The following is a 56048-nucleotide window of genomic DNA, read 5'->3' as shown; positions in this document are numbered from 1 at the left end:
CGCCCGTCCGGCACCCGCTCCGTCGTCCTCGCGCACGCCTTCGTCGTCGGGGGCGCACCGAGCGACAGCGAGCGGGACATCACCGTCGGCGGGGTGGCCGCCGTGCCCGCCGGCGTCTTCGACGGTGTCGACTATGTCGCGCTCGGGCATCTGCACGGTTCCCAGACCCTCACCGAGCGTGTCCGTTACGCGGGTTCGCCCCTCGCCTACTCCTTCTCCGAGGCCACGCACCGCAAGACGATGTGGCTGGTCGACCTCGGACCCGAGGGCGGGATCGAGGCGCGGCGGATCGACTGCCCGGTGCCCCGCGCACTCGCCCGGATCCGCGGGACGCTCGACGCACTGCTCGACGATCCCGCCCTCGACCGGCACGAGGAGTCCTGGGTGGAGGCGACCCTCACCGACCCCGTGCGCCCGGCCGAGCCCATGGCGCGGCTCGCCGAGCGTTTCCCGTACACGCTCAGCCTTGTCTTCGACCCCGAGCGGCCGGAGGGCGATCCGCTCGCCTCCTACGGCCGTCGCCTCGCGGGCCGTACCGACCAGCAGATCGCGGAGGACTTCGTGGCGCACGTACGCGGCGGGTCGGGGCCCGACGGTCCGGAACGCACCGTGCTGCGCGGCGCGTTCGACGACGTACGGGTCGACGCGACGGTGCGCGAGGTGGCCCCGTGAGACTGCACCGGCTGACGATCACCGCCTTCGGCCCCTTCGCCACCACCCAGGAGGTCGACTTCGACGCGCTCTCCGGCGCCGGGCTCTTCCTGCTCCACGGCCCGACCGGCGCCGGAAAGACATCCGTGCTGGACGCGGTCTGCTACGCGCTGTACGGGGCCGTGCCGGGCGCCCGGCAGAGCCCCGGCACCACCCTGCGCAGCGACCACGCGCCCACCGGGACGGTCACCGAGGTCGTTCTCGAACTGACCGTCGGCGGGCGGCGGTTGGAGATCACCCGGCGACCGGCCCAGCTCCGTCCCAAGAAGCGTGTCAAGGGGTTCACCACCGAGAAGGCGCAGAGCTGGCTGCGGGAGTACGTCCCTGACGACACCCCCGGCGGTGGCCCCGACGCCAACCCCGGTACCGACGACGGAGGATGGCGGGCGCTGAGCCGCTCCCACCAGGAGATCGGGGAGGAGGTCGGCCAGCTCCTCGGTATGAGCCGCGAACAGTTCTGCCAGGTCGTGCTCCTGCCCCAGGGTGACTTCGCCCGCTTCCTGCGCGCCGACGCCGAGGCGCGCGGCAGACTCCTCGGCACGCTCTTCGACACCCGCAGGTTCGCCGCGGTCGAGGAACGTCTGGCCGAGCTGCGCCGTGCCGCGGAACACCGGGTGCGCGCCGGGGACGACCGGCTCCTCGGTATCGCGCAGCGCATCGCCCAGGCGGCGGAGGGGGGTTCGGCCGCGACAGGGCGTACGGAGGCGCCACACCCCCCCGACCGGCAGCCCGGCGACGTGGAGCCGGCCCCGGCCGTGCTCGCCTGGGCGGCGCTCGTACGCTGCGACGCCCACGAGCGGGCCGACATCGCCGCGTCGGCCCTCGCCGAGGCGGAGGACCGGTTGGCGACGGCCCGGAGCGTACGGGACTCCGCGCGTGAACTCGCCGGACTCCAGGAGCGGTTCGCGGACGCCCAGCGGCGCCGCACCGCCCTCGAAGCCCGCCGCCCCGGGTACGAGCAGACCCGTACGCTGCTGGAGCGCGACCGCGAGGCGGAGCTGGTCGCCCCGGCGCTCGCCCTGCGTGACGAGGCGGAAGAGGCCCACCGTGCCGCGTCCGCCGAGCACGACCGCACCCGGAAGTCGCTGCCCCCCGAACTCGCGGACGCCGGAGCCGAACAACTCGCCGCCCTGGCAGGCTCCGTACGCCAGGAACTCGGCGCCCTCGACGCGGCCCGCCGCGCGGAGAGCCGCAGCGCCGAGATCACCGCCGAACGCGCCGCACTGGACCGGCAGGCGCGCGCCGACGACGACATCCTCCAGGAGACGGCCGGCTGGCTGGCGGGCTGGGAGCCCGAACGCCGCGCGCTGCTCGGCCGCGTGGAAGAGGCCCTGGAGGCGGCCACCCGCGCCGAGCAGCGTGCCGGACAGCTCGAACCGGCCGTGCGGCGGCTGGCCGCGGCCAAGCGGCGCGACACGCTCGAAGGGAGGGTACGGGAGGCCGAGCGGCGACTCCTGGCCGCGGGCGCGCGGGCCAACTCCGCCCACGGTGACTGGCTCGACCTGCGGGAGCGGCGGCTGAAGGGCATCGCCGCCGAACTCGCCGCCCGGCTCGCCGAGGGCGCCCCCTGCGAGGTCTGCGGCTCCGCCGAGCACCCCGCCCCCGCGCGTCCCACGGACGACCAGGTCGATCCGGCGGCGGAGGACGCCGCGCTGGCGGAGTACCAGCGGTGCGACGAGGTCCAGATGGAGGCCGAGCGCGCGCACACGACCCTCCTGGAGCAGTACGCGACGGCCCGCACCCAGGCGGCCGAGCCGTCCCAGGACAGCGACAGTGACGGCGGCCCCGGCATCGCCGAAGCCATCGCCGGGAACCCCACCGCCACGGACCTCACCACCACCGACGCCACAGCCAAGGACCCCACTGCCAAGGACCCCACCGTCGCCGAACTCGCCGCGTTCACCGAACGGTTGGACCGCGAACACACTGCGGCGCGCCGGATCGCCGCCGGGGCACACGCGGCGCGTGAGGCCCTGGCCCGGGCCGAGCGCGAGTACGAGGGCCGGGTCGCCGCGCAGCGGCAGGCCGAACAACGTGCCGCCGCCCGGACCTCGCAGCGCGAGACGCTGGAGCGCGAACAGGGCAAGCTGCGAGCGGAGTTGAGCCGCGCCAGAGGAGAGGCCGCGAGCGTCGCCGACCGCGTGGCCGAGCTGGCGAGCCGTGCCAGGTCGCTCGCCGGGGCGGCCGAGACCGCACGCGTCGCGGACGCCACCGCACTGCGTCTCAAGGAAGCCGACGGGCGCCTCGCGGGGGCCGCCTTCCGGGCCGGCTTCGACACCCCGGGAGCCGCCGCCGAGGCCCTGCTCGGCGCTGCCGACCGGAGCGCGTTCCAGCACCGTATCGACGAGTGGCAGGCCGAGGCCGCCGCGGTCGCCGACCGGCTCGCGGAACCCGGGACCAGGGACGCCGCCGCCCGCCCGCCCGCCGACCACGGCGCCGCGCAGTCCGCCCACGACACCGCGGAACACGCCCTGCGCGCCGCCTCGGCCCGGCACGCCGCCGCCCGGGAGAGCCGGGACCAGCTCGCCAGGCTCTCGCGGCGGGCCGAGGCCGAGGTGCGCGAACTCGGCCCCGTACGCGAGGAGTACGACCGGGTGGCCCGTCTCGCGGGGCTCACCGCGGGAACCTCCGCCGACAACGAACGCCGGATGCGCCTGGAGTCGTACGTCCTGGCGGCCCGCCTCGAACAGGTCGCGGCAGCCGCCACCGTACGTCTCCAGCGCATGTCCTCCGGCCGTTACACGCTGTCCCACACCGACGCCCGCGTGGGCGGACAACGCCGGTCCGGGCTCGGGCTCCAGGTCGTCGACGCCTGGACCGGCAGCGCCCGCGACACCGCGACGCTCTCCGGCGGCGAGACGTTCTTCGCCTCCCTCGCGCTCGCGCTCGGTCTCGCGGACGTCGTCACGGACGAGGCCGGCGGCGTCCGGCTGGACACCCTCTTCATCGACGAGGGCTTCGGCAGTCTCGACGACCAGACCCTGGACGAGGTCCTCGACGTACTGGACTCCCTGCGGGAACGGGACCGCAGCGTCGGCATCGTCAGCCATGTCGCGGACCTGCGCCGCCGCATCCCGACCCAACTGGAGATCGTCAAGGAACGGCACGGGTCCGCCGTGCGGCAGCGCCTCGCGGGGAAGTGAGCCGACCGGGGCGGTCTCACGGGGCCGGGGTCCCCGGGCGGGGCGCCGTCGCCGGCCGTGGTGTGTCACCGCCGGCCGCCGGTTCTCGTCGCAGGCCCGGCGCCAGGGTCAGTGTGACGGTGACGGAGAGCGCCGCCATGACGGCCGTCGCCGCCGGTACGGAGGTGAGTTGGGCGACGCCGCCCGCCAGCGCCGCGCCCACCCCCTGCATCGTGAGCATCCCCGAGGTGTGCAACCCGAGGGCGTGGCCGTTCAGTTCACCCGGGGTCAGGGACATCAGCCGCTCCTGGAGGACCAGGCTCGCGGCGAACCCCACCGAGGCCACCGCCACGGCCGCCGCCACCAGCGGCAGCGCCGGACGCAGGGCGAGCAGCGGATACGGCAGGGCCAGCAGCAGGAGCAGCGGAACCCCGAGCCGCCCCCGCCACCGCGCCGGCACGAGCCGGCCCACAGTGACATCCCCGGCGAGCATGCCGCAGGCGGCGCAGGCGAAGAGGAGCCCCGCGTACCGGGGCGCGTAGGCGACGAACAGCGACTCGCACCCCACGATCAGCCCGTTGGGGATCCAGAGCGCGAGATAGACGGCCCGGCGCGCACGTGAGGACAGCAGCAGGGCGTTGGTCCGCCAGGTCGCGGCGGCCGAGGGGCGCCCGGTGGCCCGCGGCGGTCGGCCGCCGAGACCGAGGCGGGCGACGACCGCCGTGGCGAGATGGAGGGCGGCGCCCGCGAGCAGGGTGCCGCGCGGCGACAGAGTGGTCACCAGCACACCGCCGAGAGCGTATCCGCCGATCTGCGCCGTGCCCGCGCACATGTTGAGCACGGAACGCCCGAGCAGATAGCCGTCCCGCTCAAGGATCTCGTTGAGCAGCCCGTACCGTACGCCGCCGACCGGCGAGGCGACCGTACCGAGAAGGAACAGCACCGCGAACGAGGCCCACACCGGCGGCCCGGGCACGGCGAGCGCGGCGGTGCCCAGGCCGAACAGCAGCGACGTCCCGGCCAGCGTGGCGCGCGGCGGCAGCCGGTCCGCCGCCGAGAGCAGGGTGGTGGCGCCGAGCACCTGGGCGAGGGAGGGCCCGAACATGGCGAGCGCGGAGAGCAGCGGCGAACCGGTCGCCGAGTAGATCAGGGTGCCCAGCGCCAGACCGCTCACGGTCTGGGCACCCACGTGCCCGGCGGACAGGAGGAAGAGCGGGGTGAACTCCTGGGTGCGGAACAGCTCGCGGTAGGTACGCATGAACGGGAGTGTCGAGGCGTCCGCGGCCGGGCCGTTACTCTTTCGCGGGGAGGCGAAACATGGGCTGGTGGCAGATCAGCGCGGACACCCTCGCGGACAGCCGCTTCGTCGTCTCCGCCCTCGCCGAGACGATCGCGAGCCTGAAGACCCTGGAACGGGGCACGGCCGCACACCCGGGCGAGCGCGCCTGGCTCGACCTCCACCTGTTCGCCTACCGCACGCGTCAGGCCGACGACCCGGTCACCGCGCTGCTCGTCCGGGCCGCGCTGGGGCGTCACTGGAACGCGGACTACCTCACGCCCACCCCCAGCGGCGACGGCGACCAGCCGTTCGAGGACGAGCTGGCGCGCGTGCGCGAGACGCCCGCCGCGACCGTACACGCCGATCTGACCGTCTCCCTGAACGGCCCGCTCCCCGCCCTTCTGCACCGCTCCGACCTGCCGGAACGCACCGCCGACGCGCTGACCTGGGTATGGACGCGGACGGTGCTGCCCACCTGGCCGAGGCGCCGCCGGATCATCGAGGCGGATGTCGTCGCACGGACCGCCCGGCTCGGCCGGGGCGGCTGGACCGCGGCGCTGGAAGGCATGCGCCCGGAGCTGCGCTGGCTCGGGGAGAGCCGCCTCCAGCTCAACACGAGGGACTACCCGCCGAGGGAACTCACGGGGGCGCGCCTGATGTTCGTCCCCGTGACGCCGGTCAACGGCTGGGTCTCCTGGGACGCGCCGCACCGCTACGCCGTGGTCTACCCCTGCTCCGGCGCACTGGCCGACGCGGACCGCACCCCCGTCCCCGAGACCCTCGGCGCACTGCTCGGACCCGCGCGGGCGACCGTCCTCGTCCTGCTCGACACCCCGAAGAGCACCACGCACCTGGTGGCGCTGACCGGCCAGGGCCTCGGCTCGGTGGGCCGCCATCTCAAGGTCCTGCACGACGCGGGGCTGGTACGACGCCGCCGCGCCGGGCGGTCCGTCCTCTACTTCAGGACCGACGCGGGCGAGGTCCTGGTCAACGCCGGCCGGGAGGGCTGAGGCAGCGGGGAGGCTGAGGCGACAGGGAGGGCCGAGGCGACAGAGAGGCTGAGGCGACAGGGAGGGCCGGGGCAGCGGGGGAGCGGTCCGGCAGTCGCCCGGCGTGCCGAAAACCGGATGACAGCCGCCCCCGGCCCGGCCACCATGGGCGCCCATGCCCGCACTTGAACCGCCTGCCCCGGAGACCCTCCGCCGTGATCCGCTGCCGCTGCGCGGCCGTACCGCGTTGGGGGATGCCCGACGACCCGGCCCGGCTGATCGCCTGGCTCGCGACCGACGAGGCCGCGTGGATCACCGGACAGGTCATCGACTCGGAGGGCGGGTTCCGCCGCTGAACGGGACAGCCGGGTCCGCGCCGGAGCGCCCCGCACCACGGCCGCCCCGCGGCGCGGGCGACTCAGTCCGTGGCGCCGGCCTCCGCCAGTGCCGCGAACAGCTCCCTCAGGTCCGCCCCGGCCGGTGCCCCGCTCACCTGCCCGTCACCCACTTCCACCACCCGCCACACGCCGTCCTCCCGCAGCGCCAGATCCGTTGTCAGGAACCGGCAGCCGAGCGCCCGTACGGCCGCCGCCACCGCGTCCAGCGCCGGCCCCGGCTCCCGCTCCGGCAGCTTGCCGGGGGTGTCCGGATGGGCGGTGGTCAGGACCGGCTCACCGTCCACCCACCACACGCGCACCTCGCCGCCCGGCACGAACGGCTCGTACGCGCGCAGCACCACCCCACCGGCGAGGGAGTCCTCCTGAAGCGCGAGGAAGCGGTCCACCACGGCCATGAGCCGTGTGTGGTCCGTGAGTTCGGGGATGAAGCAGGCCTCGTCCCATTCGTCCTTCCGGGACTTCACATAGTCCTTGACGATCCCGGGACCCGGACCGAGGGGCGCCGCGAGCTCCGTCAGTTCCGCCCGCGACAGGGGCGCGCCCGGCGCCCGCTCCCGCCAGACGCTCCGCGGTGTGAGGTCGGCGAACTCCGCGAACCAGCCGGGGAGTTCATGCGCGCGACGGTACGAACCGGGGTCGGTCAGCAGTCGGCAGCCCCGTACCTCCATGCCGCGCGCCAGTTCCTCGTAGGACGCGGCGGGCATCATCCAACCCCGGTACCAGTACGGTCCCGAGCCGCGCCGCACCCCCGCCAGCGCGCCCGCCGTGTCCCCGGAGAGCAGCGCGTCATGGCCGAGGAGCGCGAACGCCGAGTCGGGCGACCGGGCCAGTGCCGCCTCCGCGGCGAACACCGGATCGGGCCGTACCGCCCGCAGCGGATCGGCGCAGAACAGGAAACCGGCTTCCATCGCATCCCCCAGACCTTTCACACCGTGTGGGTTTCACGCCTTCGGCAGGAGAGAACATGTCCACGACCACCACACTCGTCATCCGCCCCGCCCTCCCGGACGACGAGTTGAACGAACTCTTCGCCGCGTCGTGGCCCGGCCACGGAACGACGTCCTTCGCGCCGGTCCTCGCGCGCAGCCTGGTCTGGGTGGCGGCCCGGCGCGCCGGGCGGCTCGTCGGCTACGTCAATGTCGCCGGTGACGGCGGTGTGCACGCCTTCATCCTCGACACCACCGTCCACCCCGACGAGCGTCACCAAGGTCTCGGCCGCAGGCTCGTACGGGCCGCGGCGGAGGAGGCGTGCGCGCGGGGCGCGCGCTGGCTCCATGTCGACTACGAGCCGGCGCTGGCGCCCTTCTACGCGAGCTGCGGTTTCCGGCCGACCGAGGCCGGGCTCATGCCGCTCGTGCCACGCGGCTGAACCCCGCCTCCGCCGTACCAGAGAGGTCAGAGCTTCGACAGTTCGTCCACCAGATCGTCCAGCCCCAGTGAGCCCTGTGACAGCGCCGCCATGTGCCACGCCTTCGCGTCGAACGCGTCGCCGTGCGCCTTGCGGGCGTTCTCCCGGCCCAGCAGCCAGGCGCGTTCACCCAGTTTGTAGCCGATGGCCTGGCCCGGCATGGACAGGTAGCGGGTCAGTTCGCTGCTGACGAAGTCCGCGGGACGGCCACTGTGGTTACCGAAGAACTCCTCCGCCAGCTCGGGCGTCCAGCGCTCGCCCGGATGGAACGGGGAGTCCGCCGGGATCTCCAGCTCCAGATGCATCCCGATGTCCACGATCACCCGGCAGGCGCGCATCATCTGCGCGTCCAGATAACCGAGTCGGCGCTCCGCGTCCGGCAGGAAGCCCAGCTCGTCCATGAGGCGTTCCGCATAGAGCGCCCACCCTTCGGAGTTGGCGCTGACCTGCCCCACCGATGCCTGGTAGCGGGAGAGTTGCGCGGAGACGTGCGTCCACTGCGCGATCTGGAGATGGTGGCCGGGGACGCCCTCGTGGTACCAGGTGGACACCAGGTCGTACACCGGGAAACGGGTCTCGCCCATGGTGGGCAGCCAGGTGCGGCCGGGGCGTGAGAAGTCCTCGGAGGGCCCGGTGTAGTACGGGGCCGCCGCGCCGCCGGGCGGGGCGATCCGGGACTCCACGCGCCGTACCCGCTCGGCGAGTTCGAAGTGCGTGCCGTCCAGCGCGTCGATCGCCTCGTCCATCAGCTTCTGGAGCCAGGTCCGCACCTCGTCGACGCCCTCGATGTGCGCGCCGTGCACATCGAGATGGGCCAGCGCCTCCCAGGGGCCCGCTCCCGGCAGGATCTTCCCCGCCTCGTCCTTCATCTCGGCGAGCAGCCGGTGGTACTCCGACCAGCCGTACGCGTACGCCTCGTCCAGATCCAGGTCCGTACCGTTGTAGTAGCGCGCCCAGCGGGCGTAGCGCTCCCGGCCCACGGTGTCCGGCGCGTCCTCGACGGCGGGGGCGTACACGTCGCGCATCCAGTCGCGCAGTTCCGCCACGGCGGCGGTCGCCGTGCCCGCGGCGGCGTCCAGCTCCGTACGGAGCGCGTCGGGGCCCGCCGCGGCGAACTCCTCGAACCAGCCCCGGTCCTCGCCCGCCCACTCGGTGAGCTGCCCGACGAAGGTCGCCGTCGCGCGCGGTCCCGCCGGCAGCTTGCGCTCGATGCCCAGGGCCAGCGACGCGCGGTACCCCTCCAGCGCGGCGGGCACGGCGCGCATCCGCTCGGCGAGCGCCGCCCAGTCCGACTCGGTCTCGGCGGGGGTCACGCTGAAGATGTCACGCACGAAGTGGGGGGCGGAGTGCAGGTTGCTGACCTCGCGCAGTCCTTCCTCGGTGTCGTGGACGGCGAGGAAGGCGGTGAGCCGCTCACGCAGCAGCCGGGCGCAGCGCCGCTCGGCATCGCTGTCCGCACCCGGCAGCGCCTCGGCCACGTCGAGCCGGGCGAGCGTGGCCAGGGCGAGATCGGCGCGGGCCTGCTGTCCGGCCGGGGAGTAGTCGGGAAGACGGCGGGAGGACTCCGCCACGCCGAGATAGGTGCCGGTGATCGGATCGAGTTCGATGAGTGCGTCGACGTAGGCGTCGGCGACCTGGCGGGGCAGCGCGCTGCCGGCTGTGTCTGACATAGCGGCCATCCTCTCCAACACGGACCGCCGCGTCACTTCACCCCGTGCGGGGCACGGCCGGATTGGCTGATCGAGGGCGCGGGCGGTGTGGGCGGCCCGGCGACACCGGCGTTCCACGCCACGGAACGGTGCGGGCAGGCGGAGGCGGACGCCGGAATCCGGCCTTGTCCGCCGCCGTTCCGTGCCCGGATCCCGGGCCGCGGAACGGTGTGTTCGGCGAAAAGGCCGGTCGATTCCCCCCGATACGGTCCGACCCGGGCCCGGAACGGGTGGGCGGCACCGCCCGGGGCCCGGGAAGGACTTTGGCCGGATCTGTACGCTCGCGCCGTACCGGACGGCGGCAGGGCCGGCGCGTCACGAGCGGACCGGTCACGGAGTGGACGGGTCGAACAGTCCCGAATCCTCGTACGGAGGGAGCGCGCCCAGGGCGGTCGGCTCCAGCCGGGCCGTGATCACGAGCGTGCCCTCGTCGATCTGGTAGTCCAGCGGCAGCCCGAGGTCGCGCATGGCCGCGACCATACCTGTGTTGGACGCCTGGGTGACCGCGTACACGCTGCCCGAGCGGGCCTCGACGGCGAGCGCGACGAGCCGGCGCAGCAGTTCGGAGCCGATGCCGCGCCGCTGCCAGTCGTCCTCGACGATCAGTGCGACCTCGGTCTCGTCTCCGTCCCAGAGGAGATGGCCGAGGGCGACGAGCCGCCCCGAGGCCGTCTGGACGGCGAGGGTCCGTCCGAAGCGCGGGCTGAGCAGATGGGTCAGATAGCGGTCGGCGTCGCCCACCGGTCCGTGGTAGCGCAGGTCCAGGGTGCGGGGCGTGCAGCGGCCGTGCATGGCGAGCGCGGCGTCGAGGTCGTCGGCGTCGGCGCGGCGGACGGTGATCTCCTCCCCCTGGGGGAGGGTGAGCACATCCTGGCTGCGGGGGATGCGCGGGCCGAGCCGGGTGTCCAGCTCCACCAGCGCGCGGGCGCGGGCGAACTCGGTGGGCGTGAAGGAGAGGTACGGGCGCTCTATGGTGATGCTGCCGCCGTGCGGATCGCGCAGCCGCATCTCCGTACCGTCACGGCCGTCGATGCCCTCGCCCTCGCAGTCGCCCTCCGGGCCGTCCCCGTCGGCCGCCCGGCCCCCGGCGGAGCCGGCCGGCCGGGAGTGGATGGTGCAGCGGCCCAGCAACTGACGGAGCGCCAGCGGCAGTTCGGCGGCGTCCAGTGCCGTGCGGGTGGCCAGGCCCAGCACCCGGGTGGGGGTGTCCACCAGGTCGTGCGCGTCGGCCCGCTCGATCCAGGTGGAGCTGCCGCCGGCGGCGGAGACCTCACGGGTGAGGTCCTTCGCCTGGAGCGACGCCGGGGCGCGCAGCAGGAACTCGTCGACCGTGCCGTCGGCCAGGGGGTGCGTCTGGAGGGTGAGGATGTCCACCCGGTGTGTGGCGAAGGTGACGCACAGCGCGGCCAGGCTTCCCGGCTCGTCCCGTACGGTCGTCCGCATCCGCCAGAGGGCTGTCTCCTCCGGTGCCGCCTCTTCCCGCCCGTCCGGAGCGGTGGCCGGGGCGGAGACGGGAGGTCCGTTGTCACCGGACGCCGGTGGCGCGTGCCCGTGCCTCCGTGCCCACCAGGTGTGGAACGTGGCCGTGGCGATCAGGGCCACGGCCGAGGCGACCAGCAGGAACGCGCCGTCGGGTCCGTGCGCGATCAGGTTCGCCAGCGCGTCGGCGACCGCCACGGCGGTGAACAGGGCGGCCAGTTCGACGAGATCCCGCCGCCAGTGGTGGGGGCGGCGGGCACTCTTCGCGGAAGTCACATTGGTCATGACCTCACTCTGACGGAACGGTGTTGCGTGATCACGAACGGTTTGTGACTGATGGGTTAAGGCTGGATCTGTTCCTTTTGGGCCATCTTCGGCCATTTGTGGCGTGACGTGATCGCTTCCTTGGCGTATCGCGGCCAGAAGGCGCCGCGCTTGTGTGATCACCTGCGAGGAGCCCCCGCGTCCGGCGAGTTCCGGCAACCCCGGTATCTCCTCCGCCCACCCGCAGCGCTCCACGCAGTCGGCGGCCACGGACAGTATCGCCCCGAGCCCGGGGTGCGTGCTTGCCGAGCGCGCGGCGCTGCCCGGCGCCGTCGGCACCGGGGCCAGCAGGGCGGGCAACGCCGGCAGCAGTACGGAAGCGACCGTTCCGTACGCACCGGTCGCGGCGGCGGTACGGACCGCGTCGGCCAGCCGGTTGATCTTGACGTCCCCCGAGATCACCAGTGCGGCCAGCTCCTCGCCCAGCACCGGACCGGCCAGCTCCCCACGGGCGGCCAGCACCAGCAGCGCGTCCACGGCCGGCAGCCGGTCCTGCGGGTGGCGGGCGCCCAGCCCGTACGCCAGCCCCCGGTGCAGGCACCGGCCCGCCGGACCCGCGCTCTCGGCGAGCAGGGGCAGCCACCACGTTCCGCCCCGCTGATCGTCCCGCGCGCCGCCTCCGGCGACAGCGTGAGCGTCAGCCGCATCCCCGGCAGCACCGCCTCCCAGGCGCTCGACACCGCCGCGCCGTCCGCCACCGGCGGCCCGTACACCCGCAGCGCCGTCGCGTCCCGCAGCACCCGCTCCAACGAGGCGAGCCGCTCGGGACCCGGCAGACAGACGGCGCCCGGCACCGGCCGCGTCGTCGGCCGCAGCGTCCGCCCCGCTGGCACCACCCACGTCGCCCCACGCGAGGCGTTGCCCCCGCCCCGGGGCAGCGAGCGCAGGAAGCGCACCGCCTCGGCCCCGGCCAGCTCCGCCCGCAGATCGGATCCCGCGGAGACCACCTGCGCCTCGGCGAACCCCCGCAGCCACCGGTCCGGCAGCGGCACCTTCTTCTCCACCACCGACCCGCCGACCGTCGTGACCGCCAGCTCGTCCGGCCCCACCCGCAGGTGCAGCGGATCGTCGCCGGTCATCCGGGACAGCGCCTCGCGCAGCGGGTTGTTCACATCCACATTGGTCGTGCCGTGGCCCGTACCCGCCCCGCCGAGCCCGTCCTCCAGCACATCGAGCCGCGCGTACACCCCGCAGCATCCGGAGAACGACTCGAAGCGCAGCCGGTCGCCGTTCCCCGTCACCACCGGGTCCAGCGAGCGGCCCGGCACCCGCTGGTAGTACCGGGCGCCCGCCACGTCCGCGACGGCCAGCAGGCCGCGCGCCGCGGCCCGCGGCGAGGAGAGGAACCCGGAGAAGAAGCGCGGACGCGCCTCGGCGCCGACGGGCGTGAGGCCGCCCGACGTCTCCAGACCGAGCAGCCGTCCGCCCCGGGAGTGCTCCAGGGCGGACGGACGGGAATAGGCCAGCGCCTGTGTGGATCGCGTCATGGGAAAAACCGTGGACGCGACCACTGACAATCGCCCTGAGCCGCGAAGTCACCGCTCCCCGGGCTGTTTTACCGTCTGCTCGCCGACCGGTTCACCGGCCCGCTCACTGGCCGACCTTGCCCGGCTGGAGCACCTTCGTGAACAGCACCGTGCCGCCCTGCTCCCGCAGCCGGACCGTCAACTCCCCGCTCGCGCCGTCGATGTCCACCTCGCCGAAGAGCGGAGGGGTCTCCATCGGCGAGAGGTTCGACCCCGTCGGCGCCTTGACGAAGACCCGGTCGGGTCCGAAGGTCCCGTCCAGCTTGCTCGCCGGGAACTGCCCCGCCGCGATGGGGCCCGTGACGAACTCCCAGAAGGGCTCGAAGTCCTTGAACGCGGCCCGCTCCGGCAGATAGTGCTGCGCCGAGGTGTGGTGCACGTCCGCCGTCAGCCACAGCGTGCCCGTGATCCGCCGCTGCTTGATGTACCGCAGCAGGTCGGCGATCTGCAGCTCACGGCCGAGCGGCGCGCCCGGGTCGCCCTGCGCGATCGCCTCGATGTCCGCCGTACCGTCCGGCACGACCAGACCGATCGGCATGTCCGCGGCGATGACCTTCCACACCGCGCGCGAGCGCGACAGCTCGCGCTTCAGCCACTGGAGCTGTTCCGCGCCGAGGATCCCGGTGGTGTCGTCGGACTGCCGGCCGGGCGAGTTGGCGTTGCGGTACGTCCGCATGTCGAGGACGAACACATCGAGCAGCGGACCGTGGTTCACCACCCGGTGCACCCGGCGGTCCGTACCGCGCGCGTGCAGCGTCGAGATGGGGAAGTACTCGCGGAACGCCTGGGACGCGCGGGCGGACAGCACGTCCACGTTCTTCTCGGTGTAGCGGTCGTCGTCCAGGATCTGACCCGGGTACCAGTTGTTGCGCACCTCGTGGTCGTCCCACTGCGTGATGGACGGGACCTCGGCGTTGAAGCGCCGGACATTGCGGTCCAGCAGGTTGTAGCGGAAGTTGCCCCGGTACTCGGCCAGGGTCTCCGCGACCTTCGCCTTCTCCTCGGTGGTGACGTTGCGCCAGACACGGCCGTCGGGCAGCGTCACGCTCGGCTCGATCACGCCGTCCGCGTAGATGTTGTCGCCGCTGGACAGGAAGAAGTCCGGGGCGAGCCGCCGCATCTCCTCGTAGACGGTGAAACCGCCGAGGTCCGGGTTGATGCCCCAGCCCTGCCCGGCGATGTCGCCCGACCAGACGAAGCGCACGTCCTGGCGGCGTTTCGCGGGTGCCGTGCGGAACGTTCCGTACACCGGCTCGCCGGTACGGCGCGGGTCGTCGGGGTCGGCGAGCGTCACCCGGTAGTGGACCCGCTCGCCCGAGGGGAGACCGCGCAGCGGGACCGTACCGGTGAAGTCCGTGCCGGCGCCCAGCAGCGGACCGCGGACGAGGTGTGCGCGGCGGAACGATTCGGTGGCGGAGGTCTCCACGATCATCCGGGCGGGCCGGTCCGACCGTACCCACACGAGCCCGGAGGAGGCCGTGATGTCGCCCGCCTGTACGCCCCAGCCCGCGCGCGGCCGGCCCGACAGGGCCTGCGCGGGCGCCGCGCCGCCCAGTGCGGCGGCGCCGGGCAGCGCCAGCGCGGCCGAGGCGGCGAGCGAGCCCCGCAGCACACCGCGCCGGCCGGGGTGGCGCGCGGGGCCAGGGGCGGAGTCGGGGGAGGAGAGGGGAGCGGGGGTGTTCTGGTGGCCGTACGGCATCGATGCGTCTCCTGCGCGAGAGGTGACCCTGGTCGAGTGGTGACCGGAGTGTCCTGCCATGCCTAGCGCCCGGCGACGGCCACCGCGCGAACCCCGGGTGAACAACCGCGACGTCACCTCGCACCCTCGCGACGTCACCCCCGCACCATGCCGTGCGCGGGCCGCCTGGACAACAGGGCGTCCTGTCCGGTGGGATGGGGCGTGTGGCAGCCGACACCCTGAGCACCGAGGCGTTCGAAGCACACCGACCGGTACTGACGGGGGTCGCGTACCGCATGCTCGGCCGGTACGCCGACGCCGAGGACGTCGTCCAGGAGGCGTGGCTGCGCTGGAGCGCCGCCGACCGCGCGGATGTCGTCGAGCCGCGCGCCTATCTCGTACGGATCACCACCCGCCTCGCCATCGACCGGCTGCGCCAGACCGGGACGCGGCGCGAGGCGTACGTGGGCCCCTGGCTGCCCGAACCCGTCGTCACCACCTTCGGCCCCACCGTGCCCGACACGGCAGAACGCGCCCTGCTCGCCGACTCCGTCTCCCTCGCGGTCCTGGTCGTCCTCGAATCGCTCTCGCCGCTGGAGCGCGCGGTGTTCGTCCTGCGGGAGGCGTTCGGCTTCCCGTTCGCCGAGATCGCCACCACGCTGGAGCGCAGCGAGTCCGCCGTGCGCCAGCTCGCGGGCCGGGCCCGCCGCCATGTCGAGGAACGCAGGCCCCGCTACGACGTCGACCCGGTCGAACGCCGCGCTCTCACCGAGCGGTTCCTCGCGGCGGCCGGCGGCGGTGACCTCAAGGAACTGCTCGCCCTGCTCGCCCCCGACGTCCGGCTGGTCGGCGACAGCGGGGGCAAGGCCAAGGCGCCCCGGCGCGTCATCGAGGGCGCCGACAAGGTCGGCCGCTTCCTGCTCGCGACCGCGGGCGACGCCTGGCTGTACGACATCAGCCTCATCGAGGTCAACGGCGCCCCCGCGGTCCTGTTCAAGATGGACGGAAAGCCCGACAACGTCCTTCAGCTGGAGGTCGTGGACGGGCGGGTGCAGCGCGTCCACATCATCCGCAACCCCGACAAGCTCGGCGGAGTCTCCGCGGAAGGGCGGACCCTGTAGGCCGCGGTGTTCCGCGCGTGCGTGCGCGGCCACGTTCCGCGCGTGCGTGCGCGGCCACCCGTTCCTCCGCCCTCCGCGCAAGCCACCCGTTGCTCCGTACCGGGCCACGGTCCTTCCGTACGGGTCCGGCCACCCGTCCACGCCGGGTAAAAGATCCGTTTCCTTCCGTGACCTGCGGGCCTATTGGTCTTGACCAAGGGGTGGGGCCGTCCTATCGTCGTTATTTAGTGAGGAATCTTTAATAAACAAGGGAACGGAAATCCGCCGGCCGGCCGGCGATTGCGGAGGATCAGGGTGGGGACCACGCGGCTCGAAACGGTGCCGGAGCCCAAGTACTGGCATCTCAGGACGGTGCTCGCCGAAGCGCTCGACTCCGATTTCGTGGTCGGCGAGGTGCTGCCCAACGAGCGTGAACTCGCCGCCCGTTTCGGTGTCGCCCGCGCCACCCTCCGGCAGGCGCTCGAACAACTGGAGCTGGAAGGCCGCCTCCAGCGCCGCCGGGGCGTCGGTACGACCGTCGCCCCGCCCCGCGTCGGCGTGGACGTCTCCACACCCCGGCATGCCTGGCCGGGCGCCGACGAGGACGCCTGGCAGCCCCTCGACTGCGGTACGGCCACCGCGCCCGCCGCGGCGGCCCGGCTCCTGGAGGCCGACGACGGCGAACAGGTCCACACCGTCCGCAGGATCCGCGTCACGCACGGCCAGTCCGTCGCCGCCGAACTGATCCACGTACCGGCGTCGTCGGTGCCCGACCTGTCGGCCATCGAAGCGCCCTCGGGGCCCGCGCGCGCCCGCGCCGTCCTGCGGGAACTCCAGCACCTCGGCCTCGACACCCAGGAACGCGCGGTGGAGCTGGGCTCGGCGCGCGCCGACGACGCCAGGGAACTGGACCGGCTCCCCGGCGCGCCCGTCCTCGTGGTCACGACGCGCTACGTGGTGGCGGGCCGGATCGCCGCCGTCTCCGTGGCCACGTACCGCGCGGACACCTGCCGGCTCACCTTCGGGGCCACCGGCGATCTGGAGATCAGCGACGAGCCCCGGGAGAGCCAGGAGCGCAAGGCGTCCTGACGCGGGCCGGCCCACGGCCTCGCCGCCCGGCCGGCCACGGCTCAGCGGCGGGCCGTCACCGGGCCCTCCACCGCGAAGAGCTCTTCCTCGACACGGTCGATGGCCAGCCGCAGCGCGCCCGTCGCCACCGCCGCCTCGCCGAGCAGGGAGAGGGCCACACGCGGCGGGCGCAGACAGTAGCGCGCCAACTCGTCACGGAGCGGGTCCAGTACGCCGTCGAGCCCCGCCGCCCAGCCGCCGATCACCACCAGCTCCGGGTCGAGCGCGAGCACCAGCGCGGCGACATCGTGCACCAGCCGCAGGATGAACCGCTCGACGGCCTCCTGGGCGCGTGCGTCCCCGCGCCTGGCCTCGGCGAAGACCTGGGCCACCGCCTGCTCGTCCAGCGGGTGGAGCGGCTCGTCCGTCGTCGACAGCAGCCGCTCCGGAGTGGCCCCGCGCCCCAGCAGGTGCAGCGCGCCGATCTCGCCCGCCGCCCCGCCGAAACCACGGTGCAGCCGCCCCCCGATCAACGCGCCCGCCCCCGGGCTGAGCCCGGCCAGTACGAAGACGATGTCGTCGGAGTCGGTGGCCGCGCCCTTCCACTGCTCGGCGACCGCCGCCGCGTTGGCGTCGTTCTCCACCAGGACCGGGCAACTGAACGAACGCCGCAGCCGCTCACCGAGCGCCAGCCCGGTCCACTGGGGCAGCGCCGTACCGAGCCGTACGGTCCCGTCGGCCTCCACGATCCCCGGGCTGCCCACACCGACCGCCCGCAGCGAGCTGTGCGCCACCCCGGCCCGCCCCAGCACCTCGTCGGCGACGACCAGGACGTGCGCGAGGCGTTCGTCCGCGTCCGCCTTCTCCGCCACCTCCCGGGACCCGGCGCCGATGATCCCGCCATCCAGCCCGGCGACCATCGCCGCCACCCGGTGCGCCCCGATCTCGATGCCCAGCAGATGCCCGGCCTCGGCCCGGAACCGGAACCGCCGCGCCGGGCGGCCCTGCTTACGGGTCTCGCCCTCCTCCGGGGCGGACCCGGCGACCAGTCCGGTCTCGATCAGCCCCTCCACGACGCCCTCGACCGTGGGCCGGGACAGGCTCGTGATCCGGGTGATGTCCGTGAGGGTGAGCGAGCCCGCGTCGCGCAGGGTGTGCAGTACCACCGCGGAGTTGATCCTCCGCAGCAGGGACGGGTCTCCGCCGGTCAGCCGCCCCACGGTAGTCCTCCAGCTCGTGCGCGTGTGAGGCGGATCGTACTCGGTGCCCGACAGCGCGGCGAGTGGCGCGCACCGGGCCGCCCGGACGCGGCGACGGGCAGTGCGGCACGGAGCACACCGCACTGCCCGCGGAGCCGGGGCGGATCCCGGCCGTCCGCCCCCGCGCTCAGTCGCCGACCTTCTCCAGCGGCTCGGCCGGCCTGGCCGGCGCCCGCTCCTGCTGGGCGCGCGCATGCCCCGGGTCCGTGCTGTCGTACGGGAGCGTCAGATCACGGTCACGGGTCTCCGGCGCCATCCGGGTCGCTATGAGACTGACGGTCGTGACCAGTGTCATGTAGACGGCGACCGGGATCCAGGAGCCTGAGAAGGCGGTGACCAGCGCGGTGCAGATCAGCGGGGCGACCCCGCCGCCGATCACGGAGGAGAACTCCCGGCCCAGGGTGACCCCGGCGTACCGGTAGCGGTTCCCGAACAGCTCGGGGAAGAAGCTCATCTGGACGCCGACCGCGCCCTGGCAGGCCAGGATGAAGCCGATGACGATCGCCACGGTGATCGCGACCTTGGACCCCGAGTTCAGCGCGACGAACGTGGGCGCGGGGAGCAGGACGAGAGCGCTCAGTATCAGCGTGTACACCGGCCGGCGCCCGAAGCGGTCCGAGAGGGTGCCGAAGCAGATCGCCGCGATACCGCCGCAGATGGCGCCCACCAGCAGCACTTCGGGGACGAAGTCCTTCTCGACGCCGACCGTCGTCACCAGGTACGAGGCCATGAAGACCTGGTAGGTGTAGGACTGGGTGCTGATCCCGAAGTTCATGAAGAGCACCAGGAGCATCGGCCTGCGGCCCCGCGTGAGGACCTCCCGGACCGGAGAGGCGGGCTTCTCCCGTGACGCCTCGCTCTGTGCCTGCTGTTCCTTGAGGTCCTTGAAGACGGGGCTCTCGTGGAGTTTCCGCCGGATGATCATGGCGGCCACGGTCACCACCAGACTGGATCCGAAGACCAGCCGCCAGCCCCAGGACATCAGGGCCTCGTCCGAGAGACGCTGGGCGAGGATCCAGGCCACGGCCCCGAGCGCCGTCCCCAGCGCCGCGCCCGTCATGACCAGGGAGGAGAGTCTGCCCCTGCGCCCCTTGGCGGCTGTCTCGGTGAGCAGCGCGGCGGCTCCCGACTGCTCGGCGCCGGCGCCGAAGCCCTGGCCCATGCGGCAGATCAGCAGCAGGATCGGAGCGAGCAGGCCGACCTGTCCGTACGTCGGCAGCAGCCCGATGGCGAGCGTGGAGCCGCCCATCAGCAGGAGCGTCGCGACCAGGACCCACTTGCGGCCGAGCCGGTCTCCGTAGCGGGAGAAGAAGAGCCCGCCGAGTGGACGGGCGGCGAAGCCGACCGCGTACGTGCTGAAGCTGGCGAGGATGCCCACGGACGCCGAGACGTTGGGGAAGAACAGCTCGCTGAAGATCAGCGCCGAGGCGGTCCCGTAGATGACGAAGTCGTACTGTTCGAGCGCGGTGCCGATCAGGCCGGCCCAGGCCGCGCGGCGTACCGTGGCGCGGTCCGGCGTCGGTTCCCCTGACGGGGTCGTGGCTTCCGGGGACGGGGGTGCCGCGGCAGGTGTCGTGTTGTCCATGATCCATGCCTCCTTGAACGGATCGAACTCCGCGGTGGAGCGGAACGGGCGGAGCAAAGCGGGTCAAAAGGGGTACGGCGGGGTGTGGCTGGTCGTGTGTGCGGGGTCTGTGGTGTGCCAGGGGCTACGGGGCTACGGGAGTGCTTTTCGGGGGCGCCTGGTGCGGGCGTCGCCGCAGGGGCGGAGCCCGTCAGGCGGTGGTGTCGCCGGGGCGTACGACGACCTTGAGGTGGGACGGGTCGTCGCCCGGGGCCCGCAGGGCGTCGGCCGCCAGGTCCAGCGGGAACCGTCCGGTCAGGACGCCCGCCAGATCGACCCGTCCCCCCGCCACCAGCGCGATCGCGGTGGGGAAGGCGTGGGCGTAACGGAACGCGGTGGACAGCTCGATCTCCCAGCGCTGGAGGTGCGCCAGCGGCAGTCCGTCCATGCTGGGCGGGGCCTGCCCGACGACGATCGCCCGGCCCGCCGGACGCAGGGTCGCGAGCCCCTGCCGGAGCGCGGCCGGGTGGGCCGAGCACTCCAGCAGCCGGTCCACGCCGGTCAGTTCGAGTTCGTGTTCCGCCGTGTTGACGACGGAGCTCGCGCCCAGCTTGAGCGCCTGTGCGAGCCGCGCGCCGTTGACATCGGTGACGACCACCTCGCCCGCCCCGGCGGCGCGCGCCACCTGGGCGACGAGGATGCCGATCGGCCCCGCGCCGGTGACCAGCACGCGGTCGCCGAACTCGACGCCGGCGCGCCGCACGGCCCACACCGCGACGGCCAGCGGCTCGATCAGCGAGCCGACCTCCAGCGGGATGACGTCGGGCAGTGGATGGACGGCGCGCGCGGTGGCGACGATGTACTGGGCGAAGGTCCCGTCGGTGGGCGGCGAGCCGAAACAGGTGCCCGCCGGGCAGAGGTTGTAGCGCCCGGAGCGGCAGGTCGCGCACGTTCCGCACCCCACCGCCGGCTCCACCGCCACGCGGGTGCCCACGTCCAGGGCGACGGCGGAGCCCTTGGCGCTGATGACGCCGGACGCCTCGTGGCCGAGCACCGTCGGTCGGCGCAGCTCGTTCCGGCCGTTGCGGCCACTGGCGAAGTAATGCATGTCCGAGCCGCACACACCGACGGCGTCGACCGTGACGAGGACATCGTCGGGGCCGAGGTGCCGCAGCGGGCGGTCCTCGACACGCAGGTCACCCGGGCCGTACAGGACGGCGGCGCGGGTCGAATCGGGAGCGAACACTTTTCTCACGTCCTTGTGAGCGGGGACCGGGGGAGGGGAGGAGGAAGGGAGGGGAGGAGAGAGGAAAGGGGCGGTGGTCCGCCGACAGGGAACGGGAGGCCGGGCGCGGGGGCCGGGGACGGAGCCGCCCGCGGGCCGGGGAGCGGGCCCGGCCGGTGGGGCTCAGCCCGTGGGTCGCGGCTCGCACTCCGCGGCGCGCGCCGCCTCGGCGGCCGCCGCGCCCGGCCCGAACCGGACAATGACGTCGATGAGTTCGGCGACCCGGCCGCCGAAGGCCGGGTACTCCGTCAGACCGTCGCCGAGCAGCCCGCTGTCCAGGACGGCTTCGACGAAGGCGGCGCGCGACGCCCCGGAGGCGGCGGGCGCGGTGGCCGCGCGCTCCGCGATCGCGGCCAGCGTCCCGCGCGCCGGATCCGCCATCGCGGCGGCGTGCGGACCGGGCGAGAACCCCGCGGGCGGGGCCACGCAGCACAGGTACGCGGCCACCGTCAGTGCCAGGCGGTGCGGCATGCGCCCGGCCCGCAGATGCAGCAGCGCCGGTTCCGGCACCCGCTGGCGCAGCTTCACCGAGCCGTCGGAGCCGACCTGCTGGGTGCGGTGGCCCAGCGCCGTATTGGCCCAGCGCTCGAAGAGCTGCCCCACGTACGCGTCCAGGTCGATGCCGGCGGGCACGGTGAGGCTCGGCAGATAGTCGCCGTGCAGGACGCCCCGCGCGGCCTCCGCGATGAACGGCCGGCCGATCGAGTCCGGAACGGTCGCCCGTCCGTCCAGCGCGCCCAGATACGCGATGAGCGAGTGCGTGCCGTTGAGCAGGCGGAGCTTGAGCAGTTCGTACGGTTCGACGTCCGCCGTGAACAGCGCCCCGCCGTGCTCCCAGCGGGGCCGCCCGGCGGCGAACCGGTCCTCCATCACCCACATGGAGAACGGTTCCGCCGGGACCGGCACCGCGTCCCGCACCCCTAGCCGGGCGGCGACCGCCTCCCGGTAGACCTCGGTCGTCGCGGGGACGATCCGGTCGACCATGGAGTTGGGGAACGTCACCGCGCTCTCCAGCCACGGCGTCAGGGCGTCCCGTTCGCCGGCGGGCAGCGCCTGGGTGAACTCGTGCACCAGACGCCTCGTCTGCGCGCCGTTGCCCACCAGGTTGTCGCAGCTCAGCACCGTCACCGGGGTGGCGTGCGTGCGCTGCCTGCGCTGCAGCCCGCGGACGATCTGCCCGACGGTGGTGCGCGGCGGCCCGTCGCCGCGCAGGTCCGCCTGTACGGCCGGGGCGTCGAAGTCGAGTCCATGGGTACGGGGCGAGAACGTGTAGCCGTGCTCCGTGACCGTCATCGTGATGACGGCGGTGCCGGGCGCGGCCAGCGCGTCGAGCACCTCCTCCGGCTGCGCGGCTGCCACCAGCGCCCCGGTGTGCACCGACGGGACGGTCACCTCGGTGTGTTCCGGGGAGATCTCCACGACCGCGTACCGCATGTCCTGCTCCCGCAGGGCCCGGGCCACCCCGGCCGACCGGCTGGCCACCCCGAGGATGCCCCACGGCCCGTCGGTGTGCGCCAGCGCGGCGGCGGTGTGCACGGCCTGGTGGGCGCGGTGGAAGTTGCCGAGCCCGAGGTGGACGAGGCCGGTCTCGGCCGGCGGCTTCGCCGCGACGGTCCCGGCGCCGAGCCGGGGAAGAGCTGTGGTCATCACCGGTCACCAGTCCGTCATGGAGCCGTCGCGGCGGCGCGCCACCGGCAAGTAGGCGGGCTCGTAAGGGAATCGGGCGGCCAGCTCCTCGTCGACCTCGATCCCGAGACCGGGCTGCTCACCGGGGTGCAGATGCCCGTCCTCGTAGCTCCACGCGTGCCGGAACACCTCGTGGACGAGCGGTTCGTACCCCATGTACTCCTGGATGGCGAAGTTCGGTGTGGAGAGGCCGACGTGGAGCGAGGCGCCGAGCGCCACCGGCGACACGTCGGAGGGGCCGTGCGGGCCCAGCTTGATCTGCCAGATCTCGGCGAGCGCGGCGATCCGCCGGAGATGGCTGATGCCGCCGGCGTGCGTGACACACGTCCGTACGTAGTCGATGAGCTGCTCGGTGATCAGCGACTGGCACTCCCAGACGGTGTTGAACACCTCGCCGATGGCCAGCGGCACCGTGGTGTGCCGCCGGACGTGCCGCAGCACCTCCTGGTTCTCCGCCGGGGTGACGTCCTCCAGCCAGAACAGGTCCGTGTCCTCCAACGACCGCCCCAGCCGGGCCGCCTGGCCGGGCGTCAGCCGGTGGTGCACGTCGTGCAGCAGCTTCAGCTCCGGGCCCACGTGGGCGCGGGCCGCCGCGAGGACACCGGGCGCGTGCCGCAGGTAGGACTCCGTGTCCCAGACCTCCTCCGCGGGTGCCGCGCCCCGTCCGGCCGGCTCGTAGCCGGGGCCGCCCCGGGTCACCCCGTACACCATGTCGTGCCCCGGTACGCCGCTCTGCGCCCGTACGGCGAGGAAACCCCGCTCGCGCTGCGCGTCGATCGCGTCCAGCAGTTCGGGCACGTCCCAGCCGGACGCGTGCGTGTAGGTGAGGACGCGGTCGCGGACCGCCCCGCCGAGGAGCTGGTAGACGGGCTGCCCGGTGGCCTTGCCCTTGATGTCCCACAGCGCGAGGTCCACCGCGCCGATGGAGGTCATCGTCACCGGACCACGCCGCCAGTAGACGCCCCGGTACAGGTACTGCCAGGTGTCCTCGATCCGCGCGGGATCCCGGCCGGCGAGGAGCGGGGCGACATGGTCGCGCAGATACGAGGCGACGGCCAGCTCGCGGCCGTTGAGGGTCGCGTCGCCCCAGCCCACGAGCCCCTCCGCCGTGGTGATCTTGAGGGTGACGAAGTTACGGCCGGGGCTGGTGACGAGCACGTCCACGGCGGCGATGGTGTCGGTCCTGGTCACCGGGCCACCGCCACGACGTTGTGCGGCTCTTCGCCGGAGGCCAGCCGGCCGATGTTGGCGGCGATGTCGGCGGCCCTGCGCGCGAAGGTCTCGCGGGTGAGGCCCGAGGAGTGCGGGGTCATCAGTACGTTGTCCAGCTTTTCGAAGGGGTGGTTGCCGGGTGCGCCGCGATGGCCCTCGGACGGGTAGCGGTACCAGACGTCGAGCGCGGCGCCGCCGATCGTCCGCTCGCTCAGTGCGCGGAAGAGCGCGTCCTCGTCCACCACGGGGCCGCGTCCGACGTTGACCAGGACGGCCGAGGATCGCATCCGGGCGAACGCGTCCGCGCCGATCAGCCCCGTCGTCGCCGCGCTCAGCGGCGCGGAGACCACCACGACGTCCGACGTCTCCAGGAGGGTGCCGAGGTCGTCCACCGTCCCCGACCACTCCAGCCGGTGCGCCGCCGCGTCGACATCGCCGCGCCGGGTGACCGCGACGCCCCGCGCGCCGAACGCCCGGAACAACTCCCAGCTCCGGGCGCCGATATGACCGAATCCCACGAACCCGACCGTCGCCGTGCCGAGGCTGTCCACCCAGGGTGCGCGGGCGTCGTACACGGGGGAGTCCCACTCCCCGCGCCGCAGCGCGGCGTGCTGGCGCAGGAAGCCCCGGCGCAGCAGGACCGCGGCCGAGACGGCGTACTCCGCCATCGAGTTCTCGTGGTGGAACGTGTTGGCGACCAGGGTGCCCGCCGCCAGCGCACCGGTCTCGATCTTCTCCGTACCGGCGCCCGCGGCGTGCACCAGACGCAGCCGGGGGGCCGCGGCGGCCATGGCGGCGGTGCACTGGCCGGAGACCAGGACATCGGCGTCCGCCAGGGCGGTCTCGACGGCCGGGGTGTCCCGCACGTCGGGCCAGCGCACGGCCGTACCCGCCGGGAGCGCGGCCTCGAACTCGGCGCGCAGGGGAAGGAGGTTGGAGTCGGCGACGACCACGGTGAGTGTCATGACGCGTCCTTCGTGGCTCGACCCGCCGTGGTGGGGAGCCGGGGGGCGTGGGTGAGGGCCGGACCGCTCGATCCGCGGACGATGAGCTGGGTCGGCAGCCGCAGTGTGCGCGGTGTGTGGCGGTCACCGGCGAGGACCTGTCCGAGCAGGTCCATGGCGAGGGAGCCCGCCTTCGCCATGGGGACGGCGATGCTGGTGAGGGAGGGCTGTGACACTTCCGCGAACGGGATGTCGTCGACCCCGATGACAGTGAGGTCCTCCGGCACACCGATCCCCAGCGCGCGGGCACCGGCGATCACACCGAGCGCGACCAGGTCGTTGTGGGTGATCACCGCGGAGGCGCCGGAGGCCATCACACTGGCCGCCGCCGCGGTCCCGCCCGCCACCGTCTCGGACTGCCACCCCAGCAACTCCAGCTCAAGACCGGCCCGTTCGGCCTCGGCGCGGATCAGCTCGACGCGCTGCGCGTTCGACCAGGAGCGCTGCATGCCCTGGACGTACGCGACCCGCCGGTGGCCGAGCGCGGCCAGGTAGTCGACGGCCTGGCGCAGCCCGTGCGCCGCGTCGGTGAGCACGCAGTCCGCGCCGCTCGTCTCCCGGTTGACCAGCACGGCCGGCGTACGGCCGCAGATGCCGAGGATCTCGTCGGCGTCCAGCCGTGACGACACCACGACGAGCCCGTCGGCCTGGTCCCGCAGATGGGCGATGACCTCGCGTTCCCGGTCCGGGTTGAGATCGGTGTCGGCGAGGACGACGGTCTGCCTGCGGTGCCACCCCTCACCCTGGGCGGCCTTCACGAAGGCGCCGAACACGGGGTTGGCGATGTCCGGGACGACCACGGCCACCGTGGCGCTCTCCCTGTCGGCGGTGGGCTCGGCGGCCCGGGACCCGTTCGGTTCGTATCCCAGTTCTTGCGCAACGGAGAGAACCTTGCGCAAGGTCTGTGGTCCGAGCCGGTCCGGGTCGCTGAACGCGCGGGACGCGGTGGAGAGGGCGACGTTGGCGCGTTTGGCGACGTCGGTGAGGGTGGGGGCCATGAGGACTCCGTTACCGGTTCGACGGAGAAGGGTGGGTGAACGACATGCTGCATGGTCGCCACCGTTGCGCAACCTTGTCAACGCTTGCCACAAAATTGGCAAGGCGGGTCGCACGCGGTTGTCGTCCCGCCTCCCCGGAGCCCCTGGGCCTACCCGGCCCCCGGCCCCCGGCCCCCTGGCCCCGGCCCTCCCCGGGCGCCCGGAGCCTCCGAGGGCGTTCACCCGAGGGGCGCGTTCGCCGCCTCGCGCAGCCGGCCGAACTCCTCGGCCATCGTCGCCGCCGTCCAGTGCGCGTTCAGGCCGCTCGGGTTGGGCAGCGCCCAGATCCGCGTCCCGCCGATCGTCCGCTCCTGCGGCCCGATCCGGGCCCGCTTCTCGTCGAAGGCCGTCCGGTACGCGGTGATCCCGACCACCGCCAGCCACGCGGGCCGCAGCCGCTCCACCTTCGCCGTCAGGATCCGCCCGCCCGCGCGGAACTCCTCGGGGCTCAGCTCGTCGGCCCGCGCCGTCGCCCGCGCCACGACATTGGTGATGCCGAGACCGTACGTCGGCAACTCGTCCTGCTCGGCGGGCAACAGCCGGCGCGGGGTGAAGCCGGAGAGATGCAGCACCGGCCAGAAGCGGTTGCCGGGGCGGGCGAAGTGATGGCCGGTCGCCGCCGACAGCAGGCCCGGATTGATGCCGCGGAACAGCACACGCAAACCGCCCGCGACCACGTCGGGCAGGACGCGGTCGCGGGCGGCTTCGAGCTCTTCGGGGGTCATCCGGCGCTCATCAGCCTCGTCTAGAGGATGGAGCCCGGCGTGTAGGCCGCGGCCTCGGGGTGCCGCTTCAGGATCTCCTCGATCCGGGCCACCACGGTCGCGATCTGCTCCTCCGCCGCGCCCGTGAAGGACAGCTTGTCGTCCATCAGCGCGTCCAGCTCCGCCCGGTCCAGCGGCATGCGCCCGTCCGCGGCGAGCCGGTCGAGCAGTTCGTTGCGCTCGGCGCCCTGCTCACGCATGGCCAGCGCCGACGCCACCGCGTGCTCCTTGATGACCTCGTGCGCGGCCTCCCGGCCCACCCCGGCCCGTACCGCGCCCATCAGCACCTTCGTCGTCGCCAGGAAGGGCAGGTACCGGTCCAGCTCGCGCGCCACGACCGCGGGGAACGCGCCGAACTCGTCCAGGACGGTCAGGAAGGTCTCCAGCAGCCCGTCGAACGCGAAGAACGCGTCGGGCAGCGCGACCCGGCGCACCACCGAGCAGGAGACGTCGCCCTCGTTCCACTGGTCGCCCGCCAGCTCGCCGGTCATCGACGCGTAGCCGCGCAGGATCACCATCAGCCCGTTGACCCGCTCGCAGGAGCGCGTGTTCATCTTGTGCGGCATCGCCGAGGAGCCGACCTGCCCCGGCTTGAAGCCCTCGGTGACCAGCTCGTGCCCGGCCATCAGCCGGATCGTCTTCGCCACGGAGGACGGCGCGGCGGCGAGCTGCACCAGCGCGGTCACCACGTCGTAGTCGAGCGAGCGCGGATAGACCTGGCCCACGGAGGTGAACGCCTCGGCGAAGCCCAGATGGCCCGCGATCCGCTGCTCCAGCTCGGCCAGCTTCGCCGTGTCCCCGCCCAGCAGGTCGAGCATGTCCTGCGCCGTGCCGACCGGGCCCTTGATCCCGCGCAGCGGGTAGCGCCCCAGCAGGTCCTCCAGCCGGCCGTACGCCACCAGCAGCTCGTCGGCCGCAGTCGCGAACCGCTTGCCGAGGGTGGTGGCCTGCGCGGCGACATTGTGCGAGCGGCCGGCCATGACCAGCGCGCCGTACTCGCCCGCCAGCTTCCCGAGCCGGGCCAGCACCGCCACCGTACGGTCGCGTGTCAGCTCCAGGGAGAGCCGGATCTGGAGCTGCTCGACGTTCTCCGTCAGGTCCCGCGAGGTCATGCCCTTGTGCACCTGCTCATGGCCGGCGAGGGCGTTGAACTCCTCGATCCGCGCCTTCACATCGTGCCGGGTGACCTTCTCGCGCTCCGCGATCGACGCCAGGTCGACCTGGTCCAGAACGCGTTCGTAGTCGGCGAGGGCGGCGTCCGGCACCTCGATCCCGAGGTCCCGCTGCGCCCGCAGCACGGCCAGCCAGAGCTGACGCTCCAGCTTCACCTTCTGCTCGGGGGACCACAGCACGGCCAGCTCCGCCGAGGCGTAGCGGCCGGCAAGGACATTGGGGATACGAGGCTTGGGAGTCACGTGAGCTGATTCTACTGTCGGTTGACGCAGTGCGACGCCGGGCCCGTTTTTGTACGTTCCTCCAAGGTGTGACCTCTCTGGGTGCGCGCCGCCACGGCTCCGTGGCTCCTCCGAACGCGCGCCGCCACGAAGCCGGGTCCCACGACGGGCGGTCCTACGGAGTCCGGTCCTGCCGCGTGGGGTCCTGTGACGTCAGGTCCCGCACCTCGTACGGCAGCAGCTCCGGCCGCTTCGCCGCCCGGCCGTCCCCGGAGGAGCGCCCCGTCACCCGGCGCATCACCCACGGTCCGAGGTGCTGCCGTGCGAACCGCGCGTCGCCCGTCCGGCGGGCGAGCCACCGTTCGGGCGCGCCGGGCGGCAGCTCCGTGCGCCAGTCGTCGTCCTCGTCGTCCGCCGCCAGCCCGAGCGTCTGCCGGACGGCCTCGGCTACCCGGCGGTGACCCTCCGCCGTGAGATGCAGCCGGTCCACGTCCCACATGCGCTGATCGCCGAGGGCCGGCGCCCCGTACAGGTCCACCACGAGCGCGCCGTGCGCCGCCGCCAGCTCGTCGACGACGGTGAACAGCTCCTCCATGCGCGGCCGGAAGCGTTCCATCACCGGACCGTTCCGACCCGGGCTGCGCATCAGCACGAGCCGTCCGCACGCCGGGGCGAGCCGCTCCACGGCCTCCGTGAGCAGCCCGCGCACCCGGCCCATGTCGACCTTGGGGCGCAGGGTGTCGTTGAGCCCGCCGACCAGCGTCACCAGGTCCGGTTTCATCGCCGCCGCGAGGCCCACCTGCTCCTCGACGATCTGGCCGATGAGCTTGCCGCGCACGGCGAGGTTCGCGTACCGGAAGCCGGGGGTACGGGCCGCGAGCCGGGCGGCGAGCAGATCCGCCCAGCCGCGGTACGAGCCGTCGGGCAGCAGGTCGGACATGCCCTCCGTGAAGGAGTCACCGACCGCGACAAAACTGGTGTAGTTGGCATTCGTCTCCATGGCGGAGCCGATCGTACCGCGCGGTAGCTTCGGCTGCTCACAGCCCCTCGCCGCCCCTCGCGCGTGCGGTGCGCGGCCCTCTCACGCGTGCCGGCCCACCAGCTCCCGCAGCACGTCCTCCATCGTCACCAGCCCTTCGAGCTTCCCGTCCTCGTCCAGCACCGCCGCGAGGTGCGTCCGGCCGCGGCGCATCGCGGTCAGCACGTCGTCCATCGGCGTCGTCGCCCGGACGCGCGCGATCGTGCGCATCCCCGAGACCGGGAACGGCTCCTCGCGTGGCAGCACGTCCAGTGCGTCCTTCACATGGAGGTAGCCGAGGATCCTGCGCGCCGGGTCCACCACCGGGAACCGCGAGAAGCCGGACTCCGCCCCCAGCCGCTCCAGGCCCTCCGGCGTCACCCCGAGCCGCGCCGAGACCACCCGTTCCAGCGGCATCACCACATCGCGCACCGGCCGGCGCCCCAGCTCCAGCGCGTCGTGCAGCCGCTCGGTCGCCCGGTCGTCGAGCAGCCCCGCGTGGCCCGAGTCCGTGACCAGCCGGGCCAGCTCGTCGTCGGAGAACGAGGCGGACACCTCGTCCCTCGTCTCCACCCTGAGCAGCTTCAGCAGGGCGTTGGCGAAGGCGTTCACGGTGAAGATCACCGGGCGCAGCCCACGGGCCAGCGCGACCAGCGGCGGCCCCAGCAGCAGCGCGGCCCGCGCGGGCCCGGCCAGGGCGATGTTCTTGGGCACCATCTCGCCCAGCAGCATGTGCAGGTACGTGGCGACGCCGAGCGCGATCACGAACGAGAGCGGGTGCACGAGTCCGTCCGGGATCCCGACCGCGCCGAAGAGCGGCTCCAGGAGGTGGGCGAGGGCGGGCTCGGCGACGATGCCCAGCACCAGCGTGCAGAGCGTGATCCCGAGCTGCGCCGCCGCCAGCAGGGCCGAGACGTGCTCCAGCCCCCAGACCACACTGCGCGCCCGCCGGTCGCCGGCTTCCGCGGCCGGCTCGATCTGGCTGCGGCGTACGGAGATCAGGGCGAACTCGGACGCCACGAAGAACGCGTTGACGACCAGGGTCAGCAGCGCGACGAAGAGTTGTACGGCGATGATCATCCGGCGTCCTCCTTCCCGGCGGGGCCCGTCGGATCCACCGGGGCCGAAGGGGCCCCGGCCTCCGTGCCGCCGCCCGTCCCGCGGTCCGCGCCGCCCGTCGTGCGGGGCGCGCGCAGCAGCACCCGTGCCGCGCGCCGGCCCGTGGCGTCCACGACCTCCAGCTCCCAGCCCGCCAGCGCCACCCGGTCGCCCACCGCGGGGATCCGGCCCAGCTCGGTGGCGACGAGCCCCGCGAGGGTTTCGTACGGGCCCTCCGGCATCCGCAGCCCGACCGAGCTGAGCTGATCGGCGCGCGCGGCCCCGTCGGCCGACCAGAGCGCCCTGCCGTCCGCGTCCTCGCCCACCGGCGCCAGATCGGACCGCTCGTGCGGATCGTGCTCGTCCCGTACCTCGCCCACGACCTCCTCGACGATGTCCTCCAGCGTCACCACCCCGGCCGTCCCCCCGTACTCGTCGATGACGACGGCCATCGTGAGGCCGCCCGACAACCGGTCGAGCAGCGTGTCCACCGTCAGGCTCTCCGGCACCAGCAGCGGCTCACGCAGCAGCTCGGCCACCGGGAGCCGGGGACGGCGCTCCGCCGGAACCGTCAGGACGTCCTTGATGTGCGCGACCCCGACGACGGTGTCCAGGCTGCCCCGGTAGACGGGGAAGCGCGACAGACCGGTGGCCCGGGTCGCGTTGGCGACGTCCTCGGCCGTGGCCCGTACGTCCAGGGCCATCACCTGTACGCGAGGGGTCATCACGTTCTCCGCGGTCAGCGCGGCCAGGCTCAGCGTCCGTACGAACAGCTCCGCCGTGTCCGGCTCCAGCGCGCCCGCCTTCGCGGAGTGCCGCGCGAGCGCGACCAGCTCCTGCGGGCTGCGCGCGGACGCCAGTTCCTCGGTCGGCTCCAGGCCGAGCCCGCGCACGATCCGGTTCGCCGTGTTGTTGAGGTGCGCGATGAACGGGCGGAACGTGGCCGTGAAGTACCGCTGCGGCGTGGCCACCACCTTCGCGACCGCCAGCGGCGAGGAGATCGCCCAGTTCTTCGGCACCAGCTCACCGACGACCATCAGCACGATCGTCGACAGGGCCGTCCCGATGACCAGCGCCACCGAGTACGCCGTGGCGGGGGAGAGGCCCAGGGCCTCGACCGGCCCCCGGATCAGCTTCCCGATGGACGGTTCGGCGAGCATCCCGACGACCAGGTTGGTCACGGTGATCCCGAGCTGCGCGCCGGAGAGCTGGAACGTCAGGCTCCGTACGGCCTTCAGCGCCCCCGCCGCGCCCCGCTCGCCGCGCTCCGCGGCCCGTTCGAGATCGCCGCGCTCCACGGTGGTGAGGGAGAACTCCGCCGCGACGAACGCCCCGCAGGCGAGCGCCAGCGCGATCGCCACCAGGAGCAGAAGCACTTCGGTCATCCGGTCACCTCCGTCTCATGATCGCCGCACGGGCCGTGGACCGCGCGGCGTCGGCCGTTCTCAGGTGCCCGGGTGTCCGGGTGTCATGCGTGCGGGTGCCGTGCGGGCGCCGTGCGGTCCCTGCCCGGCGCCCCTGTCCCGTCGGCGTCCGGCGCCCCTGTCCCGTCGGCGCTGCCCAGCGGCTTCACCCAGCGTCGCCAGTGGTCCTCACGGTGGTAGCCGGCCGTGGCCCAGGTCCGGTGCGCGCGCTCGTTGGCCTCCAGGACCAAGGCGTCGATCCGCCGTCCGCCCAGGGCGCTGAAACGCCGTTCCGCGGCCTCCATCAGAGCGGTGGCGACACCTTGCCGCCGGTGGTCCGGGTGGACGGCGAGCCGGTAGGCGGAGCACCGCCATCCGTCGAAGCCCGCGATCACGCTCCCGATGAGGAGGCCGTCGCGCTCCGCGAGGAGCAGCGCGCCAGGATCCCGTGCGAGGAGCCGGGCCACGCCGTCGTGATCGTCACTGATGCTCGTTCCTTCGGCGGCCTCGCGCCAGAACCGCAGCACGGTGTCGATGTCGGGGAGGGCGGCGCCGCGTATGTGGAGGTCGTTCATGAGGAGAGCCAAGCAGAGGTGGCGCTCCGCCCGCTTCTGCGTTATAACTTCTAACGGAAGAGATAATGGATAACCAACTGAAGTGTGGTGGAGGTCGTCATGAACGCCGAAGGACTCGTCGAGGTCGTACTGCCGGGCAAGGTGGCGCCGGAAGGGCTTCAGATCCGGCACGGAGCCGTCCCCGCCGCGGGCCCGGGACAGGTCGTGATCCGCGTGGAGGCGACCGGGGTCTCCTTCGCCGAGCAGCAGATGCGCCGCGGCCGCTACTACGACCAGCCGCCGTTCCCCTTCGTGCCCGGCTACGACCTGGTCGGTACGGTGCTGGCGACCGGCGAGGGCGTCCGGCCCGGCCTGGCCGGCACCCGGGTGGCCGCGATGGTCAAGACCGGCGGCTGGGCCAGCCACGCCCGCGTCGACGCGGCGGACACGGTGGCGGTCCCCGACGGGATCGGCGCGGCGGAGGCGGAGACCCTGGTGGTCAACGGCGTCACCGCCTGGCAGATGCTGCACCGCAAGGCACGGGTCCGCGCGGGGCAGACGATCCTGGTGCACGGCGTCAACGGCGGCGTCGGCTCGGTCCTGGCCGAGTTCGCGCACGTCGCGGGCGTGAAGGTGATCGGCACCGCCTCGGCGCGCCACCACGACGCCCTGCGGGAACGGGGGATCGTCCCCGTCGACCACCGCACCGAGGACGTCGCCGCGCGGGTCCGCGTACTCGCCCCCGGCGGCGTGGACGCCGTCTTCGACCACGTCGGCGGCCGCTCCGTCATCGACTCCTGGCACCTCCTCGCGCCCGGCGGCACGCTCGTCTCGTACGGCACCGCCTCCACCCGGGACGACGAGGGATCCAAGCAGTGGCCGGTGATCAGGCTGCTCGGCCGGGTGTGGCTGTGGAACGCGCTGCCCAACGGCCGCCGGGCCTGCTTCTACAACGTCTGGGCCGGGCGCGCCCTCGCCAAGGACCGGTTCCGGGCCCGGCTGCGCGCCGACCTCACCGAGGTCTTCGGCGCCCTCCAGCGCGGCGACGTCACCGCCCGGATCGCCGCCCAACTGCCGCTCACCCGCGCCGCCGAGGCGCTGCGCCTGGCGGAATCCGGCACCGTCGCCGGAAAGGTCGTACTGACCCCGTAGCCCGCCGCAGCCCGCGGCCCGTCACCCGCGGCCCGTCACCCGCAGCGCGTGCGCGTGGAGCGATCGCGGTCAGCCGCCCCGCAGCTCCTCGATCACCGGGCCGAACGCCTCCATGCACGGGTCCAGGACCGTCAGATAGGTGAACCCGTACCGCTCCCGCTGCGCCCTGAGCTGGTCGGCGACCTGCCGTACGGTGCCGACCGCGAGCAGCGGCAGCTCCAGCGCCTCGTCCTCGTCGAGCCGCAGCCTCGGCAGCAAGTCCCGCACCGCCGCCCGCCGGTCGGAGGTCACGGCGACGAACTGGAGCAGCAGGTTCAGCTCCGCGGGCGCCGCACGCCCGGCCTCGAAGCCCCGGTAGGCGGCCACGCGCTCCGCCAGTTCGTCGGCGGTGAGCGCCCGCAGCCCGTCCGGAGTGTGCCGGGCCCCGGTGAAGGCGGTGATCGCGGCCCGCTCGGCGGCCAGCCGTAACACCCGGTCGCCGTTCCCGCCGATCAGCAGCGGTGGCATCGGCGACCGGGCGGGGCGCGGTACGTGCGTCTCGTCGCCCAGCAGCCGGTCCAGCTCCGCGACCGTACGGCAGAGCAGGTCGACCCGTTCGCCGGGCGGCAGGAACTCCAGCCCGGCCCGCTCGTGCTCCTCCCGTACGTACCCGGTGCCGAGCCCGAGCTCCAGCCGCCCGCCGGACAGCGCGTCCACCGTCGCCACCTCCCGGGCGAGCAGCGCCGGGTTCCAGAAGGCGGCGTTCAGGACGAAGGTCCCGAGCCGCGCCCGCTCGGTCGCCTCCGCGGCGGCGGCCAGCGCGGGGAACGGCGCGACCATGCCGAGGTGATCCGGCACGAGGATCACGTCGTACCCCAGCTCCTCGGCTCTTCGGCACCGCTTGCGCCACTCGTCGCCGTCCGTGGCCGTCGTCATGTTCACAGCGAAGCGGAAGGGCCGTGTCATGGACGCTCCTCCTGGACTCGTACGGTAGGGAAGACCGCCCGATAGCTACCCATCCAGTACGAGAACGACCCCCGCCGGGAGTGAGCCGGCGTCAGCCCGCCCCCGGAGCCCCCGGCGCCCCCGCGTCCACGAAAGAGGCCGCGAAGGAGGCCGTGAACGCGTCCACGTCCCATCCGCCCTCCAGCTCCGGCGCCAGCCAGGTGGACGCCCGCGTACGGAAGTCCACCGGGTCCAGCGCCCCCGCGCCCGCCGGTACGGCCCCGATCAGCGGCGCGCCCGCCGCGTCCGGCAGGTCCGCCAGATTGCAGCGCGCCGCCAGCCCCGGGGTGCCCGGCCAGCTTCCGACCACCACCCCCAGCGGTGTCAGCGACCTCGTACGCAGCGCCTCCGCCGTGAGCGCGGTCGCGTTGAGCGTGCCGAGTCCGGCCTCCGCCACCACCAGGACGGGTGCCCCGAGCAGCCGGGCGGCGTCCGCGAGCGTGGCGCCCGCCGCGTCGAAGCGGACGAGCAGCCCGCCCGAGCCCTCGACGAGGACCAGGTCGTGCTCGGCGGCCAGCTTCTCCGCCGCCACGGCGATCTCGTCGGGGCGCACCGGCTCGGCGCGGGCCCGCAGCGCCGCCGTCGCGGGCGCCAGCGGCTCGGGGAACCGGGCCAGTTCGAGCGCGGTCACCGGTCCGGCGAGCCGGACGGCCTCCGCCGCGTCCCCCGGTTCACCCGGAACCATCCCGGTCTGCGCGGGTTTGAGCACCGCGACGGTACGGCCCCGGGCGAGCGCCGCGGCGGCCACGGCGGCCGTCACGACGGTCTTTCCGATCTCCGTCCCCGTCCCGGTCACGATCACGATCGGCATGTCCGGTCAGCGCTCCCTTCGTGCGCTCGCCGCGTCCGCGGCGACCGCGGTCACCGCGCGGCAGATCCGCGCGATGTCCTCATCACCCGTCACATACGGCGGCATGGTGTACACCAGATCGCGGAACGGCCGCAGCCAGACGCCCTCGCGCACCGCCGCCCGCGTCGCCGCGGCCATGTCCACCTCGTGGTCGAGCTGGACGACCCCGATGGCGCCCAGCACGCGTACGTCCCGGACCCCCGGCACGGCCACGGCCTCCGCCAGCCCCTCGCGCAGCCCCGCTTCCACCCGCTTGACCTCGCCCGCCCAGTCCTGGCCGAGCAGCAGGTCGATCGAGGCGCAGGCGACCGCCGCCGCCAGCGGATTGCCCATGAAGGTCGGACCGTGCGCCAGTACCGGGACCTCGCCGCGCGCGATCCCCTCGGCCACCCGGGCGGTGCACAACGTCGCCGCCATCGTGAGATAGCCGCCCGTCAACGCCTTGCCGACACACATCACATCGGGGGACATCCCGCCCTGCTCCGCGGCGAAGAGCGTGCCCGTACGGCCGAAGCCGGTGGCGATCTCGTCCAGGACGAGCAGAACGTCGTGCGCGTCGCACGCCTCCCGCAGCACCCGCAGATACGCGGGGGAGTGGAAGCGCATCCCGCCCGCGCCCTGGACCACCGGTTCGACGATCACGGCGGCGAGTTCGTCCGCGTGGCGGGCGATGAGGGCGCGCAGCCCGTCGGCGTACGTCTCGTCGTACGCGGCCGGCGGCGCGTCCGCGAAGATCTGCTGGGGCAGCACCCCGGCCCACAGTCCGTGCATCCCGCCGTCGGGGTCGCAGACCGACATCGGCTGCCAGGTGTCGCCGTGGTAGCCGCCGCGCCAGGTCAGCAGCCGCCGCTTGGCCGGGCGACCGGCCGAACGCCAGTACTGGAGGCACATCTTGACGGCGACCTCGACCGAGACGGAGCCCGAGTCGGCGAGGAAGACATGGCGCAGCGGCTCGGGCGTGATCTCGACCAGCCGGGCCGCCAGCCGGACGGCGGGCTCATGGGTGAGCCCGCCGAACATCACATGGCTCATCCGGTCGAGCTGGCCGCGCGCCGCCTCGTTGAGCACGGGGTGGTTGTAGCCGTGGATCGCCGACCACCAGGACGACATGCCGTCGACCAGCTCGCGCCGGCCGTACGCGGCTTCGGCGAGCCGCAGCCGTACCCCGGAGGCCGACTCCACGACCAGCGGATCCGTACGGCCCGGCATCGGACCGTACGGGTGCCAGACATGGGCCCGGTCCAGGGCGAGCAACGCGTCGGGCGTGAGCGGTTCCGAGGGGGAGGGGAACTCAGGCATTGGGCGCCAGGTCCGTACCGGCCCCCCTGCGGCGTACGGAGACGAGATCCGTACGGAGCCCCGACGGAGCCTGGACCTTTCCCCCGGCGGCCGGCGCCGCTCCGGTGGAGGTGCCGCACGTGCCGGACGCGTCGGATCGGTCGGACCCTTCGGATCCGCCGCAGGTGCCGCCGCCGTCACCGCCGCACGGCGCGCAGCCGCCGGTACGGTGCTCGGGCAGCGTCGTCGTCCCCGCGCCCTCCACCTCGAAGCCCGCGTCCGCGATCATGTCGAGGTCCGCCTGGCCCGCCTGGCCCTCGCTGGTGAGGTAGTCGCCCAGGAAGATCGAGTTGACCAGGTGCAGCGCGAGCGGCTGGAGCGTGCGCAGATGCACCTCGCGCCCGCCCGCGAGCCTGACCTCCGCGTCGGGGCAGACGAACCGCGCCATCGCCAGGATCCGCAGACAGCGCTGCGGGGTGAGGTGCCACTCCCGCTCCAGCGGGGTCCCCTCCATCGGGATCAGGAAGTTGACCGGCACCGAGTCGGGGTCGAGCGCGCGCAGCGAGAAGACCACGTCGACCAGGTCCTCGTCGCTCTCCCCCATCCCGGCGATCAGCCCGGAACAGGCGGACAGGCCGGCGGCCTGGGCCTGCCGTACGGTGTCCACCCGGTCGGCGTAGGTGTGGGTGGTGGTGATGTCGCCGTACGTCGCCTCGGAGGTGTTGAGGTTGTGGTTGTACGCGTCGGCGCCCGCGGCACGCAGCCGCTCGCCCTGGCCGGCCGAGAGCAGCCCGAGACAGGCGCACACCTCGACGTCCTCGTGTCGCTCCTTGATCGCCTCGATGGTCCGCGAGACCCGGTCGATGTCCCGGTCCGTCGGCCCCCGGCCGCTCGCGACCAGGCAGACCCGCTTGGCGCCGCCCGCCACCCCGGCGGCGGCGACCTCGGAGGCCTCGTCCGGTTTGAGCCAGGTGTACTTGAGGATCTCCGCCTTGGAACCGAGCCGCTGGGAACAGTACGAGCAGTCCTCAGGGCACAGGCCGGACTTCATGTTGATCAGATAGTTCAGCTTCACCCGCCGCCCGAACCATTGACGGCGCACCTTGCCGGCCGCCGCGACCACATCGAGCAGCTCGTCGTCCGAGGTCGCCAGCACGGCGAGCGCTTCTTCACGGGTCGGCGGCTCGCGCCGCAGGCCCTTCTCCACCAGCGTGTTCAGCAGATCCATACCGTCGATCCTGACCTACCGGGGCGCTTCATGACCACGGAGGAATCCCACAAGGCCATCGGATCGAGGTGTGTGCATAGCCACACCAAAAATGGGTTCGACGACGGTTAAGGTCTGTGAGCTGCCTACAAAAGGACGGGACCGATGGACCACGATCACCTCGACCCGTCCGGCCTCTCGCACCGGTCCGGCTCCCCGCGTCCGGCCGACCGCACGCCCCCCTCCGACCCCTTCGACTGGACCGAGGGCGAGGCGCTGCGCCGCGAGCGGGCGGGTCTGGTCCGTACGCTCCGGCCGCGCCCGGCCGACTCCGCCCTCCTGGACCTGGCGAGCAACGACTACCTCGGCCTCACCCGGCACCCCGCCGTGACCGGCGCCGCCGCCGAGGCGGCCCGCCGCTGGGGCGCGGGCGCCACCGGTTCCCGGCTGGTCACCGGCAGCACCGCCCTCCACGCGGAACTGGAACGGGAGCTGGCCGAGTTCTGCGGCTTCGAGGCCGCGCTCGTCCTCTCGTCCGGTTACGCGGCCAACCTCGCCGCCCTCACCGCGCTCACCGCCCGCGACGGGCTCCTCCTCTCCGACGCGGGCAACCACGCCTCGATCGTGGACGGCTGCCGCCTCTCCCGCGCCGACACCGTCGTCGTACCGCACGCGGACCCCGAGGCCGTCGCCAAGACACTCGACGCGCACCCGGGGCGGCGCGCCCTGGTCGTGAGCGACGCGGTCTTCTCGGTGGACGGCGACGCCGCGCCGCTCGCCGGACTGGCGGCGGCCTGCCGCCGCCGGGGCGCGGCCCTGCTCCTCGACGACGCGCACGGCCTGGGCGTGCTCGGCACGGGCGGCCGGGGCACCGTCGAAGCGGCGGGCCTCGCGGGCGCCCCGGACGTGGTGACGACCCTCACCCTCTCCAAGTCCCTGGGCAGCCAGGGCGGTGCCGTCCTCGGACCGGCCAAGGTGATCGACCATCTCGTCAACGCCGCGCGGACGTTCATCTTCGACACGGGGCTCGCGCCCGCGGCGGTGGGCGCCGCGCTGGCGAGCCTGCGGCTGCTGCGGCGTGAGCCCGAACGGGCCGGGCGGGCCCGGGAGGTGGCCCGTACGCTGCACCGGCTGCTGACCGGAGCGGGGCTGACGGCCGTTCGGCCCGACGCCGCCGTGGTCTCCGTACAGGCACCGTCGCCCGAGGCGGCCGTGCGCTGGGCCGCCCACTGCCGGGCGGCCGGGCTGGCCGTGGGGTGTTTCCGGCCACCGTCGGTGCCGGACGGCATCTCCCGGATCAGGCTGACCGCCCGCGCCGACCTGACGGAGGACCAGATCGGCGCGGCGGTACGCACCGTCGTGGCGCTCGCGCCCGGGGCCGCGCCCGGGGCCCCGGGCGCGGGCTGACGGCCGGTCCTACGACACCGGTGCCCGCCCGTCCAGCGCGGAGACGAAGGAGCTCCAGGCGCCGGCCGAGAAGGCCAGGTGGGGGCGGGCGACGCTCTTGGAGTCCCGTACGGCCAGCGCGCCCGCGTCGCCGCGGGCGCACTCCACGCAGTTGTTGGCGCCGACACTGTGGCTGCTGCGCCGCCACCCCCGCGGGGGTGAAAGGGGTAAGGGACGAGAGGTGGAGGGCCCTGCGAGGCAAGCGGACATGATGCTCCCTACGCGCCGTCATTGATCCCGGCGATGAGATCCAATGAATCCTGTGTCGAGAGGGCGTGTGCCTGCATCGCATGGAAGGCGACGCGGTACGCCTCAAGGTCCTCTTTCCGTTCCAGATAGAGGCTATTCGTTAAATGGTCGAGAATGACTAAATCCAGATCGGTAATGTTCGAAAAAGAGAAGATGACGAAGGGACCGGTGAGCCCGGCATAGCCGCCGGCGGTGAACGGCAGGACCTGGAGACTGATCTGGGGCAGCCGGGCCGACTCGGTGAGCCGCCGTAACTGATCCCGCATCACCTCGGGCCCGCCCACCTCCCTCCGCAACACGGCCTCGTCGACCACGGCGTGCAGCCGCAGCGCCGCCGCCGACCGCGTCAATGCCTCCTGGCGGACGAGCCGCACATCGACCAGTGAGTCCACCGTCCCGTCCGGCGTCCCCGTCAGCGCGGACCTGGTCACGGCGCGGGCATAGGCCCTGGTCTGGAGCAGTCCGGGCACCACGGTGGTCTCCAGCGTGTGCGCGGTGCTCGCCTGGGACTCCAGCGTGATGAAGTCCCGGTACGCGGGCGGGATCACCGCGCGGTACGCCGTCCACCACCCCGGCGCGCCGTCGGCCGTGCCCGCGAGGGCCCGCAGCAGCGAGCGCAGCCGCGGGTCCTCGATCCCCAGGGCGTCGAGGAGCGCCGCCAGATCCCCGTCCCGCACGCCGCTCACGCCGGTCTCGATCCTGCTCACCTTCGACTGGTTCCAGCCGAGCAGCCGGGCCGTCTGATCACTGGTGAGCCCCGCGCTCCGGCGCAGTCTGCGCAATTCGTCCCCGAGCCGCTGCCGACGTACCACCGGAATATGCCGCATGGCCGAATCACCTCTCTGCTGCCTTCTCCGTCGCACCGAAACGACGTCAAGGCGGAGAAGTTATCTTTCCGGCGTCCAAATACGGTCCCGGGTTGCAGAGTTCACCGCTTTGAGCGACAGATATATGCAGATCTCGGTGGATCGGAGGTACGGATGGTGCGATCAATGGCAGGCTGTCGCGCAGCACGGTTCCGGGGCAGTCCGCGCAGTCATCAGCTCTGCGCCGGAGTCCGGTCCGGAGGGAAAGGGACAGCGTCGCCATGGCCGACCACCAGGAAGCATCCATCACCCTGCCGAGCGAGCCCGCGTCGGTGCCCACGGCCCGACGATATGTCGCCGACCTCCTCGCCGACTGGGGGCTGCCGGACAGGACGGCCACGGCCGACACGGTCCGGCTGATCGTCTCCGAGCTGGCGACCAACGCCGTGCAGCACACTTTCGGCCGGTCGCCCACGTTCACCGTGGAAGTACGGCTCGACCGCGGGGAGCAGCTGCGTGTCGGGGTCACCGACAGCCATCCGCGCTGGCCCCAGCGGCTTCCCGCGGCCGTCCAGCAGGACAACGGCCGAGGGATGGTCATCATCCGCTCGCTGACGGCGGAGGCCGGCGGGCGGCTGTCGGTCGTCCCGACCGACGAGGGGGGCAAGACCGTCTGGATCGCGCTGCCCTGGACGGCCCCGCTGGCACCGGCCGCCCCGGCCTGAGCCTTCGGGGGCTCCAAGGGCGTGGAGCGGCCGGCGCGTGCTCACCTGACCCGGCCGTACCAGACTTTTTTGGACCAGATCTTCTCCAGCCGTACCAGCGAACCGGTCTTCGGCGAGTGCCAGATCTTTCCCCTGCCCGCGTAGATCCCGACGTGGTACACGCTCCTCCCGTAATGAAAGAAGACCAGGTCACCCTGGCGCCGCGAGGAGGCGGAGATGTGCCGGGTCTGGTTGTACTGCGCCTGTGCGGTACGGGCGAGCCTCTTCCCCGCTTTCTTGAACGAGTAGAGCGTCAGCCCCGAGCAGTCGAAGCGGTACGGCCCTGTCGCGCCGTACTTGTACGGAGACCCCCTCTTCGACGCCGCGACCTTCAGGGCCTTGGCGCTGTGCGGAGCGGCCTGGGCCTCCGACGCCGCGCCGGGTACCAGCATCGTGCCGGTGACCGCGGCCAGCGTGAGGGCCGATACGGCCCCCGCCCGGGACAGCAGGGACGGGACATATGTCTGCGCGGTCATGCGCAACCCTTCGTCAGCCGCCTGTGAAGGATGACCTGTCGGGTTCGGGCTGGCGAAGTTGCCCGGCCGCGTGAACGGCTTCACCCCGAGGAACGACCACGACCGGCGTCGTCCCGTAGCGCCTGGGTCCTCCACTCCTGCCGATCCACTCCTGTCGACCCGACATCCGGAACGGCGGCAGGACTCGGCGTCCGCCCGGACCGCCTCGCCAGGGGTGGCGGGGGCTTGTCGTCCCAGGGATCTTGACCCAGGAACCCGTGGATTTCCGAGATGAAACGACGATATGTGAAGTTCATCACCCTTGGTCCATGTGGGTGGCGACGGGGGATTCCGTCCTCGGTCCGCGCGGGTCGATGAGGGCCGTACCTGCGACGTAACGATCAAGCGCGCCGACAATCCGGTCGGATCGCGCAACTTGCCTCGCGGATTCCGTCCAGTCAGTTCATACGCCGAATGTGCGAGTCCTTCTCATACGGACGCGGCCATACGGGAACGCCGCGCGCCCTCAAGTCGGCGTTTCGGGCGGCACGGTGACCCGTGCGGCTCTCCGTTCCCCGTCGAGGGTCCGCAACGCCCGGGCCAGGGCCGCCGCGTACAGCTCGGTCTCGCCCCGCCGGTGCATGGCCGTCAGGGCGTCCAGCAGCCCCGCCGCTTGGGCCGGCAGCGCCTGTGCCGCGCGCAGGGCGCCGTAGGTGTCCGTCCCGCGCGCCGGGTTGATCCGGCCCAGCAGATCCACGATCCGCAGGTAGTGGTCGACGACCTCGCCCTCGGCCCGGGTGAGGGCGGGCAGCGGGGGTGGTTCCGGCGGCAGCACCGGCGTTCACCGCCCGCCCGTGGAGGTCTTGCGGTTCTGGACGACGTGGTCGATCAGCCCGTACGACCGGGCCCCCGGCGCGTCGAAGATCGTGTCCCGGTCGAGGGCGCCCGCGATCCGTTCCGTGCTCCGCCCGGTGTGGCGCGCCAGCGTCGAGGTGACCAGGTCCCGCAGTCGCAGCAACTCCTGCGCGTGGATCATCAGATCGGACGGCTGTCCGTGCACCGGCTCCTCGGCGGCGGGCTGCCGGAGGACGACGCGGGCGCCGGGCAGCGCCATCCGCTTGCCGGGCGCGCCCGCCGCCAGGAGGACGGCGGCGGTCGAGGCGGCCTGGCCGAGACAGGTCGTCTCCACGTCGCAGGTGATGATCTGCATCGTGTCGTAGATCGCCAACATGGCGCTGATCGAGCCGCCCGGCGAGTTGATGTAGAGGCTGATGTCCTGGTCGGGCGCGGCGTACTCAAGGTGGATGAACTGCGCGATCGCATCGTTCGCGGCGGTGTCGTCGACGGGTGTCCCCAGGAAGACGATCCGGTCCTCCAGGAGCCGGGAGTACGGGTCGAGGGTGCGGCTCCCGTAGCTCGTCCGCTCGGTGAACTCGGGCAGGACATAGCGGGCCGAAGGGCGGTTCATGACAAGCCTCTCCTCAGGGCGCGGGACGCGCGCTCTTCTCGCACGGCTCCCTGTACGGCTCTGTAAAAAATGTACAGGACGTACAGACCGTTAGAATGGGCAGCATGGCCTACGAGATTCCGGTGACGCAAGCCCGGGCAGAACTCGCCGATCTGATCAACCGCGTCGTCTACGGCGGCGAGCGCGTGGTCGTGACCCGCCACGGGAAGCCGCTGGTCGCGCTCGTCTCCGCCGCTGACCTGGAACGACTGGAGAGCGAACCCGAGGAGGCGGAGGAGGCGGAGGAGCGTGTCATCAGCTCGGTCTCGGCGATCCGCGCCCTGTCGTCCGCTCAGGGCGAACCGCGCCGGTTCGGCATCGCCGCCGAACACCGCCCCGACCGCCGCCCGGAGGGTGGCGAGCGCCCTCCGGGGCCCGGCAGGTGACGCCTTCGCGGTGGCCGGGGTGACGGGTCTCCGGGGCGGAGGTCTTCGCCTCGGCGGTCCGCGGCGCGTGGCGGTCTTCGTCTCGGCGGTCTTCGTATACGGGCCGGGCGCGCCGGGAGGTCGCCGGGCGCGTGAGTTAACGCGTCGGAAAAACTTCCGCCCTACGGTGCGGTCCCACGGGTGGGGAGAATCGCGACCACCGTTCAACAAAGTGTTGATGTTGGTTAGGATCGCGCTGCGCCCGGCCGGAACCGGGCCGGAGACGATGAGGTGGAAGCGTGCAACTGACCCCGCACGAGCAGGAGCGCCTGCTCATCCATGTGGCGGCGGACGTCGCCGACAAGCGCCGCGCGCGCGGACTGCGGCTCAACCACCCCGAGGCGGTCGCCCTGATCACCTCGCACATCCTCGAAGGCGCCAGGGACGGCCGCACCGTCGCCGAACTGATGGCGTCGGGACGCCAGGTCCTCGGCCGCGGCGACGTCATGGAGGGCATCCCCGAGATGATCCACGACGTCCAGGTGGAGGCCACTTTCCCCGACGGCACCAAGCTCGTCACCGTCCACGACCCGATCGTCTGACGGGGGAGCGCCGATGATCCCCGGAGAGATCCTGTACGCCGACGAGCCCGTGGCCCTCAACGAGGGGCGCGAGGTCACCCGGCTCACCGTCGTCAACACCGCCGACCGGCCCGTCCAGGTCGGCTCCCACTACCACTTCGCCGAGGCCAACCCCGGCCTGGAGTTCGACCGGGCCGCCGCCCGGGGCAAGCGGCTGCACGTCGCCGCAGGCACCGCCGTCCGCTTCGAACCCGGCGTCCCCGTCGCCGTCGCACTCGTACCCCTCGCCGGTCTGCGCGTCGTGCCCGGCCTGCGCGGGGAGACCGGAGGTCCCCTCGATGGCTGACGCGCCAGAGCCGAAGAATGCGCCAGGGCCGAAGGAAGCGGCGGGGCCGAAGGAAGCGACGGGGCCGCTGGGGCGATCCGTACGGTACGAGCTGTCCCGCGCCCGGTACGCCGACCTCTTCGGCCCCACCACCGGCGACCGGATCCGGCTCGCCGACACGGACCTGCTGGTCGAGATCGAGGAGGACCGCTGCGGCGGCCCCGGACGCGCCGGGGACGAGGCGGTGTTCGGCGGCGGCAAGGTGATCCGTGAGTCGATGGGCCAGGCCCGTACGACCCGGGCCGAGGGCGCGCCCGACACCGTGATCACCGGCGCCGTCGTCATCGACCACTGGGGCATCGTCAAGGCCGACATCGGCATCCGGGACGGCCTGATCACCGGCATCGGGAAGGCCGGCAACCCCGACACCATGGACGGGGTCCACCCCGACCTGGTCATCGGTCCCGAGACCGAGGTCATCGCGGGCAACGGACGGATCGTCACCGCCGGCGCGATCGACGCGCACATCCACTTCATCTCCCCGACCATCGTGGACCAGGCGCTCTCGTCCGGGGTCACCACACTCGTCGGCGGCGGCACGGGACCGGCCGAGGGCACCAAGGCCACCACCGTCACACCCGGATCCTGGCATCTCGCCCGGATGTTGGAGGCGTTGGAGACCTTCCCCGTCAACATCGGCCTGCTCGGCAAGGGCAACACGATGTCCCGCGACGCGATGCACGCCCAACTGCGCGGCGGGGCGCTCGGGTTCAAGATCCATGAGGACTGGGGCGCCACACCCGCCGTCATCGACGCCTGCCTCCGGGTCTGCGAGGAGAGCGGCGCCCAGCTCGCCATCCACACCGACACACTCAACGAGGCGGGCTTCGTCGGGGACACCCTCGCCGCCATCGCCGGACGCACCGTCCACGCGTACCACACCGAGGGCGCGGGCGGCGGGCACGCACCCGACATCATCAGTGTCGTCTCCGAGCCGTACATCCTGCCCAGCTCCACCAACCCGACCCGGCCGCACACCGTCAACACCATCGAGGAACACCTCGACATGCTGATGGTCTGCCACCACCTCAACCCGGCCGTACCCGAGGACCTCGCCTTCGCGGAGTCCCGGATCCGGCCCTCCACCATCGCGGCCGAGGACATCCTGCACGACCTCGGGGCCATCTCGATCATCTCCTCCGACTCCCAGGCCATGGGGCGGGTGGGGGAGGTCATCATGCGGACGTGGCAGACCGCGCACGTGATGAAGAAGCGCCGCGGCGCCCTGCCCGGCGACGGCCGCGCCGACAACCACCGGGCCCGCCGCTACATCGCCAAATACACCATCAACCCGGCCGTCGCGCAGGGCCTCGACGGACGCGTCGGCTCCGTCGAGACCGGCAAGCTCGCGGACCTGGTGCTCTGGGATCCGGCGTTCTTCGGGGTGAAGCCGCAGCTCGTCCTCAAGGGCGGCCAGATCGCGTACGCGCAGATGGGCGACGCCAACGCCTCCATCCCCACCCCGCAACCGGTGCTGCCCCGTCCGATGTTCGGGGCCCTGGGGCGGGCCGCGGCGGCCACCTCCCTCAACTTCGTCTCCCAGGCGGCGATCGAGGACGGGCTGCCCGAACGCCTCGGCCTGGCCAAGGAGTTCGTACCGATCCGCAACACCCGGCGGATCACCAAGGCCGACATGCGGGAGAACGACGCGCTCCCGCGCGTGGAGGTCGACGCCGACACGTTCACGGTACGGATCGACGGCGAGCCGGTGGAGCCCGCGCCCGCCGCCGAACTCCCGCTGGCCCAGCGCTACTTCCTCTTCTGATGGTTGGGATGGCTCCGATGACGGTCCTCACGAAGGTCGGCCGCACGGGTCGGCGGGGAGGTCCGCGATGAGCCGGGCCGCCCTGCTTGTCCTCGCCGACGGCCGGTTCCCCGCCGGCGGCCACGCCCACTCCGGCGGCGCGGAACCGGCCGTCACGGCGGGCCGGATCCGTGACGCCGAGGACCTGGCCGCCTTCTGCCGGGGGCGGCTGGGCACCACCGGGCTCACCGCGGCGGCGCTCGCCGCGGCGGCGGCCCGGGGCCTGGACCCGCTGGAACTGGACGAGGCCGCCGACGCCCGTACCCCCGCGCCCGCCCTGCGGACCACCGCGCGCCGGCTCGGCCGCCAGCTCCTGCGCGCCGCCCGCGCCACCTGGCCGAGCGCGGAACTGGAAGCGCTCGCCGCCGCCCGCCCGCGCGGCGCGCACCAGCCCGTCGTGCTCGGGCTGACCGCGCGCGCGGCGGGCCTCACCCCCCTGGACGCCGGGTACTGCGCGGCGTACGAGAGCGTCAGCGGCCCCGCCACGGCGGTCGTACGGCTGCTCGGGCTCGACCCCTTCGAGGCCGTCGGCGTCCTCGCCCGGCTCGCGCCCGCGCTCGACGAGGTCGCCGCCCAGGCCGCGGCGTGCGCGGAACGGGCCGTGGACGAGGGGACCGGTGCGCTGCCCGCCCCCTCCGCGCCCCTGCTCGACATCATGGCGCAGGCCCACGCGGAGTGGCCGGTCAGGCTGTTCGCCTCATGAGCCCGTGAGTCCCACCCCCGAAGCCTGCCCCGCCCACTCCCGAAGCCTGCCCCGCCCACCCCCGAAGCCCGCCCCGCCCTACTCCGAAGCCTGCCCCGCCCTACTCCGAAGCCCCCGCGCCGCGCCCGTACATCCCCCTCACACACCGGAGCCGCACCATGCACCTCGACCACGGCCACGCGGGCCCGGCGGCCCTCTCCGCCGACGCCGTACGCCCCGACGGACGCCGTCGCGCCCTGCGCATCGGCCTCGGCGGGCCCGTCGGCTCCGGCAAGACGGCGACCGTCGCCGCGCTCTGCCGCACCCTGCGGGACCGGCTCTCCCTCGCCGTCGTCACCAACGACATCTACACCCGCGAGGACGCCGCGTTCCTCCTGCGGCACGCCGTCCTGCCGCCCGAGCGCATCCAGGCCGTGGAGACCGGCGCCTGCCCGCACACCGCGATCCGCGACGACATCTCCGCCAACCTCGAAGCCGTCGAGGACCTGGAGGACACCGTCGGACCGCTCGACCTGATCCTGGTCGAGTCCGGCGGTGACAACCTCACCGCCACCTTCTCCAAAGGCCTCGTGGACGCCCAGATCTTCGTCATCGACGTGGCGGGCGGCGACGACATCCCGCGCAAGGGCGGCCCCGGCGTCACCACCGCGGACCTCCTCGTCGTCAACAAGACCGACCTCGCCCCCTACGTCGGCTCCGACCTCGGCAGGATGGCCCGCGACGCCGAGGAACAGCGCGGCGAACTGCCCGTCGTCTTCACCTCGTTGAAGAGCGAGGACGGCGTGCGGCCCGTCACCGACTGGGTGCTCGGCCGGCTCGCCGACTGGACCGCGTGAGCGTCCGCGCCACCGCCCGGATCGTCGCCACCCGCGCCGGGCTGCCCGTACTGACCGGTGAGGGGCCGCTCGCGCCGCGCCGCACCCGGGCCACCGGCCCCGGCAGCCGCGTCACCCTCGTCGGCGCCATGAGCGCACCGCTCGGCGGCGACCGGCTCGCCGTCGAGGCCGAGGTGCGGGACGGGGCCACGCTGACCGTCGACGCCGCCGCCGCGACCGTCGCCCTGCCCAGCAGGGTGCCAGAACCCGCCCACTACGACGTGCGGCTGACCGTGGGGGACCACGCGGAGCTGCGCTGGCTGCCTGAGCAGCTCATCTCCGCGTACGGCAGCGAGCTGCGTATGCGCACCCAGGTCGAACTGGCCCCCACCGCCCTGCTGGTGCTGCGCGAGGAGCAGATCCTCGGCCGCCACGGCGAGGCCCCCGGCACCCTGTTCAGCCGGCTCGCGGTACGGCGCGCGGGCCGCCCCCTCCTCGACCAGGAACTCTCCTACGGGCCCGGCGCGCCGGCCGGCTGGGACGGCCCCGCGGTCCTCGCCGGACACCGCGCCGTCGGCCAACTCCTCGTCGTATCACCCGGGTTCGAGCAGATGCCCGTAACGCCGCTGCTGCTCGGCGACACCGCCGTACGCACCCCGCTCGCCGGGCCCGGCGCGCTCGTCACGGCGGTCGCACCGGACGCGCTGCTCCTGCGGCGCGTCCTGGACGAGGCGCTGGCCGACCTCCTCGACGGCCTGCCCGGCAGGCCGCCCGCCGACCGGCCCGAGGGCCTTCCGTACGACACCGGAGCAGTGGCGTACCGCTGAGCGGAACGCGACTCACCGGTTATTGGTTAGGTAAAGAAATCCCCATCCGGCCTGTTCTCAGCCACCTCACAGGCGAAAGGATCCGGGAAGCTCGCACGAAACAGCGCCGCCGCGCAGGCGGCGCTCCATAGGGGGAGGTACCACGTGAGACGCACCGCAGTGCTCGGCTCGGCAGGCACACTGCTCGCCGGCACGCTCATAGCGGGCGCCATCGCCGCTCCGGCGGCGACCGCCGACGGCCGCGGGCAGGGCGACCCGGCGGCGTACGGCGCGACCGTCGCCGCCGAGCGGGCCGCGAAGAAGGGCATCGACTGGCAGGACTGCCCGGCCGACTGGGCGCTGGAGAAGCCCATCCAGTGCGGCTACGTCAGCGTCCCGCTCGACTACGCCAAGCCCCACGGCCGGCAGATCAAGATCGCCGTCGACCGGATCGGCTCCACCGGCACCAAGGACGAACGCCAGGGCGCGCTGATCTACAACCCCGGTGGCCCCGGCGGCTCCGGCCTGGCCTTCCCACGCCGCGTCGTCACCAAGAACGCCGTCTGGGCCGACGCGGCCAAGGCGTACGACTTCGTCGGCTTCGACCCGCGCGGTGTGGGCCGCTCGACGCCGATCTCCTGCATCGACCCGCAGGAGTTCGTCAAGGCCCCGAAGGCCGACCCCGTCCCCGGCAGTGAGGCCGACAAGCGCGCCCAGCGTAAGCTGGCGGCCGAGTACGCGGACGGGTGCAAGGAGCGCAGCGGCTGGATGCTGCCGCACATGACGACCCCCAACACCGCACGTGACCTGGACGTCGTCCGGGCCGCCCTGGGCGAGAAGAAGCTCAACTACGTGGGCGTCTCCTACGGCACCTACCTCGGCGCGGTCTACGGCACCCTCTTCCCGACGCATGTGCGCCGCATGGTCGTCGACAGCGTGGTCAACCCGTCGAAGGAGAAGATCTGGTACCAGGCCAACCTGGACCAGGACGTCGCCTTCGAGACCCGCTTCACGGACTGGCTGGAGTGGGTCGCCAAGAACGACGCCACCTTCCACATCGGTGACACCACGGCCAAGGTGCGCGAGCAGTGGGACACCCTGCGCGCCGCCGCCAAGAAGAGCCCGCTGGGCGGTGTGGTCGGACCCGCCGAACTCCTCGGTGTGTTCCAGAGCGCCCCGTACTACGACTCCTCGTGGGTGCCCACCGCCACCCTCTGGAGCAAGTACGTCGCCGGAGACCCGCAGCCGCTCATCGACGCCGGCTCGCCCGACCTCTCCGACACCGTGGGCAACGCCAAGTCGGAGAACGGCAACGCCGTCTACACCGCCGTCGAGTGCACCGACGCCAAATGGCCGACGAGTTGGCGGAAGTGGGACCGGGACACCACCCGGCTCCACCGCGATCACCCGTTCCTCACCTGGTCCAACACCTGGATGAACCTGCCGTGCGCCACCTGGGGCGTCAAGCAGCAGACCCCGGTGGAGGTGAAGACAGGCAAGGGGCTGCCGCCGGTGCTGATCACCCAGTCCACCCGGGACGCCGCCACGCCGTACGGGGGCGCCGTCGAACTGCACAAGCGGTTCAAGGGATCGCGGCTGATCACCGAGCGCGACGCCGGTTCGCACGGCATCACCAACCTGGTGAACCCGTGCGTCAACGACCGGGTGAAGGCCTACCTCCTGACGGGCGCGGTGGACCGCGCGGACGTGACGTGCGCCCCGCACGCCACGCCCAAGCCGTAGCGGTAACCGTGACCCGGTGAAGGGGGCGGCCGGCGAGAATCCGGCCGCCCCCTTCACCCTGCCCGGCCCTCGAACGCCCACCGTGCACGGCTCATTGCCCGCGCTCCAGCCAGGCGTCCTCCGCCGCGTACCCGAAGAGCGCGTCCCGGCCGTACGTCGTGACCATCCGGGGGAAGGCTTCCTCCCACCCCCGCTCGCGCACCTGTCCGGCCAACCACGCGACGGTCTCCGGCAGCGACTCGACGTACCCCGTCACGGCCCGGTAGCCCAACTCCCGCTCGGCCGCGGCCATGTCGTAGACGATCGGATGCTCCAGGCTCCACGGCGTATCGCCGACACCCCCGTCCGGCGGAGCCCCCTCCAGCAGCACCGTCCTGGTCTCCCGGCCCATCACCGTGTCGATGGCCGCACCGATCTCCGCCACCGTCGGCGCCTGCGGATCCCCGGCGTTCAGCACCCGCGAGCCGGGCCGCAGCGCCGCCAGCCTGATCAGCTCCGCGACGTTCGACACATGCACCGGATGGAAGCGGCTCCGGCCGCCGTACGCCAGCACCCGCCGCCGGCGGCCGTCCAGCAGCCGCTGCACGAAGTACAGCTCACGCGGGGAGCGGCTGTACGGGCCGTGGATCGCGCCCGCCCGCAGCAGCGTTACCGGCAGCCTGTCGCCCGCCGCGAGCAACTCCCGCTCCAGCAGCACCTTCCGGGTGGCGTACGTCCCCTCACCGGGCGCCACCGTACGCTGCGTCTCGGGGACCGGCACCGGAAGCCGCGGGGCACCGGCCGGGCCGCCCTGCGTGTCGAGGCTGCGGCCCTCGTCGTCCTCGTACACCGCGCCGCTGGAGATCACCACGGCCGAACCGACCCGCCCCGCCAGCGAGGTGAGCTGCCGTGCATGGGCTCCGCCGAACGCCGTCACGTCCACGAGGACGTCGCACCCGTCACCCACCACCGCGGCCAGCGCCGCGTCGTCGTCCCGGTCCAGCCGTACGGCCCGCACCTCCCCGGGCCGGTGCTCGTCCACACCCCCGCCGAGCGAGGCCGCGCACACCTCCCAGCCGTCCATGGCGAGCGCCCGCACCGCGGCGCGCCCCACCTGCCCTGTCGCACCGATCACTACCGCGTTTCCCCTGGTCATAAGAGGAACGCTAGGGGCGGGGACGTCCGTGGCCCAGAGACTTTCACCGGTGGCGGATCTGCTCTCAGCGACGCGAGCGGGGGAACTTCCTGGGCGGCGCGGCCTTCGCCTGCTCCGCCTTCACCTCGGCCGCGTACCGGTCGACGTACTCCTGCCCGGACAGCCCGAGGATCGCGTACATGATCTCGTCGGTGACCGCGCGTACCGCCGCCTTCTGGTTCTCCATCCCGGCGTAGCGCGAGAAATCCAGGGGCTCACCGAACCGGATGGTGACCTGCCGGATCCTCGGCAGGACCTGCCCCGGCGGCTGGATCTCGAAGGTCCCGACCATCGCGCACGGCACCACCGGCACCTGCGCCTTGATCGCCATCACCGCGACCCCCACCTTGCCCTTGTAGAGCCGGCCGTCGTGCGAGCGGGTGCCCTCCGGGTAGATCCCCAGCAGCTCCTCCTCGGCGAGCACACCCAGCCCCTCCCGGATGGCCGCCCGCCCCGCCTCCTTGCCCGAGCGGTCCACCGGGATCTGCCCGGCGCTGCGGAAGAAGAAGGCCGTCAGCCGCCCCTTGACCCCGGGCCCCGTGAAGTATTCGGCCTTGGCGAGGAAGGTGATACGCCGTTTGATGATGGCGGGCATCAGGAAATGGTCGGAGAAGGAGAGATGGTTCCCGGCGACGATCGCCGCACCATCGGCGGGGATGTGCTCCAGTCCCTCGATCCTGGGCCGGAAGAGCAACCGCAGCAGCGGTCCCAGCAGCACGTATTTCAGCACGTAGTAGAACAAGGGGAGCGCTCCTCACTGGCCCGACCTGGCCACAGGACGGCGTTGTCCCAGGTCAACGGGGTTCCGGCGGACGCAAGTGTATGTGCGGGCGTCGTCGGTTGTAACCGGAAGGGACCGGCTGAGCCAACTGCCACGAGAAACGTGTCAGGGCCGGCACGTGCCCGAAGGCGGCGGCGTCGTCACCGGTCGTGCTGGTGCCGGGAGGAGTCCGGACGGTTCTCGGACATGATCCCCCTCGGCCGTCGGCCAGTCGTCGGCCAGTCGCCGGGCAGCCGCAGGGCGTGGTCGCAGGGCGCCCGCGCGCGGTCCTCGTACCGATCGGTGAGCGCCTGACGGTCGTCCGCCCGTAAGCGTCGGCGTAGTTCGCCCGCTTCTTCTGTGTGCCTCACCCACCCCGTTACCTCCCCGCGAGCGGTGGAGAGTTCCGGCGATCCGGAACACACCGCCGCCCGCGCCCGAGGCGGGGCCGCCGTGGATTATCCGGCGTGCACCTTACGGTAGAGGTCGCCGTCGTAGAAGTCGGCGGGGTCGGGGTTCTGCTCCAACTGCTTGTTGTGGACGAAGAGATCGCCGAGCTTGCTCAGTGCGCGGGCGATCTCGCCGCTCTCGGTCTTCGCCACCAGATCGTCGGTGGAGAAGGCCTCGACGTGTGAGGCGTCGGCCTTCGCCTGTGCCTCACTGACCTTCAGCATCCCGGCCACGAGGGCGACGGACTCCTCGGGGTGTCGCGCCCGCCAGTCGTTGGCCTGCTGCAGGACCTTGACGACCTTGCTGTTCTTCGTCCCGGACACCTTGTTCCCGGCGACGAAGGCGGTCGGGAAGGCGTCCCCGGTCTCCTTGGTGCCGGCCACCTCCTCCAGCTTCGGGACCTTCTTCCTGATGGTGTCGATGGAGGGGTAGAAGATGCCGGCGCCGTCGATCTTTCCGGAGGTGAAGGCCGACACGACGGTGGAGGGGTCCATGGCGATCTTCTGGATGTCCTTCGTGGTCATCCCGGCCTTCTCCAGCGCGATGTTGAGGATCATGTCGCCGGACGTGCCCTCGGGCACGCCGACCCGCTTGCCCTTGAGGTCCTGCATCGTCCTGATGCCGGGCCGGCCGATGACACGGTCGGCGTAGGTGTACGTGTTGACGGCGATGACCTTCGCCTTGCCGGAGGCGGGCAGCCACATCGCGCCGGGGCCGATGTAGCCGTAGTCGAGGTCGCCGGAGCCCAGCGCCTGGATCTGCACCGGCCCGTTGTTGAACACCTTCGTCCTCGCGGTGAGGCCCTGCTTCTTCCACAGCCCCTGATGCTCGGCGATGGCCAGCAGGCTGGCGCCGTTGTAGTCGCCGATGTAGCCGAAGTCGACCGTGTCGTCGTCGGAGGCGCTGCCGGAGCACGCGCTCATGGTGAGGGTGAGGGCTGTGACGGAGAGGAGCGCCGACAGGGCGCGACGGAGGGTGTTTCCGGGCATGGCGAAGGTGTCCTAACGGGAAAAGGGGGAGAAAGGAGCGCGGGCAGAGGCCCGGCCGGACCGGAGCGCACAGTCCTGACCGGAGGGCGCGGCCTTGCGGCTACGTGACGGGAGCGGTGGTCTCCTGGTGGTGTACGGAGGTCCACACCGCGTTCCGGATCCGCCGGAACTCCGCGGAGAGCCGGATCTCCTCGGTACGGGGGTAGGGCAGGTCCACGTCGATCACACGGTGGACACGGCCGGGCCCGGCGGCCATGACCACCACCCGGCCGGCCAGGTACACCGCCTCGTCGACGTCGTGGGTGATGAACAGCACGGTCCGCTTCTCGCGGCTCCACGTCGCCAGGAGCTGGTCCTGCAACTGCACCCGGGTGAGGGCGTCGAGGGCCCCGAACGGCTCGTCCATGAGCAGGACCAGCGGGTCCACCGCGTACGCGCGGGCGATGGCGCAGCGCTGTTTCATGCCGCCCGAGAGCGTCTTCGGCAGGGCGTCCGCGAAGTCGTCGAGCCCGACCAGGGCGATGGCGCGGTCGGCCCGGCGGCGCCGCTCCCCGGCGGGGAGGGAGGCGATCCTGAGACCGAACTCCACGTTCTGACGTACCGTCAGCCAGGGGAAGAGGGCGTACTGCTGGAAGATCACCCCCCGGTCGGGCCCGGGCCCGGTCACCGGCTCGCCGTCCACCAGCACCCGGCCCGAGGTGGGCTCCTGGAGGCCGGCGGCCATGCTCATCAGGGTGCTCTTGCCGCAGCCTGAGGGGCCGACGACGGTGACGAACTCCTGGTCGGCGATGTCCAGGGACACCCCGTTCAGAGCGGTGAACTCGGCCCCTTTGAGCGGGAAGGTCTTCACCACGTCCTGGAAGCTGATCTTGGTCTTCATCGTCGCTCCTGCCAGCCGGTGAGCCGTCGTTCGGCGAGCAGCAGCAGCCGGTCCATGAGCAGGCCGAGCGCGCCGATGGTGATCAGGGACACGAAGATGGTGTCCATCTCGAACCAGGTGGACGCCTTCTGCATGCGGTAGCCCAACCCCTCCTGCGCGCCGATCAGTTCGGCCGCGACCACCGTGGCCCACGAGGCGCCGAGGCCGATGCGCATCCCGACGAGGATGAACGGTGTGGAGGCCGGGATGACCACTTTGGCGAAGATGACCCGGTCGGACGCGCCCAGGACCCGGGCGGCGTTGATGAGGGTGCGGTCCACGTCGACGACGCCCTGGAAGGAGGCGACGACACAGGCCATGAAGGAGGCGAGGCAGATCACCGCGATCTTCGGGACCTCGCCGATTCCGAGCAGCACCACCGTCAGTGGGATGAGCGCGAGCGGTGGGATGGTGCGGAAGAACTGGACGTACGGCTCGACGACGGCGCGCACCGGCGGATACCAGCCCATGAGGAAGCCCACGGGCACGGCCGCGATCACACCGAGGGCGTAGCCGAGGAAGACCCGGCGCAGGCTGGCGAGCGTATCGGTCGCCAGGGTGCCGTCGGCGGCCATGTCCCCGGCCTTGCGCGCCACGGCCTGCGGCGTCGGCAGGTTCTCGACCAGCCCCAGCGCGGCCACGACCGCCCAGACGAGGACACCGGCCAGGAGAGCGAGGACGTTGAGGACCAGCGGCCGTCGCCGGGGGCGGCGTTCGGCGCGCCGCGGGGCCCGGGCCGCGGCGGTCTTCTCCGGAGGGACGGTCACGGCCATGGGTGCCTGCCTGGTTTCACGCGTGCTCCTCGGTGACGGGCTGCGGATAACGGGAGAGCAAAGGGGATTCGCGCAGGACGAGGGCGATACCGCCCAGCGAGCTGCCGGCGTCGCCGAGCGTGGCGCGGCGTACGCGCACCCGGTGGCTGACCATCGGCATCACCTGGGTGCGCAAGGCCCGCTCCACCGGCTCGAACAGGGCGGGTCCCGCCTGGGCGAGTTCACCGCCGATGACGATGACACCGGGGCCGACCGCGTTGCACACGGCGGCCAGTACGGTGCCGATGGCGGTGCCGGTACGGTCCAGCACCGCCAGCGCGCGCGGGTCGCCGGACGCGGCGGCGGCCAGGAACCCGGAGATGTCCTCGGCCCGGCCACCCGCCGAGCGATAGCGGTGCAGTACGGCGTCGAGGGAGGCGACGGTCTCCAGACAGCCGGTGCCGCCGCACTCGCACGGCGCCCCGTCGGGGTCGACGGTGATGTGGCCGAACTCGCCCGACATGCCGTACGTCCCGCGGTGCAGCCGGCCGCCCACGACCAGACCGCCGCCCACGCCGTGGGAGAGCCGCAGATAGAGAACATCTCCGCCGTCGGAGGCCGCGCCCCACACGGCTTCGGCGAGGGCGGCGAGTCTGGTGTTGTTGTCGAGCAGCACCGGGACGCCGAACCGCTCGTGGAGCAGTACGGACAGGCCGTCGGTGCCGCGTCCCCGGGAGGCCGGGTCCGTACCGTCGGCGTCGATGACCGGGCCGACCACGCCCACCCCGATCGCGCTGAGCAGGCCGAGCCGGAGCGTGCCGCGCCGGGCGGCGCGGTCGGCGGGCCTGCCACCCGGGGGAGGGCCGCCGAGCGAGCCGAGGAGGCGTTCTGCGATGTCGGCCCGCTGGGGCCAGGTGAGGCCGGGTGCGTGCGCCTCGCTGGCCGAACCGATCACCTCATGGGCGACGTTGACCGCCGAGACATGGATGGCGCGGCGGGCGAAGTCGATGCCGATCGCCTCCCCGGCGTCCGGGT

Annotated in this window: 50 protein-coding genes, 3 pseudogenes and 1 riboswitch (2 of these 54 only partly in view); of the genes and pseudogenes, 18 read left to right on the top strand and 35 right to left on the bottom strand. The window is 72.9% G+C overall.

From position 1 onward, the window contains the following. Window positions 1-672 carry the 3' portion of an exonuclease SbcCD subunit D gene (locus ACFXPL_RS04380; protein WP_384912252.1) on the top strand. 495 nt of this gene lie to the left of the window's left edge, so only the last 672 of its 1167 coding nucleotides appear in the window; its start codon lies off the left edge, out of view; the stop codon is at window positions 670-672. Further along, window positions 669-3854 (top strand): AAA family ATPase, encoded by a 3186-nt coding sequence (locus ACFXPL_RS04375; RefSeq protein ID WP_384912248.1) that lies wholly within the window; start codon window positions 669-671, stop codon window positions 3852-3854. Before ACFXPL_RS04380 ends, ACFXPL_RS04375 begins: the two co-directional genes overlap by 4 nt. 16 nt (window positions 3855-3870) lie before the next feature. On the opposite strand, the gene ACFXPL_RS04370 is transcribed toward ACFXPL_RS04375, so the two are convergent. Beyond that, window positions 3871-5091, bottom strand: a complete 1221-nt coding sequence (locus ACFXPL_RS04370; RefSeq protein WP_384912245.1) for an MFS transporter — start codon at window positions 5089-5091, stop codon at window positions 3871-3873. Between the two features lie 59 nt (window positions 5092-5150). On the opposite strand from ACFXPL_RS04370, the gene ACFXPL_RS04365 reads away from it, so the two are divergent. Beyond that, the gene (locus ACFXPL_RS04365; protein WP_384912242.1) at window positions 5151-6122 is read left to right on the top strand and encodes an ArsR/SmtB family transcription factor; all 972 of its coding nucleotides are present in this window, start codon (window positions 5151-5153) and stop codon (window positions 6120-6122) included. A 224-nt stretch (window positions 6123-6346) separates the two neighbouring features. Beyond that, a pseudogene (locus tag ACFXPL_RS04360) lies at window positions 6347-6457 on the top strand (3-ketoacyl-ACP reductase); the annotation flags it as partial. Between the two features lie 62 nt (window positions 6458-6519). On the opposite strand, the gene ACFXPL_RS04355 reads toward ACFXPL_RS04360, so the two are convergent. Further along, window positions 6520-7407 carry an ATP-grasp domain-containing protein gene (locus tag ACFXPL_RS04355; RefSeq protein ID WP_384912239.1) on the bottom strand — a complete coding sequence of 296 codons (888 nt, stop codon included), beginning with the start codon at window positions 7405-7407 and terminating at the stop codon, window positions 6520-6522. 56 nt (window positions 7408-7463) lie between these two features. Here ACFXPL_RS04355 and ACFXPL_RS04350 point away from each other — a divergent pair, with 56 nt between their 5' ends. Then, complete coding sequence (locus ACFXPL_RS04350; RefSeq protein WP_384912236.1) at window positions 7464-7868, top strand: GNAT family N-acetyltransferase; 405 nt, start codon at window positions 7464-7466, stop codon at window positions 7866-7868. A gap of 26 nt (window positions 7869-7894) precedes the next feature. Here the strand turns inward: ACFXPL_RS04350 and ACFXPL_RS04345 are convergent, their stop codons facing one another. From ACFXPL_RS04345 to ACFXPL_RS04330, 4 genes and pseudogenes are all read right to left on the bottom strand, one after another. Further along, window positions 7895-9577, bottom strand: coding sequence for a DUF885 domain-containing protein (locus ACFXPL_RS04345; RefSeq protein WP_384912233.1), 1683 nt, complete (start codon window positions 9575-9577; stop codon window positions 7895-7897). 369 nt (window positions 9578-9946) lie between these two features. After that, the gene (locus ACFXPL_RS04340) at window positions 9947-11380 is read right to left on the bottom strand and encodes a GNAT family N-acetyltransferase (protein WP_384912437.1); all 1434 of its coding nucleotides are present in this window, start codon (window positions 11378-11380) and stop codon (window positions 9947-9949) included. Window positions 11381-12024: 644 nt separating this feature from the next. Further along, a pseudogene (locus tag ACFXPL_RS04335) lies at window positions 12025-12906 on the bottom strand (SWIM zinc finger family protein); the annotation flags it as partial. 103 nt (window positions 12907-13009) lie between these two features. Continuing rightward, the gene (locus ACFXPL_RS04330) at window positions 13010-14644 is read right to left on the bottom strand and encodes an alkaline phosphatase D family protein (protein WP_384912230.1); all 1635 of its coding nucleotides are present in this window, start codon (window positions 14642-14644) and stop codon (window positions 13010-13012) included. A gap of 203 nt (window positions 14645-14847) precedes the next feature. On the opposite strand from ACFXPL_RS04330, the gene ACFXPL_RS04325 reads away from it, so the two are divergent. Then, a complete protein-coding gene (locus ACFXPL_RS04325) occupies window positions 14848-15744 on the top strand; it encodes an RNA polymerase sigma-70 factor (protein WP_384912227.1) in 897 nt (298 codons plus the stop codon). A 294-nt stretch (window positions 15745-16038) separates the two neighbouring features. Then, on the top strand, window positions 16039-16812 hold the full coding sequence (locus ACFXPL_RS04320; RefSeq protein WP_384912225.1) for a GntR family transcriptional regulator: 774 nt from the start codon (window positions 16039-16041) through the stop codon (window positions 16810-16812). A 41-nt stretch (window positions 16813-16853) separates the two neighbouring features. Here ACFXPL_RS04320 and ACFXPL_RS04315 read toward each other — a convergent pair whose 3' ends face one another. From ACFXPL_RS04315 to ACFXPL_RS04255, 13 genes and pseudogenes are all read right to left on the bottom strand, one after another. Continuing rightward, complete coding sequence (locus tag ACFXPL_RS04315) at window positions 16854-18011, bottom strand: ROK family transcriptional regulator (protein ID WP_384912222.1); 1158 nt, start codon at window positions 18009-18011, stop codon at window positions 16854-16856. Between the two features lie 166 nt (window positions 18012-18177). After that, complete coding sequence (locus ACFXPL_RS04310) at window positions 18178-19635, bottom strand: MFS transporter (RefSeq protein WP_384912219.1); 1458 nt, start codon at window positions 19633-19635, stop codon at window positions 18178-18180. Between the two features lie 190 nt (window positions 19636-19825). Continuing rightward, on the bottom strand, window positions 19826-20860 hold the full coding sequence (locus ACFXPL_RS04305; protein WP_384912216.1) for an NAD(P)-dependent alcohol dehydrogenase: 1035 nt from the start codon (window positions 20858-20860) through the stop codon (window positions 19826-19828). Window positions 20861-21022: 162 nt separating this feature from the next. Further along, window positions 21023-22546, bottom strand: coding sequence for a mannitol dehydrogenase family protein (locus ACFXPL_RS04300; protein WP_384912213.1), 1524 nt, complete (start codon window positions 22544-22546; stop codon window positions 21023-21025). 6 nt (window positions 22547-22552) lie between these two features. Continuing rightward, entirely contained in the window at window positions 22553-23758 is a 1206-nt protein-coding gene (manD, locus tag ACFXPL_RS04295; protein ID WP_384912434.1) for a D-mannonate dehydratase ManD, read from the bottom strand. 14 nt (window positions 23759-23772) lie between these two features. Then, window positions 23773-24762 carry a 2-hydroxyacid dehydrogenase gene (locus ACFXPL_RS04290; protein WP_384912210.1) on the bottom strand — a complete coding sequence of 330 codons (990 nt, stop codon included), beginning with the start codon at window positions 24760-24762 and terminating at the stop codon, window positions 23773-23775. After that, complete coding sequence (locus ACFXPL_RS04285; protein WP_384912207.1) at window positions 24759-25799, bottom strand: LacI family DNA-binding transcriptional regulator; 1041 nt, start codon at window positions 25797-25799, stop codon at window positions 24759-24761. Before ACFXPL_RS04285 ends, ACFXPL_RS04290 begins: the two co-directional genes overlap by 4 nt. Window positions 25800-26017: 218 nt before the next feature. Then, window positions 26018-26563 (bottom strand): G/U mismatch-specific DNA glycosylase, encoded by a 546-nt coding sequence (mug, locus tag ACFXPL_RS04280; RefSeq protein WP_384912204.1) that lies wholly within the window; start codon window positions 26561-26563, stop codon window positions 26018-26020. Window positions 26564-26583: 20 nt separating this feature from the next. Continuing rightward, window positions 26584-28017: an adenylosuccinate lyase gene (gene purB / locus ACFXPL_RS04275; protein WP_384912202.1), complete on the bottom strand. Its 1434-nt coding sequence runs from the start codon at window positions 28015-28017 to the stop codon at window positions 26584-26586. Window positions 28018-28171: 154 nt separating this feature from the next. Further along, window positions 28172-28996, bottom strand: a complete 825-nt coding sequence (locus ACFXPL_RS04270; protein ID WP_384912199.1) for an SGNH/GDSL hydrolase family protein — start codon at window positions 28994-28996, stop codon at window positions 28172-28174. Between the two features lie 81 nt (window positions 28997-29077). Then, window positions 29078-30091, bottom strand: coding sequence for a hemolysin family protein (locus tag ACFXPL_RS04265; RefSeq protein WP_384912431.1), 1014 nt, complete (start codon window positions 30089-30091; stop codon window positions 29078-29080). Continuing rightward, window positions 30091-31497 carry a hemolysin family protein gene (locus tag ACFXPL_RS04260; protein WP_384912196.1) on the bottom strand — a complete coding sequence of 469 codons (1407 nt, stop codon included), beginning with the start codon at window positions 31495-31497 and terminating at the stop codon, window positions 30091-30093. Before ACFXPL_RS04260 ends, ACFXPL_RS04265 begins: the two co-directional genes overlap by 1 nt. Window positions 31498-31673: 176 nt before the next feature. Next, a pseudogene (locus ACFXPL_RS04255) lies at window positions 31674-32090 on the bottom strand (GNAT family N-acetyltransferase); the annotation flags it as partial. A 99-nt stretch (window positions 32091-32189) separates the two neighbouring features. Between ACFXPL_RS04255 and ACFXPL_RS04250 the strand changes: the two are divergent. Beyond that, on the top strand, window positions 32190-33221 hold the full coding sequence (locus ACFXPL_RS04250) for a medium chain dehydrogenase/reductase family protein (protein WP_384912193.1): 1032 nt from the start codon (window positions 32190-32192) through the stop codon (window positions 33219-33221). Window positions 33222-33290: 69 nt separating this feature from the next. On the opposite strand, the gene ACFXPL_RS04245 is transcribed toward ACFXPL_RS04250, so the two are convergent. The 4 genes from ACFXPL_RS04245 to bioB form a co-directional block, all read right to left on the bottom strand. Further along, entirely contained in the window at window positions 33291-34166 is an 876-nt protein-coding gene (locus ACFXPL_RS04245; RefSeq protein WP_384912190.1) for a TIGR03621 family F420-dependent LLM class oxidoreductase, read from the bottom strand. Between the two features lie 91 nt (window positions 34167-34257). Next, window positions 34258-35016 carry a dethiobiotin synthase gene (bioD, locus tag ACFXPL_RS04240; protein ID WP_384912187.1) on the bottom strand — a complete coding sequence of 253 codons (759 nt, stop codon included), beginning with the start codon at window positions 35014-35016 and terminating at the stop codon, window positions 34258-34260. A 6-nt stretch (window positions 35017-35022) separates the two neighbouring features. Then, entirely contained in the window at window positions 35023-36354 is a 1332-nt protein-coding gene (locus tag ACFXPL_RS04235) for an adenosylmethionine--8-amino-7-oxononanoate transaminase (RefSeq protein ID WP_384912184.1), read from the bottom strand. Next, complete coding sequence (gene bioB / locus ACFXPL_RS04230) at window positions 36347-37561, bottom strand: biotin synthase BioB (RefSeq protein ID WP_384912182.1); 1215 nt, start codon at window positions 37559-37561, stop codon at window positions 36347-36349. Before bioB ends, ACFXPL_RS04235 begins: the two co-directional genes overlap by 8 nt. Before the next feature lie 144 nt (window positions 37562-37705). Here bioB and ACFXPL_RS04225 point away from each other — a divergent pair, with 144 nt between their 5' ends. Then, window positions 37706-38947: an 8-amino-7-oxononanoate synthase gene (locus ACFXPL_RS04225; protein WP_384912179.1), complete on the top strand. Its 1242-nt coding sequence runs from the start codon at window positions 37706-37708 to the stop codon at window positions 38945-38947. A gap of 9 nt (window positions 38948-38956) precedes the next feature. Here ACFXPL_RS04225 and ACFXPL_RS04220 read toward each other — a convergent pair whose 3' ends face one another. Both ACFXPL_RS04220 and ACFXPL_RS04215 read right to left on the bottom strand, forming a co-directional pair. Next, window positions 38957-39196: a DUF397 domain-containing protein gene (locus tag ACFXPL_RS04220; RefSeq protein ID WP_384912177.1), complete on the bottom strand. Its 240-nt coding sequence runs from the start codon at window positions 39194-39196 to the stop codon at window positions 38957-38959. Between the two features lie 8 nt (window positions 39197-39204). Then, window positions 39205-40062, bottom strand: a complete 858-nt coding sequence (locus ACFXPL_RS04215) for a helix-turn-helix domain-containing protein (RefSeq protein ID WP_384912174.1) — start codon at window positions 40060-40062, stop codon at window positions 39205-39207. Window positions 40063-40322: 260 nt separating this feature from the next. Between ACFXPL_RS04215 and ACFXPL_RS04210 the strand changes: the two genes are divergently transcribed. After that, window positions 40323-40766 (top strand): ATP-binding protein, encoded by a 444-nt coding sequence (locus ACFXPL_RS04210; protein ID WP_384912172.1) that lies wholly within the window; start codon window positions 40323-40325, stop codon window positions 40764-40766. A 41-nt stretch (window positions 40767-40807) separates the two neighbouring features. On the opposite strand, the gene ACFXPL_RS04205 is transcribed toward ACFXPL_RS04210, so the two are convergent. The 3 genes from ACFXPL_RS04205 to ACFXPL_RS04195 all read right to left on the bottom strand — a co-directional run bounded on the left by ACFXPL_RS04205 (window position 40808) and on the right by ACFXPL_RS04195 (window position 42728). Next, entirely contained in the window at window positions 40808-41281 is a 474-nt protein-coding gene (locus ACFXPL_RS04205; protein WP_384912169.1) for a C40 family peptidase, read from the bottom strand. Window positions 41282-41284: 3 nt separating this feature from the next. Further along, window positions 41285-41481: riboswitch (cyclic di-AMP (ydaO/yuaA leader) on the bottom strand. A 305-nt stretch (window positions 41482-41786) separates the two neighbouring features. Then, a complete protein-coding gene (locus ACFXPL_RS04200) occupies window positions 41787-42095 on the bottom strand; it encodes a hypothetical protein (RefSeq protein WP_384912167.1) in 309 nt (102 codons plus the stop codon). Window positions 42096-42101: 6 nt separating this feature from the next. After that, entirely contained in the window at window positions 42102-42728 is a 627-nt protein-coding gene (locus ACFXPL_RS04195) for an ATP-dependent Clp protease proteolytic subunit (RefSeq protein WP_384912164.1), read from the bottom strand. A gap of 104 nt (window positions 42729-42832) precedes the next feature. On the opposite strand from ACFXPL_RS04195, the gene ACFXPL_RS04190 reads away from it, so the two are divergent. The 8 genes from ACFXPL_RS04190 (at window position 42833) to ACFXPL_RS04155 (ending at window position 49969) form a co-directional block, all read left to right on the top strand. Further along, complete coding sequence (locus tag ACFXPL_RS04190) at window positions 42833-43153, top strand: type II toxin-antitoxin system Phd/YefM family antitoxin (protein WP_384912161.1); 321 nt, start codon at window positions 42833-42835, stop codon at window positions 43151-43153. A 278-nt stretch (window positions 43154-43431) separates the two neighbouring features. After that, window positions 43432-43734 carry an urease subunit gamma gene (locus ACFXPL_RS04185; RefSeq protein ID WP_384912158.1) on the top strand — a complete coding sequence of 101 codons (303 nt, stop codon included), beginning with the start codon at window positions 43432-43434 and terminating at the stop codon, window positions 43732-43734. Window positions 43735-43747: 13 nt separating this feature from the next. After that, complete coding sequence (locus tag ACFXPL_RS04180) at window positions 43748-44059, top strand: urease subunit beta (RefSeq protein WP_384912156.1); 312 nt, start codon at window positions 43748-43750, stop codon at window positions 44057-44059. Continuing rightward, window positions 44052-45863, top strand: a complete 1812-nt coding sequence (locus tag ACFXPL_RS04175) for an urease subunit alpha (protein WP_384912153.1) — start codon at window positions 44052-44054, stop codon at window positions 45861-45863. The genes ACFXPL_RS04180 and ACFXPL_RS04175 overlap by 8 nt, the downstream gene beginning before the upstream one ends. Window positions 45864-45930: 67 nt before the next feature. Then, a complete protein-coding gene (locus ACFXPL_RS04170) occupies window positions 45931-46605 on the top strand; it encodes an urease accessory protein UreF (RefSeq protein WP_384912150.1) in 675 nt (224 codons plus the stop codon). Between the two features lie 158 nt (window positions 46606-46763). Further along, on the top strand, window positions 46764-47441 hold the full coding sequence (gene ureG / locus ACFXPL_RS04165) for an urease accessory protein UreG (RefSeq protein WP_384912147.1): 678 nt from the start codon (window positions 46764-46766) through the stop codon (window positions 47439-47441). Continuing rightward, window positions 47438-48247, top strand: coding sequence for an urease accessory protein UreD (locus ACFXPL_RS04160; RefSeq protein WP_384912144.1), 810 nt, complete (start codon window positions 47438-47440; stop codon window positions 48245-48247). Before ureG ends, ACFXPL_RS04160 begins: the two co-directional genes overlap by 4 nt. Window positions 48248-48391: 144 nt before the next feature. Continuing rightward, window positions 48392-49969 carry an alpha/beta hydrolase gene (locus ACFXPL_RS04155; RefSeq protein ID WP_384912141.1) on the top strand — a complete coding sequence of 526 codons (1578 nt, stop codon included), beginning with the start codon at window positions 48392-48394 and terminating at the stop codon, window positions 49967-49969. Window positions 49970-50060: 91 nt separating this feature from the next. Here the strand turns inward: ACFXPL_RS04155 and ACFXPL_RS04150 are convergent, their stop codons facing one another. The 7 genes from ACFXPL_RS04150 to ACFXPL_RS04120 form a co-directional block, all read right to left on the bottom strand. Beyond that, window positions 50061-51104 carry an NAD-dependent epimerase/dehydratase family protein gene (locus ACFXPL_RS04150; RefSeq protein ID WP_384912138.1) on the bottom strand — a complete coding sequence of 348 codons (1044 nt, stop codon included), beginning with the start codon at window positions 51102-51104 and terminating at the stop codon, window positions 50061-50063. A gap of 64 nt (window positions 51105-51168) precedes the next feature. Next, window positions 51169-51885, bottom strand: coding sequence for a lysophospholipid acyltransferase family protein (locus tag ACFXPL_RS04145; RefSeq protein ID WP_384912135.1), 717 nt, complete (start codon window positions 51883-51885; stop codon window positions 51169-51171). A 179-nt stretch (window positions 51886-52064) separates the two neighbouring features. After that, a complete protein-coding gene (locus ACFXPL_RS04140) occupies window positions 52065-52274 on the bottom strand; it encodes a hypothetical protein (RefSeq protein WP_384912132.1) in 210 nt (69 codons plus the stop codon). Between the two features lie 87 nt (window positions 52275-52361). Continuing rightward, window positions 52362-53342, bottom strand: coding sequence for an aliphatic sulfonate ABC transporter substrate-binding protein (locus tag ACFXPL_RS04135; protein ID WP_384912129.1), 981 nt, complete (start codon window positions 53340-53342; stop codon window positions 52362-52364). A 100-nt stretch (window positions 53343-53442) separates the two neighbouring features. After that, window positions 53443-54222 (bottom strand): ABC transporter ATP-binding protein, encoded by a 780-nt coding sequence (locus tag ACFXPL_RS04130; RefSeq protein ID WP_384912125.1) that lies wholly within the window; start codon window positions 54220-54222, stop codon window positions 53443-53445. Further along, entirely contained in the window at window positions 54219-55034 is an 816-nt protein-coding gene (locus ACFXPL_RS04125; RefSeq protein WP_384912122.1) for an ABC transporter permease, read from the bottom strand. The genes ACFXPL_RS04130 and ACFXPL_RS04125 overlap by 4 nt, the downstream gene beginning before the upstream one ends. A 16-nt stretch (window positions 55035-55050) precedes the next feature. Then, window positions 55051-56048: the 3' portion of an ROK family protein gene (locus ACFXPL_RS04120; protein ID WP_384912428.1), read on the bottom strand. Its footprint extends 250 nt past the window's final position; the window shows 998 of its 1248 coding nt (coding positions 251-1248); its start codon lies off the right edge, out of view — the gene reads right to left on this strand; the stop codon is at window positions 55051-55053.

The organism is Streptomyces sp. NPDC059092, from assembly GCF_042756365.1.
Lineage (GTDB): Bacteria > Actinomycetota > Actinomycetes > Streptomycetales > Streptomycetaceae > Streptomyces.
Note: the sequence above shows the minus strand (reverse complement) of the source record. Positions and strands in the feature narration are given on the sequence as shown.

Excerpts from the sequence above, each read along its gene's own strand:
- ACFXPL_RS04370 (WP_384912245.1), bottom strand. The coding sequence starts at position 5,091 with ATGCGTACCTACCGCGAGCTGTTCCGCACCCAGGAGTTCACCCCGCTC.
- ACFXPL_RS04365 (WP_384912242.1), top strand. The coding sequence starts at position 5,151 with ATGGGCTGGTGGCAGATCAGCGCGGACACCCTCGCGGACAGCCGCTTC.
- ACFXPL_RS04355 (WP_384912239.1), bottom strand. The coding sequence starts at position 7,407 with ATGGAAGCCGGTTTCCTGTTCTGCGCCGATCCGCTGCGGGCGGTACGG.
- ACFXPL_RS04350 (WP_384912236.1), top strand. The coding sequence starts at position 7,464 with ATGTCCACGACCACCACACTCGTCATCCGCCCCGCCCTCCCGGACGAC.
- ACFXPL_RS04345 (WP_384912233.1), bottom strand. The coding sequence starts at position 9,577 with ATGTCAGACACAGCCGGCAGCGCGCTGCCCCGCCAGGTCGCCGACGCC.
- ACFXPL_RS04340 (WP_384912437.1), bottom strand. The coding sequence starts at position 11,380 with ATGACCAATGTGACTTCCGCGAAGAGTGCCCGCCGCCCCCACCACTGG.
- ACFXPL_RS04330 (WP_384912230.1), bottom strand. The coding sequence starts at position 14,644 with ATGCCGTACGGCCACCAGAACACCCCCGCTCCCCTCTCCTCCCCCGAC.
- ACFXPL_RS04310 (WP_384912219.1), bottom strand. The coding sequence starts at position 19,635 with ATGGACAACACGACACCTGCCGCGGCACCCCCGTCCCCGGAAGCCACG.
- ACFXPL_RS04300 (WP_384912213.1), bottom strand. The coding sequence starts at position 22,546 with ATGACCACAGCTCTTCCCCGGCTCGGCGCCGGGACCGTCGCGGCGAAG.
- ACFXPL_RS04290 (WP_384912210.1), bottom strand. The coding sequence starts at position 24,762 with ATGACACTCACCGTGGTCGTCGCCGACTCCAACCTCCTTCCCCTGCGC.
- ACFXPL_RS04285 (WP_384912207.1), bottom strand. The coding sequence starts at position 25,799 with ATGGCCCCCACCCTCACCGACGTCGCCAAACGCGCCAACGTCGCCCTC.
- mug (WP_384912204.1), bottom strand. The coding sequence starts at position 26,563 with ATGACCCCCGAAGAGCTCGAAGCCGCCCGCGACCGCGTCCTGCCCGAC.
- ACFXPL_RS04270 (WP_384912199.1), bottom strand. The coding sequence starts at position 28,996 with ATGGAGACGAATGCCAACTACACCAGTTTTGTCGCGGTCGGTGACTCC.
- ACFXPL_RS04260 (WP_384912196.1), bottom strand. The coding sequence starts at position 31,497 with ATGACCGAAGTGCTTCTGCTCCTGGTGGCGATCGCGCTGGCGCTCGCC.
- ACFXPL_RS04250 (WP_384912193.1), top strand. The coding sequence starts at position 32,190 with ATGAACGCCGAAGGACTCGTCGAGGTCGTACTGCCGGGCAAGGTGGCG.
- ACFXPL_RS04245 (WP_384912190.1), bottom strand. The coding sequence starts at position 34,166 with ATGACACGGCCCTTCCGCTTCGCTGTGAACATGACGACGGCCACGGAC.
- bioD (WP_384912187.1), bottom strand. The coding sequence starts at position 35,016 with ATGCCGATCGTGATCGTGACCGGGACGGGGACGGAGATCGGAAAGACC.
- ACFXPL_RS04235 (WP_384912184.1), bottom strand. The coding sequence starts at position 36,354 with ATGCCTGAGTTCCCCTCCCCCTCGGAACCGCTCACGCCCGACGCGTTG.
- bioB (WP_384912182.1), bottom strand. The coding sequence starts at position 37,561 with ATGGATCTGCTGAACACGCTGGTGGAGAAGGGCCTGCGGCGCGAGCCG.
- ACFXPL_RS04225 (WP_384912179.1), top strand. The coding sequence starts at position 37,706 with ATGGACCACGATCACCTCGACCCGTCCGGCCTCTCGCACCGGTCCGGC.
- ACFXPL_RS04220 (WP_384912177.1), bottom strand. The coding sequence starts at position 39,196 with ATGTCCGCTTGCCTCGCAGGGCCCTCCACCTCTCGTCCCTTACCCCTT.
- ACFXPL_RS04215 (WP_384912174.1), bottom strand. The coding sequence starts at position 40,062 with ATGCGGCATATTCCGGTGGTACGTCGGCAGCGGCTCGGGGACGAATTG.
- ACFXPL_RS04210 (WP_384912172.1), top strand. The coding sequence starts at position 40,323 with ATGGCCGACCACCAGGAAGCATCCATCACCCTGCCGAGCGAGCCCGCG.
- ACFXPL_RS04205 (WP_384912169.1), bottom strand. The coding sequence starts at position 41,281 with ATGACCGCGCAGACATATGTCCCGTCCCTGCTGTCCCGGGCGGGGGCC.
- ACFXPL_RS04195 (WP_384912164.1), bottom strand. The coding sequence starts at position 42,728 with ATGAACCGCCCTTCGGCCCGCTATGTCCTGCCCGAGTTCACCGAGCGG.
- ACFXPL_RS04190 (WP_384912161.1), top strand. The coding sequence starts at position 42,833 with ATGGCCTACGAGATTCCGGTGACGCAAGCCCGGGCAGAACTCGCCGAT.
- ACFXPL_RS04180 (WP_384912156.1), top strand. The coding sequence starts at position 43,748 with ATGATCCCCGGAGAGATCCTGTACGCCGACGAGCCCGTGGCCCTCAAC.
- ACFXPL_RS04175 (WP_384912153.1), top strand. The coding sequence starts at position 44,052 with ATGGCTGACGCGCCAGAGCCGAAGAATGCGCCAGGGCCGAAGGAAGCG.
- ACFXPL_RS04170 (WP_384912150.1), top strand. The coding sequence starts at position 45,931 with ATGAGCCGGGCCGCCCTGCTTGTCCTCGCCGACGGCCGGTTCCCCGCC.
- ureG (WP_384912147.1), top strand. The coding sequence starts at position 46,764 with ATGCACCTCGACCACGGCCACGCGGGCCCGGCGGCCCTCTCCGCCGAC.
- ACFXPL_RS04150 (WP_384912138.1), bottom strand. The coding sequence starts at position 51,104 with ATGACCAGGGGAAACGCGGTAGTGATCGGTGCGACAGGGCAGGTGGGG.
- ACFXPL_RS04135 (WP_384912129.1), bottom strand. The coding sequence starts at position 53,342 with ATGCCCGGAAACACCCTCCGTCGCGCCCTGTCGGCGCTCCTCTCCGTC.
- ACFXPL_RS04130 (WP_384912125.1), bottom strand. The coding sequence starts at position 54,222 with ATGAAGACCAAGATCAGCTTCCAGGACGTGGTGAAGACCTTCCCGCTC.
- ACFXPL_RS04125 (WP_384912122.1), bottom strand. The coding sequence starts at position 55,034 with ATGGCCGTGACCGTCCCTCCGGAGAAGACCGCCGCGGCCCGGGCCCCG.